This window comes from Mucilaginibacter sp. P1_D10, from assembly GCF_056406215.1.
Window position 1 is genome coordinate 1 of record NZ_JBFUAP010000017.1, and the last position, 57,671, is coordinate 57,671.

Consider the following 57,671-nt stretch of genomic DNA (forward strand, 5'->3'; position numbering starts at 1 on the left):
CCAGTATCACAAAGTGTCTATCAAGCATCTTCAATCATACTTAAATGAGTTCACTTTTAAATATAACCACAGAGCCAATAAATCGAACTTCGACCTGCTCATTAATAGATCATTTGGATAAAATGTCTATTCATGGGCTATTACTCTCTAGAGAGGGGTGGAGGGGTGTGTTCGCGAGTTTGCATAGCTGGCTAACACACCCCCGCCACCGCTCCGGCCACCGCGCCCCCTCTCAAGAGGGGATTAAGAGTTTGCGGGCCTTACAGCTGCGGCACGGCCCTTCTCCCCCTATAAATAAATGTCCCTGCTATCCCTGCAGCCAAAATAATCAGCACCCATTCCTGTGGCTCGGGTACGGCGCCGGATGATTTCATGGAGGCGTTCTTGAGGCTGTTCTTATTCTCATCTATGCCAAAGCGTTCGTAATCCTGCTGTGTTTCCAGTACGATCATGCTCGATACCGGCGATACGATGTACGCCTGCTCCGCCTCGGCAATGGTTAGCGGCTGTACATAATCGTGGCGGAAGTAATCGGCGCCTACCTTTTTCATGATATCGTTATAGGCAAACAGGCGCAACAGGTGGTCGGGCGCATCGGCGGTTTTAAGGCCCGGCGCTTTCTGTATCACCAGCCCGGCATTATCAATCACTACGGTATTCTGGTTTTCCTGGTCGACGATGAATTGGTGCTTATCCAGCAGCGTATCCAAGCCTTCCACTGTTCCATTGGCATAACCGAAAACGCGCAGCTCTTTCAGGGCCTTCAGGTACGGACTAAGCCCGCTGCCCATATTATACAGCCGGATGTGCCTTGGCACCTTCAGGTACGCGGTAAGGTCATCTGCAAAACCGCTGCCTTCCAAATCGCTTAAATTCGGCGATGCATCACTGCCCTTGGCAACCAACAAGGCGCTTTCAGGCGACTGTATCTCGTTCACCGGGAACAGGCTGAAACGTTGCCGGCTCAGCAAATCGAACAAGCCATCTTTATTGTTATCGCTCAGCTTTACCAGCTTATCGTAGTAAATGTAAACCGGCAGGCCCTTGGCTTTATCGTACAGATTATCGAACTCGGCTTTGGTCCAGCTGTTGTTCACATCAAGATAAATGGCCGTTGGGACGAAATTCTCGTATTGCGGCTGGTAATCGCTCACGCGGTAAGCGGTATCGGCAAAGGCAAAAGCGGTTGTGGCCAGCTGTGGCGCATCGCAGCTGATGTCCCAATCGGGGTCGTAAGTCCTGTCGGCGGTGTAAACGTCTGCGCCGGTTTGCTTGAATATACCGGGGAGTTGCAGGCCAGCGGGCTTGTTGCTGAAGCTCAGCTTCAGGGTTTCGAGCGCGGTGGTAGCCTGCGGGCCCTCAAAAGAGGCGTTCTCGTACACCAAACGCTTGCCATCCAGCCGCAGCGGACTGGTAATACCTATCCGGAACTTGCGGTTTTCCTCGGTAGTACAAGGGAACACCCGCACGCTGATGGTGTTGCCCTCCTGCCAGTGCACTACCGATGGGTCGTGCTGCTCCACCCCTACGATGGTTTTATAGGTCGAATCGGCTTTGGCCTTGGTGGTCAGCCTCGATTTTGCTTCCTTGCCGTCTATCCATAAAGAGAGCGAACTCACCACCGAGCCCTCGGGCAACTGGAAAGTGTAGATAGCTTCCTGGTTGCTCCAGCTGTTATGCGCATTGTTGCGCACGGTAAGCGTTTTTTCGGTATAGGCCATGCGGTACTCTGGGTATAGCTTTACATTGCTGATCACGCTGATGGTCTCCAATTTGTCGCCGCTCCATAGCCTGTCCTGCGCCTGGTGGCGGCTGTTGTACATGGCTTTGAGGATGTTGATGCGTTCGGTTTCGTCGAGATTGGGTTTCCCGAAGAACAGGCTGGCCAGCACCACCAGCGGGTCGTGCTGCTTGCGCTCGTCGAAAGAGCGACTCGGCATCCCCCCGAAAAAGAAATTATCCATGGCCGAAACCTCGTGATACACCAGTCCCCTTTTCATGATGCGCTCGGCAATGGGCGATTTGTCCAGCTGCCTGCTCACGGCAACCCAATTAGGCAGCTTGCCCTCGTTGAGGTTGTTTTGGTTGATGATAAGGTTTATCTGCTTATCGGTTTGGCCCCAGCAGAACAGGAACACGCCTGCTGCTATCATAGGCAGCACAAAGCCGGCGGCTGCGGTGTATAGCAAACCCCGTTCCTGCCGACCGGCCCTTAGCAGTATTACCATGGTGATGATGCCCAGGCAAAGCGGCGCAAAAGTATGCAGGGCAATGCCCGCTGCCAGTATGCCTATTAAACTGAGCACGTACAGTGGCAGCAGGTAAAAGGCATAGTACATGAACAGCAGCAGGGCCGCGCCTAAAAAAAAGAAGGTAAAATACCGGGGGATGGTGCCGAGCCATTGGTGGCGCATAGCCAGCAGCAGGGCCAGGGATGATACCACCACCCATATGCTGAGCCAATCGGCACTATCATCAAACACGTTCATCTCGCGGTTGAGGGCGAATGCGCTGATGAAGCTAAGCACCAGCAGCACTGCGGTATGCTCGGCCTTGCCGCGCGAGTGATGCCAGCCATGCTTTTGGATGGTATCTACCACCACCGCAATGCCGAAGCCTACGGATATTACATAGTTCACCAAAAATGCCCCGAAAGCCGAATCGGGCCGGCCGTACAGGCCCGTGAGCCAGAACGAGGCCGTGGAAATGAGGATAAGCACCAGGCCGATGGTGGTTACCTTGTCTTGCTTTAGGTAGTTGCTTATTGTTGTCATATTGTTTTATTTAAAAAGTACTTTGAAATTCAGAGTTTGTAAGTAAAAAAATAGGCTTGTTAGGCCTCACCCTGCCCTCTCCAAAGGAGAGGGTTCTATCTATTCTATTCTATTCTATTCTATTAGTCCGATCTACCACTTTGTCATTGCGAGCGATAGCGCGGCAACCTCATAGGACGTATCGCCAATTTGCTAAACAACGTTGCCCGTCCTATGAGGTTGCCACGTCGCGCCACCACGTTTCCTCCCCCGCTGCTCCTCGCAATGACATGGTGGGTCTCCTATCGCTAAAGTGCACGCGTATTTGACTCACCCCGACGGCCCGCATGCGCGGGCGTCGACCCTCTCTGCTTCGCAAAGAGGGTTTTAGCTGCATGCAAAATTAAAATTCACGTCATACCGAACTTGTTTCGGTACCCCACACGGCAGGCCGTGAGCTTCATATCCTCCTATGAGCATATTTACTTAATTGACCGTTTTTAAACCTTTCGTACCACTCGTTATTTATATAATAATAACGATAGCTGCCGAAATCAATCACCGGAAATGTGCCGTTTACAAAACGTCGACCTTTCTTCCCTGTTTCTACATCGAATATTTCGAACGTCTGCGAAACACTTTCCATAGAACTATAAAAAACATTTTGCTTCCTATCGAAATTCAACCGGGCACTTCGATTGTAATTATAATCGCTTTTAGGGGCGTGAGTCGATTTCCGCTCATTATGTATTTTTGCATTTAGCTTATAATCCCCGATTTCGCTTAATAATAAAGCTACGCTGTACCTTGTTTTTACATCGGCCCTTGCCCTGCCTGCAATAGGTTTGCTGAAATCTATAAAATCTTCTTTAAATGAAGATGTTATATGTAAAGACTCATATAGCTTATCGTTATTTACCGAAAGAACTGATGTTTGCGTTAAATGCATACCCGTGCCTGACCGGACACTGTACGTAACCATTAAAAAGTTCTTATTCAGCAACGTTGTTGTTTCAACATTTGTAACGTTCTCAATGTAAAGTGTATCGTTTAAGCAGATTATCTTTAAAAGGTCATGTTCATAGCTTGGTAAAACCCGGATGAGCTTTTCATCACCATTGAACGACCGCACCCTATATTCCTGAGCTTTTGCCAGGTTGAAAAGCACCCCAACCAATACAAATGCAATAGCTAAACTTGTTTTTATCCTGGAGCTCATTTATTTATTTGCTATTTTTTTAGTTCGATTAAAGCGCTTTGTCATTGCGAGCGATAGCGCGGCAACCTCATAGGACATGTTGCCAATTTGCTAAACACTGCTGCCCTTCCTATGAGGTTGCCACGTCGCCCCTACACTCTTCCTCCCCCGCTGCTCCTCGCAATGACATGGTGATGAAACATCTTACCAATCCACTTTGAAATTCAAAGCGTAAGCCCAAATTTTTTACTTCTTCTGCAGTTTTATCAAATTTTCCAGCTCTTGCAGGTGGCGTTTAAAAGCCTGCACGCCCAAATCCGATGCGATGTACTTCGTATTTGGCTTGCGGCCCAAAAAAGATTTGTTCACCGTGATGTACTCCTCCTTTTCCAGCGCCTTAAGGTGCGAGGCCAGGTTGCCGTCGGTAACGTCCAGCAGTTCTTTCAGCGAATTAAAGTCGTAGCTTTCGTTGGCCACCAGCACGCTCATGATCTGTAAGCGTATGCGGTTCTCGAAAGCCTTATCAAAATTAGTTAAGGTAACTTTCACCTGTCGTATTTAAAGTGCATAATGGTACCGTACAAAATGTGCAGCACGCCAAAGCCAAAGGCCCAAAAAAACAAGCCGTAGCCCGGGAAGATGGCAGCCAGCAAACCTAATAAAATATCGAAAATGCCCAGCCATTTTACATCGCCAAAAGTGTACTTGCTTGCTGCAACTAAAGCTAATCCGTAAAAAATCAATGTGCAGGGCCCTATTACTACATAGTAGCCGCGTGCAAGCATAATAATGCAGAACACACCGCCGGTTACAAGGGGCAGCGCACCGTTCAATAACAACGACTGGCTGCTTTGGTTCCAAATGGGTTGCCCCTTTTTACCTGCTTTGCGCAGGGTAAGCAATACACCGGTAAGCAGCGACAAAAAGAGCACTACAGCAGCGACTAAAATAAGCCGCTCTTCCAGCAATCGGTAATACCCCCGTTCAAGAAACGAATCGGTACGCAGGTATAACAGGTTATATGCTATGCCGGCACCAACCAGCGCATAAATACCAGCCATAACGCCCGATAAGCCGCTTAGCGAAATAAACTTGGTGCTCCTATCCATAATGTTGCGGATGGAACTTATTTCGGCCAGTAAATCTTTTTCTTCCATTTAAAGTACTTTGTTATTCAAAGTAACGGAACGAAAACGAGATGTGCAAGAAGTTTTTCAAAATAATTTGAGGGGGATGTGATGCGCGGGGTTGGGGGGCTGCTGAAGTGATTGAAACTTTTTGAAGAAACGGTTTTAACGCTATTATGTCATTGCGAGCGATAGCGTGGCAACCTCATAGGACATTTAGCCACATTGCACAGTAGCGATGCTTGTCCTATAAGGTTGCCACGTCGCCCCTGCGCTTTCTCCCCGCCGCTCCTCGACATAGTCGTTTTCCCCTTGCCGGAGGGGCTCTCGATAGAAGCCCGGTGCCGTAGCACAGGTAACGAAGATGCTTTACGGTTGATAAAACCTGATACTTCGGGAACTTCCAGCTTCCACAAGGTCCTCTATCGAAAAGACCCTGCGGCGGCAAAAGATGGTAGGAGATCGCTTTTGAGATCTGTACATTATGACCGACAGTTAAAATTGAACCAAAAAATGGCAGGGACTAGTCGCCTGAAAAGAGCCGGTTCGTCGACACATAAAGCCTGTTAACCGGCACATTACCGGGTTAGGCWCCGCTTTTGCCCCATTGTATTTGAACCAAAATAATTTATTATGAAAAAGCTATTTTTATTTGCCGCGATCCTAAGCCTTACATTTTTTGCTTGTAAAAAGGACGCTAATAACTCCGCAGGCTCTACCTCGAACGTAACGGTGAAGCTAACCGATGCGCCCGGTGCTTTCGATGCCGTTATCCTTAGCATAAAAAGTGTAGTAATTGTAACCGATAAAGGAGAACAAACCCTTGACGTTAATGGCGGGCCGATTGACATCCTGCGCTTCCGCGAGGGCAGAGATACCATACTTGCCAATAAGGATATCCCTGCAGGCACCATCCAACAGGTGCGTTTGGTATTGAATGATACCGGCAATAAGGTGATTGTTGCTGGCATATCGTATGACCTTACCACCCCCAGCGGCCAAACTTCCGGTGTAAAACTTAATGTGCATGATAACCTCACCGCCGGAATTGCCTACACCATGCGCCTGGATTTTGACGCTGCACAATCAATAGTGTTAACCGGTAGCGGTAAATACGTGTTAAAACCGGTTATCCGGGCCATTCCGGAAGCTGTTTCGGGCGCGTTAAGCGGCGTTGTTTCGCCTGCAGCTGCTTCACCAAAAGTTTATGCAATTATGGGAACTGACACCGTGGGAACCGTTAGCGATGCAACCGGTAAATTCTATTTTTCGGGTCTAAATGCCGGGACTTATAATGTTCTGTTTGTGCCCGTAAGCCCTTATGCTGCAAAAACCGTTACCAATGTAACCGTTACAAACGGATCGGTACAGGATATGGGGACCGTAACCATTACGCAATAAACCTTTTAGAAATTATAAAAAGCGGCTACCTGCAAGGATAGCCGCTTTTTTTTAAACCTAATCCTCGTTTTTTAGCAGACGGTAATTAGGGAAGCGTTTAAAAAAGAACGTTATTGTTTAAATACTTTTACAATAATGGCGACCATATGATAAGAAGCTATATTGTATTACGCCACATATAGCACCGGTTTCAGCATATCGCGCATATCTATCTCCATGGCATCGCAATAATTTTTTTTTTTGGGGGGGGGTATTTAATCGTACCGCGTAAGCAGCGGCTGTTTTTTGATTTACCCCGAATTTGATTTTCCTGCGATGCCATTAAATCGAATTCCACGAATCAATTGGAATTTCCGCCGGCACAAACAGGGAATCGCTTTTAAAATCCGTTGTCAAAATATTCTCAAATTTTTGAATGAGTTCAGGCTTTGCTTTGATAATTGCAGTTATAGCGATTGCCTTGATTTCTTTAGTAATAATTTGAAAAAATAATGATTTAACGGTTATCTTTACTTTATTGATAGCCGCCTTATGCACAATTATAAAGTACACTTTACCCGCCTCGTTATTGCTACGGTATTCCTGGCATCTGCTTTTGTATCCTGTAAAAAAGACACCATCGTTTTCCCGCCCGATAAAACCGATACGACCAAAACCGATACTACCAAAATACCCCCTGTTACTCCACCTGTAACGCCACCGGTCACCGGCAGCGTAATGGTAACCACCGTTGCCGGGGTGCGTAATACGTTTTTTAGGCAGGTGCAGCCTACCGATATTGCTATAGACCCCACAGGAAATATTTACGTATCAGACGCGTATGGCAATGTGCTTTGTAAAATTGGTACTGATAACCAGTTTGGGCTGGTGGCCGGCCATTTTGAATTGAACAAGGGTGGCTTTGCAGATGGTACGGGCGAAGCAGCAAAATTCCAATACCAGTGGGGCATTGCATCTGATGCAAGCGGCAACATCTACATGTCCGATTATGGCAACAACCGTATCCGCAAAATTACCCCTGCCGGCGTGGTAAGCACCGTGGCGGGCAGCGGCGTGCGCGGTAAGGACGACGGCACAGGCAGCAATGCAACATTTTATAACGTGGTATCTATCTGCGCAGGCCCGGATGGCAATTTTTATGTAATAGATGATTTCCGGTCGCTCCGCAGGATAACCCCAGCTGGAGTGGTAACCACTTTAACCGATTCGATACCTGTTGGCGAATCGTTTGGAGGGTTAACCGTTAGCGCGACGGGGGATTTTTATTATGCCAACCGCCGCGAGCAACGTATTTATAAGTACAGTAAAAGCGGCGTGCTTTCGGTTTTTGCAGGCTCGGGCGAACAAGGCAGTGCTAATGGTACGGGCGCATCCGCATCATTTAATTTCCCTAGCGCCATTACTACCGATAAAGCCGGCAATATGTATGTATCTGAACAAGGTTCGCACCTGATACGCAAAATAACGCCGGCCGGGGTGGTTACTACACTCGCGGGCAGTGGTGCCGTAGGCGCTGCGGATGGCAACGGCACGAATGCGTCGTTTAACCACCCGGCGGGGCTTGCCGCCGACGCCTCAGGCAATATCATCGTGGCCGACCCTATCAATAAATTAGTCCGCAAAATAACGCCGGCCGGGGTAGTCACCACCATTTATGGCAAGCCAAATACGGCAGGCAATACGCCAGGCGGGGCAGCCACATTTAACCAGCCAACCGGTGTAATTGCCGATGCGGCTGGTAACCTGTACGTGGCCGATGCCGGTAACAACCTCATCCGCAAGTTAAGTACCGCAGGGGTGGTTAGCGTGTTTGCCGGCAGCGGCACAAAGGGAGATGCAGATGGCGTAGGCACAGCTGCAGCATTTAACAACCCAACGGGCTTAACCTTTGATGCTGCAGGCAACATGTACGTGGCCGATTATGGCAATAACGAACTACGTAAGATAACGGCCGCTGGCATGGTAAGCAGCATGCCGCTTTTTGTGGCTGCCAATGGTGCCAGCGGGCCCGATAACGACCCCAGTGGCGTAACCGTAGCGCCCAACGGCGATATATTTTATACCAATAACGTTTGGGGTAAAATATGCGTAATACAAGGGCCGCTCATCAGTACCTTCTCCGACGGACTTTATAATGGTATGCCTTACGGGAAATTTTATGTGAAACCCTATGGCGTGGCGGTTGATAAAGACGGCAATGTATATGTTGCCGATACGTTTAACCACCGCATTATGAAGGTTACCAAAGACGGGCGCGAAGTTTTTATAGCAGGCAACTCTAACCTGGGCAATTACCCCCTGCCCGGGCATGCCGATGGCAGCGGTCTAAACGCCGCATTCAACCACCCCAGGGGCATAGCGGTAGATAGGGCGGGCAATATGTATGTGGCTGATACCGATAATAATTTAATACGGAAGATAACACCTGCGGGGGCGGTTACCACGCTGGCGGGGCAGCTTAGCCCCGGCGGCGCTGATGGCAGTGCTTCGATAGCATCGTTTAACGCACCTTATGGCATTACAGTAAACGCGGCGGGTACGGTATTGTACGTGGCCGATACCGGCAACAGCCTTATCCGTAAGATAACCATCCAATAAGAAAATGGGCGATATTTACCGCGGCCCGGCCAAAGCTATGCTACGTACAGCACCGGCTTCAGCAGGTCGTGCATGTCTATTTCCATGGCATCGCACAGCAGTATGAACCTATCCAGCGTAACGGCTGTAAAGCCAAGCTCCACTTTGCTGTACGCGTTTTGCGACATGTTTAATTTATATGCAATATAATCCTGCGTATAGTTTAGCTGCAGGCGCCTTTGGCGTATGGCTGCGGCAAGTACTTTTCTGTTAAACATAGGTGCTTGGTTTATAATTGTCGCTTATGCTGCAACAAACAAACTACGGCATTAGCAGCAAAGCGGTTTTGGCGCACGTATATAATCATACTCCCTGGTTGCGTAAGCTTTCGGCGTAATCGCTCAGCAGTGCCCTCTCGCTTATCTTTAACGCATCGCACAAAACGATAAATTTGCCCAGGGTAATGCCGGTTTGCCCAAGCTCCAACTTGCTATAGGCGTTTTGCGACATCTCTAACCTACCTGCAACATATTCCTGCGAATAGTTCAATTTCAGTCTGCGCTGCCGTATAACCATCGCCAGCACCTTTCCATCGTACTCCATAAAAATAAATCATGCGTACAAGGGGGGCGGCCTGTACTATCGTGCTTTAAATCGGGATATCCATCTATCCCTCTCGAAAACAACTTACGGGATTAACTATAAAGAAGTTTTTGTAGTTGTAAATAAAAAAAACACGATTAAGGGATTGAATGACTTGAGGGATTAAGAACTGGGCAACCTGTTAATCGTGCGTATTGATTCATACGTATTTTGAAAAGCAAAGGCAGGGGTGCTTCGGTTGGGTGCTGCCCTCCCGACAGATGTGTTGGCTGCAAGCCTTACCCGGTGCGGCTTTACCGGCTATCGGTTTAGAGGGAGCTGTCTGCCCTACCCGTGTCAATCCCAACCGAGGCACGAGGGAGGGGGAATCTTTCCGCTTTTGAAGGTATTGCCACCAACAATAACGAAATACTTCAACCAGGCGTGGGCGACTAGTTGCCCGGGGGCGAGGGTAAGCAGGCAAGCATTAATATTTTGCTCTTTTCGCCGTGTTGTTCATCGCCCTGGGAAAAAGCGGGTTATATAGAAATATGTTGGCACATATATTATGGTATATGCTTGCTCTTAGGCATTTAAATGTTTACGTTTATGGCATAATACCTCCGATACCCTCTTTCCTTAGCCGATATCTCCGATCCTTCTAATCACTACAGCGTACCCAGGCATTAATATCACTTAATACAGGGCATAAAAGCGTGGTTACAAACCGTCCTCAACCTTTTTACAAACCAAACTAACACATGCGCACCAACCACCATTTTAAGCTAAAGCTTACGCTTTTTTGTTACCTCTTTACCCTCTTTTTAACCGCTGATGCTTTTGCCATAAAACCGGGCAGAGGCAGCAACCCGGCCGGTCATCGCAAAAACACCCCAAATGCAATAGCTGTTGCTCCGGGCAATGCTTTAAGCTTTGCAGGTTACAATTATACCGACCATGGCACCGCTATAAACCAGGCTTTGGCAGGCACCAACCAACTTACGCTGGAGACGTGGATATATACCACTAACGGTGATGGCCTGCGAAGCCCCCTGGGCAATTACGGTGCCGATTTTAGTGGCGTGCAAATGCAGTACATGCTGAGGTTGGAGGATGGAGCGCCTGATTTTTGGCTGGATGCTGGCAGTGGTTTTCAGAACTGTGGTTCGCCAACCAAACTACCGCTAAATACGTGGGTACATTTAGCCGCCACCTGGAACGGTACAACCATGGCGCTATACGTAAATGGCGCATTGGTTGCAAAAAAAGATGATGTAACCGGTAAATTCCATATGATAGACCAGCCTTTGAAGATAGGCAGAAGCGCAACCTTTGAAAGCTTTGTAGGGAAGATGGACGAGGTAAAAATCTGGAACAGCGTTAAATCGCAGGCCGAGATACAGGCAGGCATGTTTAAGCCGACAAACCCGGCTTCGGCAGGTTTATTGGCGTATTTCAATTTCGATGCAGGTATAGCGGGCGGCGACAACACCGGGGTGACCACGCTTAAGGACCAAACGGACCATGGATATGATGGCAGCCTGCAGTATTTTCAGCTAAACGGCAATGCATCCAACTGGGTAAAAAGCTACGCCATGGTTGTGCCGGTTGCGCTTGAGGCAACAGATATTACCGCATCGGGCTTTACCGCAAACTGGGCGCTACCAATAGATGGAAATGGTTACCTGCTGGCAGTATCTACCAATATTAATTTTGTTGGCGGCATCGCCGGTTCGCCTTTCACCGTTAGCGGTACCTCCAAAGCAATAACCGGCCTTAAGCCGGGCGGCCGTTACTATTACCGCGTGTATAAAAACACACCACTTGTTGATCCGGAGACGTACTCCGGGCGTATAACTGTAAACATCCTTGCGGCACCGCCGGCACCGCTGGTTGCTCCGGGCAATGCTTTAAGCTTTGCAGGTTACAATTATACCGACCATGGCACTGCTATAAACCAGGCTTTGGCCGGCACCAACCAGCTTTCGCTGGAAACATGGATATATATCACTAATTACGACGGGCTGCGAAGCCCTCTGGGCAATTACGGTGCCGATTTTAGCGGCATACAAATGCAGTATATGTTAAGGTTAGAGAATGGATTTCCTGCTTTTTGGCTGGATGCCGGGAGCGGCTTCCAGCCCCTGGGTTCTCCAACTAAGCTGCCCCTTAATACCTGGGTACATTTGGCCGCCACCTGGAACGGTACAACCATGGCGCTGTATGTAAATGGCCTACTGGTAGCAAAAAGAGATGATGTAACCGGCAGTTTTCATATGATAGACCAGCCCTTGAAGATAGGCAGAAGCGCAACCTTTGAAAGCTTTGTAGGGAAGATAGACGAAGTGAAGATATGGAACACTGTAAAGTCGCAGACCGAGATACAGGCGGGCATGTTTACACCGGCTGCCCCGGCATCGGCAGGCCTATTAGCGTATTTCAATTTCGATGCAGGGAAAGCAAGCAGCAAAAACACCGGAGTAACCACGCTTAAGGACCTTACGGGCCATGGATATGATGGGAGCCTTCAGTATTTTCAACTAAGCGGCACTACATCCAACTGGGTAGAAAGCTACGCTATGGTTGTGCCGGTGGCGCTTGAGGCAACAAATATTACCGCATCGGGCTTTACGGCAAACTGGCAAAAACCACAAACCGGCACTGTTGATAATGGCTACCGGCTTGATGTTTCGGTATCGCCAACTTTTGAAACCATGATACCCGGCTCGCCATTTACCACCAGCAGCACTTCAAAAGCGCTTACAGGTTTGGATATGTCGCGGACGTACTATTACCGCGTTCGGGCCGATAAAAAATCGGTAACCGGCCAGGGGATCAACTCGGTGACAATAATGGTGCGTAAAGCCCTTAACTTACCCACTATAAGCTATGCCGGCCCCAAAACTTATACTAAAGGAGTTGCTATCAGCCCGTTACAGCCTACCGGCAGTGGCGTACTTGCACCGGCCTACCATACCGAACTTAACCCTTTAAGCAGCGCGTTTTATAAGCCGTATGCAACTGCTGTAGATGCGGTCGGCAATGTGTACGTGGCCGATAATACCGGCAACGCCGTTTATAAAATACCGGCCGGTAGCCAAACACCTGTTGCCATTGGCTCGGGATTCAATCGCCCCACGGCCCTTGCTGTTGATGCAGATGGCAACGTTTATATTGCTGATTCGGGTGCCGGTTCTGTGAAAAAGATACCTGCGGGCGGCGGCTCGCCCCTTACCTTAAATAGCAGCTTCAAAAACCCGCAGGGTATCGCGGTAGATGGCAAAGGCATTGTTTATGTAAGCGATTACAGCTATGGCACCGTATCTAAATTAAGCGTAAACGGCGGCAGTGCAACAGTTATTGGCAGCGGCTTTAACCAGCCAACAGGTATAGCTGTTGATGCCACAGGCAATGTCTACGTGGCCGATAGCCAAAACAGCGCGGTGAAACGCATCCCTGTGGCCGGTGGAAGCCCTGTGCTCATTTCCAACTATTTTTACTACCCAACGGCTGTGGCACTTGATAATGCAGGCAATATTTATGTGATAGATAATGGCATCAACACCCTAATGGAGATACCTGCGGGTAAAACCACTCCTGTTAAACTCAATAAGGCGCTTAACCAACCGTTTGGTTTAAGTATAGATGGAGCGGGGCAAATATATGTAGCCGATGCCGGCAGCCATTCGGTACAGCAGATAAGCCCGGCGGGTGGTTATTTTATAAGCCCGGCCTTGCCCAACGGCTTGCAATTCAGCACCATTACCGGGGTGATAAGCGGTACGCCAACCGTGCTCAGCCCCGCCACTATCTATACCATAACGGGTTATAATAACAATGGCGGCACCAAGGCAAGCATCACCATCTCGGTAACATCAACCCCGCCAACACTGGCTTTAGCGCCCAAAGTGATGGTAGACGCACCTACCACATCCTTGCAAAACGAGCTGCCTGCCATAACAGCAAGTAGTGCCCTCTCGCCAAACGGCGACGGCTTTAACGATACCTGGCTGATTAGAAATATCGGGCAGTATCCAAACAGCACAGTTTCGGTGTACGATAAAAACGGAGCCCTGGTGTTCAGCAAAAAAGGGTATCAAAACGATTGGGGCGGCACCGTAAACGGCAAGCCCCTGAACGAAGGCACGCTGTTTTATGTGATAAGCCTTAGCGATAAAGAAACATTGAAAGGCTTTATTGTAATGAAGAACAAGTAGGGTATTACATAACATTATTTAAAAAAGGGCAAGCGACTGTAAAAAGTGCTTGCCCTTTTTTTGGGCTTGTTATTTGCCTCAACCAACGTTTTTTGCAGGCCGGTTTCTGCCCGCTTAAACCCGTCCCGAATTATTGGGATGCAAGGCGCTGAAAGAGGCGGACTTACGCCGCTATCAGGTTTAGTAACACGCCGTTGCTACTCCGGAGTGGTGGCGCTGTCGTCCGATTGCTCCTCCTCCAATATTGCCTTTTTCTTTCGTACGTATTTGCGTTTCGGTTTGGGCTTTGGCAGGTAAAAATACAGCACGCCGCCTAACACCAGTCCGGCTATTAAGCCGCCTATATGTGCAGCATTATCTGCATTGCCAAAAATACCCAGCAGCAAATTATAGCCGATGAATACCAGGTTCAATATCAGCAGCCCCCGGTTGGCCTTCAAATCGGCGCGATTGGTAAGCAACAGTACGATAGATACGCCATAAAGCCCGAATATAGCCCCCGATGCGCCCACGCCCACCGATGCCGGGTGCCACCAAATACTGGCCAGGCTGGCCATAATACCGCAGATAACATAGGCTATAGCGAATCTCAGTTTGCCAAGTTTAGGTTCAACAAAAAGTGCTGCAAAAAACAAGCCGTACAGGTTGCCCGCCAGGTGCATTAAGCCGCCGTGTAAAAAAGTGGCGGTTAACAAGCGCCACCATTGGCCGTCTAAAACCGCAGGGCGGTAATTGGCCCCCCAGTTCATTAACTCATCGGCGGGGAAAGAAATGAACCCGAGCCCGGCGAACACCATAATGATAAACATAAGCACATTGATAGCCGCTATAATAGCGGTGACGTACAGGTTGCTTTTGGTTAGCGATTGCAGCAAGCCGGTAAATGAGAACTGTTTATCGGGTGGGGGATTAAGGTGCAGTTCATGTGCTTTTTCGTCTATCCCGGGGATGCATATCATAATCAAAAATATGGCCGCGCCAATGCCGTAGCCCTTAAATATCCATCCTAATTTATCGCCCGTGCGTGTTTCGAAGGATTGGTTTACGGCTTCTAAAATAATAGGCGGTTTGCTTGATGCGGATATCTTGCCCACGGCCTTTAACAAGCCCCTGTGTTTGGTACTTGCACCTATCCTATCCAGGTAGGTGAAATTTTCGAGGTCGGTATCTTTAAACGCTTTCTCTGTTTCCTGTGCAAACGCTTTGTAAGCACTTTCTTTTTCCCCCTCGTTTAAGTTATTGCTTAGCCGTTTTTCAAACTCTATGCCCAGCCAGGCTTTTGGTGCAGTACGGTCATCAAATACCTGCCCGTGCTGTGCGCCTTTGGTGGTGATGATGATAACCCCATTTTTGGCTGCTGCGCCATAAATGGGCGAATAATCAATAGGCTTAACAATAGAAACGTCGAGCACATCATCAGGATTGATCGTGTTTAGCGTCGAATTATCGATTGAGACACCATCTACCATAATCAGCGCTTTTTTGGGATCTACGCTGCCCTTCAGCTGCGTAAGGGGCGCTCCGGTAAATACGGGTGCCGCCGGTGCTTGTGCCGTATCCAGCACCGGGCAAACCACATCGATGTAAAAGGTAAGCGTTTCGTTGTTCTTGCCGCTCGTTTCGGAGCGGTATTGCACACCGATATGGGTTTTATCGACGTAATGATGCTTCAGCTTATAAAACTTGGTGAGCGGTTTACCATCAATGGCTGCGATACTTTGCAAGGTAGTGAGCTTACCCGTGGCCAGGGGAATATATTGCTGCGCAATAATCGTTGGGATACATATGGAAGCAGCTATCGCCATATAATATAACATCGGCAGGTCGGATTTTTTTGTTTTCAGCCTCAGCAGCTTCAACCGGGGCCTTAGCACCAGCAGTATAGGTATCCACACGAGCGAAAACGGCAGCCAGTAATTCACTACGTCGTCGTTTAGCGCCAGCAGCTCTAGTTTGATGATGAGCAGCCAGTTTAAGAAAGTATAGCCCGCAATAAAGCCTGCGCCGACAAGCAGGTAAGGCAGGTATATCAGTTTGATTTTGAGGAGAATTTTGTTCATTTTATACTATTGTGATTGCTCCGATTAAGGTTTATGATTGCACCGATTATACTGAATAAACTGCCGACCGCTAGTATTACCTGCGACTGCCCGCTGCGACTGCAACTGCTACCGCCCCAAGCCTACTCCTACCCCCTTTTCTCTACTTCTTTCGTCATCTTAAACGTAAGCGAGCCCAACGCGGTTAATACGGCTACGATGATGGCCCACAATGCCCAGGGTGGAAATTTCCCGGCGGCGGGTTTGGCTTCTTTAACTTTAAAATCAGGATTGGCGATCACTTCACCCACAGTGGCTACGGGTAGCTGGTGTTTAAGGCTATCCGTAAAAAATTTAAGGTCGTAATTTGGGGAAGTGGCTGCCGAATCGCCAACCAGCAGGGAGTAGCTGTTGCCTTTCTCCAAATAAGCAATAACCGATTGCTCTAACTGGTAAGCCGTAACGCCTTTAATTTGTAGGGGCGGGTTATCTTCGTTGGCGATTTCTAACTCGATGTACCGCGTTTTAGCGGAGATGGAAATATCCGCCGGTGTGGTAGAACTGATTACCATATCGCCCAGAAACCAACGGAACCGGCCTGTTTCGTCATAGTGGCCTGTTTTATCGGTAGCGTCAGATACACGTACGTTACGCCTGTAGTATTTGGTACCGGCAATATCTAAATGAAGCCTGTTAATAGGGAAGGCATCGTTAAGGCGGATGGCTATGCGGCTGTACTTGGCATGTTCTTCCTGCTTAAACTGCAAAGCGGGGAGCGGGATGTATTGGGGTTGGATGGCCTTTTCTGTTATGTAAATAAAAGCCAATGTTATAGCAATAGGATCGCGCTTTTTATTGTTAACCTGTATTTTAAAATACCGGTAATTACTTGCAGGGAAATTCAATTTCTGCTCGACACAAGGATCTCCGCCATTAATCACAGTGCCATTACTGGTATCCGGGTCAATATGCATATTGGCTTCGAGTAACGGAATATCTTCTTTTATGGCGTACCATTTGCTCAAATCATTACTACCACTCAATGTTGCATATCGCTCTACATCGGTGTTTTGAAATAACAAGTTCAATTGATTTAGTGTAAGGAGCTTTTTATTTTCGGCTATGAAAATGGTCATTGTATCCGGCTGAACCTTTAATTTCACCTGCGGAAACTCGATTACTCCCACTTTATCGATGACCGGCAACTGAGCACCAAAAATATAGGGCACAACCTTCCCGTCATTATCGTACAAGCGTATATCCGCCAGGTTACCTTGCGCTTTGGCCAGCACGGCAGGCGGCAGGGCAATGCGATAGAAGGCCGCGCTATCCACCTTTTGTACATCAGCCCTGTACCGGTACGTTTTCTGCGCGAACCCTGCGGAAGCCCAGCCCATCAGCACCAGCGACAATAAAAGCTTACTCCTCATTTTTCTTGCTCTCATCTTCTACCAGTATTTTTTTCACCCTTTGATACATAAACGATACGATAAGCAATAGCACCCCCAAACAAAAGAAGGCCGCTATCTTACCCGCAGGCGGTATATCTTTGATATCGAAAATAAACAGTTTACCCAGCGTAACCGCAAACAACGTAAGCGATATAATACGCAGCGTGCGCGCCTTGTTGCGCATGCCCAAAAACATCAGCGCAAAAGAGCTTAGTCCCCACAATATAGGCAAACCAACTTTCCGGTACACGGTCTCTACCCTATCTATGGTAGTGCCATGGCCTGCAAAAAGCGCATCGGCTGCCAGGCACAGCTCCACGCTCAGCAACAGCACCACGGCTGCCGAAAGTATCCAGGAAGCGGTGGCTTTAAGATCTTCATGCATTTGGGCACGCAGCAACTTGATCAGCTGGTAAAGCAGCAGCGCTACAAATACTGCCGACGCCCAATGCGCTACCAGGTGCCCGCTGCTTATGCTGCGCCCCTCTAAAATTTCATAAATGGTGGTAAACAGGGCGGGCAGACTAAAAAAGTAAACCGTAATGGCCAGCGCCATAAGCCCGGCCCCTACTTCCCAGCGCAGGCATACGGCGCTAAGCCGCTTGCCCAACAGGTAAAACACATAAACAAAGGCCGGTACATACAGCATCAGGTACAGCAGGTTAATACTGGTATCCGGGTAACGCGTTGTAAACTGGTGGTTCACCTCCAGTAGGCCGCTGGCAAACAGCAGTATAAAGGCCATGTTGCGGTACAGCATGGCGGGTATAGCAACCCCGTAAAGCTGCGGGGCATCGTCGCGCTGTATTTGCAGGTGTAGCAGGTAACTGCTTATGGCCGCGATAAGCGTAGTAATAAACCCTTTGTTGGCGATGATGGGGAGTAACAGTGCGTGTGGCCGGAGCGTGTACAAATTGCCGGGGGCATAATACAGGTTTATCCAATCCATCACCAGGCTGATCAGCATAGCGCACCATACCAGCAGCGAGGTAAGCTTCATCAGCGTTATCTTCGATTTACGATACAACCAGTACAGTAGCACCGTTTCCGCCGCCCAAAACAGGGTAATGTAATGCCCGTTGAGCTGTATAGGTGCCGTAAGCGATATAAAGGTGAGCGTAATACCGATGAGCAGGTACAGCACGTTGGTATCAACTTTTTTGTTTTTAAAGAGGATGAAAGACAGCAGCAGGTTAAGCACACCCAGCGATGCAGTGAACAGTCCGCGCATATCGGCCTGCCCCATTTGGCCAAGCAGGTACAGCCCTACGCCAAAATACAGGCCGGTATTAATAAGCAGGATGCTGAAATCGCTCCCGAGGAAGGCCTTATTTTCTTTTACATTGTTGGCTACGTTGATACCGAAGAACAGCAGGTACAATATGCTGGCATACAGCAGGCCGGTATGGTAGGTGGCCGCAGTTAAGCTGGTAAGCACCGCGCCAAAAACAATCACCGTAAGCCCGAACACCACGGCATTGAGCACCCGCCAAGCTTTGTAATAAGCAATAACCAGCAGCCCGGCGTTCAGTATCACCAGGTAAATGAACAGGGCATTGTAATTGGCCTGCCCGCTGCTCACCATAAACGGACTTGCCAAACCGCCGACGAAGGCTATCACCGCCAGTTCCTGCTTATCATACAGCAGGGAAAGCAGCACAGCGAAAATGGTGATAACAATGAGTATGATAAAGGAAGCCGTTTGGTTGAACAAATGGAACTGGTGGTAGGCCAGCGTTATGGTAAAATACAAAACGGCTAAACCGCCCCCTACCAGTACCGAGCTGAACGCCTTGTAACTATTGCGCATGCGGTGCGCAATACCAATGAGTATGCCGCCGCAAAGCACGCCTATACCCACGCGGCCAACGGGGCCAACCCAGTTGTTATCGATGGCGTATTTTACAAAGAAGCCTATGGCCAGCACCAAAATGGCGATGCCTATTTTATTCACCAGGTTCTCGCCGATGAATTTCTCCAGATCGGGATGGCGCTCAAAAAAGGATAGTTCGGGTTCCGGCTCTGGCCTGCGGAATTCCGGCCGTTTTACCGGCGGCGGTGTTATGGCCTGCGGCTCGCGCTCTACTTTAAGCGGATCGGGTTTCGGTGGAGCAATAGGTGGCGGCGCTATCGGCGGCAGCGGTTTAGGCGGGGCAGGCTTTATCTCCGCTGCCTCCCATGGCCTGGGGTCAGCGGGCTTCGGTTTCTCTGCCGCTTGCGCTTTTACGCTTTGCCGGGCAAGGTTATTCAGTTCGTTCAGTTGATGTTCTATACGGTCGAGCCTTTCATTATTCCTGTTTTTCGAACTGATGACCAGTACGATGATAATCAAAAGCATTAAGATGTAGATAACTTCCATGCGTGTGGATAAGGTTTAATCAAAATAAATGTACGGTTCTGAACCGGGATTTTTAACTTTTTGATTTTTTTAATGGCGTTAAAGAGGGCTTCGCCGTTAAACAGATTTTTAAGTTTTCACCGACTTTGATTGGCAACGATTATCAAGTCGGCTCATCGCAAAATTTGTCTGAACTCGAATTTCATGGAATTAACCGAATTTTTGGAATTAATACTGTATCAATTCTGTCCATTCCATGAATTCCATAAAACGGCGCAGCCCTCTTGAGTGCCATTGAAATCAATTAAACACGAAAAATTCGAGTTCAGAAAATTTATTTCACCCCACCATTAAACCATTCAGAAATCCCTATGTTTAAGCCTTATAACCTTAAACAAGCCAATCATGACCAAGTACCTTATCGCCTGCCTTCTCCTCATTTCCGCCTACGCCCATGCGCAGACTACCAACGATGCAACCGGCTCTAAAATCTCGGTAGCCGATGCCCAAAAAGTACTCAACCATCATAACATGGCCCGGAAGGAAGTCGGCGTGCAGCCGCTTACCTGGAGCAAGGAGCTTGCAGCCGTCGCCCAGGAATGGGCCGACCACCTGGCCGCTACCGGTACCTTTGCGCATCGCCCCAATAATAAATACGGCGAAAATATTTTCATGGGCACCAGCAACTACACCCCTTTAGATGCTTCGGAAGGCTGGTACAGCGAAAAGAAAGATTACACCTACCGTAAGCTCAGCAGCGGCGGGGGCACCGGCCATTACACGCAAATGATTTGGCAAAACACCACGCAGGTGGGTGTCGGCGTAGCCATCTCAGCCAGTGGAGACATCTACGTGGTGGCCAATTACTCGCCTGCAGGGAATTATCTTGGGGAGTATCCTTATCAGAGGCAGTAAGAACAGAATTGGGTTCAGGGCATTCAAAATTGGCAGGGGTTTTCTGAAATACGCGGTTTTAATCCCGATTTAGACAATTTTGAAAAGCAATTGCAGTGGTACTTAGGGTGGTTTCTGTCCCGCTATCCGCTGCAAGCCACACTGCGTGCGGGCTTTCCGCTGCTATCGGGTTTAGACAACGCGGGTACTGTTTGTTGTTGGGTACTCCAAAACTACGCAGCTCTCTCCACCTCGTCATTGCGAGGCACGAAGCAATCATCGGCAGGATAGGTATGCGGTTTGCAAAGCGGCTTTATGTGCCGGATTTGCTCAGCGGCTCTGCATGTGGGCCACAGGTGGGGCACTTGCGGAGGCGGCGACTCAAATACCCCTAAAGCAGCGGGAGAAGTTATCAATTCGGGCTATCTACAAAACTTACCGGTGCATATGCTTTTACAATATCCAGATGCAACTGGTTTGGCTTCCCCTCCTTCAGGAGTTTATATTGGATACCAAACCATTGCTTCAGCGCTTTTTTATAATCAGCCTTTGCCTTGATAGTGTTTTGGGAATAGTAATCGTGTTTGGTGTCTTTTAATGCATCCACTACAGACACAAATGTGTCGCTTTCCAGTGCAAAAGATACTCCATCGGTGGCTTTTCTTAGGGTTTTAATATCTTCTGCTGAAAACGGAACTAATTTACTTTGGATATAATTAAAAGTGTAATCGCTTTTTAGGGCCAATAGCTTTTTGATAAAGTTGATATAATAATCGCCAAACATCAGAAACCTTTGAAATTGGGGTTTCGCCAATATGCCCTCCGCCAGCTTAAACGCCCGCTTATCATTCATGCTTAATAACAAATCCATCGCGTACGGGTAATAAGAAGTTCCATCGCAATGTTTCAGTACCAATTCAAGTTCGGCCATCGCCGGTTCATAACTGTTTTTGTCGTGCTTTAACAAAAACAAAGAGGCCCAAAGGTTTACCCACCTATCTGTGGTGTCTCTGCTCCATTGCTTTACAGCAGCAATGTATTTTTCATCGCCAAGCTCAAACATCGTTTGGGCCATGATACCTTTGTTGGTGTTGGGCCAGGAGCCGCCGGGGAAACTATTGAACCTCTCAACCATTATGGGTAACAAGGCGGCATACTTAGCTTCTCTTGCCGCCCACATTGCTTTATTAAAATCCGTCCAGGTGGTGGCAGTTTTTAAGGTTTTGATGGTAAGGTCTTGATTTGATAGCGAAGCATTTTCAACGCACCATTTTCTTATTTTTTCTACCTCGGCCTTTTTCTGCGCCGGGCTTGCCGATTCAAAATACTTGAATGTAAAAAAGCGTTGGTTGGTGATTTCAAAAATCAGGTCATGAACCACCCAGGTAAGCTTATGTACGGTCCTCTCCGGCCTGAAGTCCCTGAAATAGGTATAAGATGGGATATATGTTTCGGTGAGCAAATAGGGCAAAAGCGGCTCAATTTCCGCAGGACTTAACTTCATTGCTATCAGTTCAACATAAGGGTTAACAACGCGATACCGGGTTGTTGGCTCCCAATAAGAAACACCGTTGCTAAACGCTTCCGGCATGGAAATGGCGAACTGAGGCATATCATAGCTTATTCCCCCGGGTTGGCCCGACTGAATACAATTTAAAAGCCTTAGTCGTTCAGCAAGATAAAGTACTTGCCCCCTCCTATCCAATTTCTGTTTTAAACCGCTCCACTCTGTTGAATCGGGAAGGCGAAAGGTTTTGAAATCTTCGCTGTAATCTTTTAACTGGCGGGTTAACGCGATAGCTTCCTGCTGATACTCATAGCCATTAAAAGCCTTTCCTGAAAGATGCTCCCCAAATACGATGGCTTCCTTGTAATCCCTTTCCACGGACATTGCAGATAGCATCTCATCGTAATAAATAATCCCGAAATCGTCCCTTATTTGTTTGTCGTCGGCATCGCGATTGTTTTTTACCGCCAACTGTTTTGAATATTTAAATTGTCCTTTTTTATATAGCCATAATTCGAGCAGGTAATCCTTTCCGAAAGAGCCCAAAAAAAAGCCACGGTTTCCGTCAGCCGGATTTAAAAAACCTCCGATTGTAACGTCGTCCACCGGCAAGGGCTTCATACTTGTTATATCTTTCCTATCAATTTTAGTCTCCTTTCCGTCTGTGCATAACAACAGCACATGCTCGTCATTAGGATTTTTGGTCCACCCGCTATAGTCGTTTTTGTATTCGTTGCCGTTTGTTTTATATACCGTCGAAACCTTATAAATCGTATCGTACTTATCCATTTTATAAAATGAAAGGCTATCGATCAGGCGCATTTTATGGCGGTAGGTTTGATCACTCATATCCTGTGCGCGACCGTTATGGGCGATAAATAGGGAGACTGCTATGATTAAAAAGCGGCGAAGCGTTTTAGGACCGATAAGGTATTTGCTCATCTGTAGATTAAGGTTAATGGCTGCTCTAAATATAGTCAATATCCTTTAACCATTCAAAAACTATGTACAACCCAACCATGATCAAATGCCAGCAAGTCCCTGTGTCCTTGTAGTTAAATAAACATTACGCCCACCAGAAAGTCCGCTTTCTATTTTTTATTTAGTAAATTTCACTAAATAAAAATATTGCCTAAATTTATCGGGAAAATAGCTATTTTGGCTACATCATTTATTACTCAGCTAATTATCTCACAAAAGCTCATGTTTAAGCCTAAAAACCTTTTTAGGGCATTGCCTGCCTTTTTATTGCTGGCGGTATGCGCCACTGCTACGTATGCGCAATCGCCAAAAAAACCCGAGGATAACCGCTTCACCAAAGTGGTGCTGGCGCAGGGTGTAGAAGAGCCCATGCAGTTCCAGATACTGAAGGACGGGCGCGTTATCTACGCCGAACGCAAAGGCAAAATAAAGGTGTACGACCCCAAAACCAATAAAATTACGGTGATTGCCGAGTTTGCCGTGAGCACCAAATACGTCAACAAAAAGGGAGAAGTAAGCGAGGGCGAAGACGGCATGCAGGGCATCATCCTTGATCCCGATTACGATACCAACAACTGGATATACGTGTACTACGCCCCCGCCGGCGATGTGGCCAAAAACACGCTGGAACGCTACACCTGGCTGGGTAAAGACATCCTGCGCGATACCAAAAAAACCGTGCTTGATGTACCCACCCAGCGCGAGGAATGCTGCCACGTGGGCGGCGGCATGCTCTTCGATAAAGACAAGAACCTGTACCTGAGCACGGGCGATAACACCTTCAGCCGGGCCAGCGATGGCTTTAGTCCGCTGGACGAGCGGCCGGGCATGTCGCCAGAGGATTCGCAGAAATCATCAGGCAACACCAACGATTTGCGCGGAAAGATACTGCGCATACACCCAGAGGCCGATGGCACTTACACCATACCCCAGGGCAACCTGTTTGCCCCCGGCACCCCGCAAACCAAGCCCGAAATATACACCATGGGCAACCGCAACCCATGGCGCTTAACTATCGACAGCAAAACAGGCTGGCTGTACTGGGGCGAAGTGGGCCCAGATGGTTCCAAGGACGATTTTGATAAGCGCGGCCCGCAATCGTACGATGAATTTAACCAGGCCAAAAAGCCGGGCAACTACGGCTGGCCCTACTTCGTGGGCGATAACAAAGCGTACCGCAAGTACGATTTCGCAACGCACCAGTCGGGCGATTTCTTCGATGCCCTAAAGCCCGAAAATCACTCGCCAAACAATACAGGCATGATTTTCTTGCCACCCGCAACGCCTGCTTTTATATGGTATGCCAAGGGCCTGAGCGCTCAATTCCCGCTGATGGAAACCGGCGGCAACAGCGCGGTTGGCGGCCCCATTTTCCGTGCAGCTGATTTCAAAGGCGCCAAACGCCCCTTCCCCGATTATTATGAGGGCAAATGGCTCATTACCGATTGGGTGCGCGGCTGGATAAACGTGGTAGAGATCGGCGAGGACGGCGCGTATAAATCCATGGAGCGCTTTTTACCGAACCTGCACTTGTATGGCCCGATAGATATGAAATTCGGCCCCGATGGCGACCTGTACGTGCTTGAGTACGGCAACGGCTATTTCAAGAATAACCCTGAAGCAGAGCTTATCCGCATAGAATTCAACGGCGGCAACCGCAAGCCGCAGGTGCAGGCCAGGGCCGATAAAAGCGCGGGCGCACTGCCTTTGAAGGTGGCCCTGTCGTCCGCAGGTACCAAAGATTTTGACGACGACGACGTGCTTACCTACCAGTGGACGGTTACCAAAGGCGGCAAACCGTTCAAAACACTTAAGGACCAAAACCCATCGGTAACCTTTACCACACCGGGCGTTTACAAAGCCACGCTTACCGTTACCGACCTTAAGGGCGCAAAAAACAGCACCTCGCTTACCATAAAAGCCGGCAACGAGCCGCCTGTGGTTGCCGTTACCCTAACGCAGGGTAACAGCAGCTTTTTCTTCCCCGGTAAAACCATCGCCTACAAAATAAACGTGAGCGACAAGGAAGACGGCAGCCTCAGCAACAGGCGCATCCCGGCTTCGCTGGTATCGGTGAGTGCCAATTACTTGTCAGAAGGGTATAACATGACCGCTATTGCCCAAAGGCAGCAGGGTGTTGATGCTACCGCAAGGTTTGCGGCGGGCATGGCGCTTATTGCCAAAAGCGATTGTAAATCCTGCCACTCGGTAAAAGATAAGGTGCTTGGTCCATCCTTCATAGCGGTAGCTAAAAAATACAAGAACAACCCCTCGGCTGTTGCTACGCTAAGTAATAAGATAAAAACCGGTGGTTCGGGCACCTGGGGCCATGCGGAGATGCCTGCCCACCCTGCCCTAACTAACAACGAGTTGGGTAGCATTGTGCGCTATATCATGAGCCTCGGTACGCCGCAAAAAACTCAAAAATCCATGCCGGTTACGGGAACTTACGTAACCTCGGTACCCAAAGGCGAAAACGATAACGGCAGCTACATCTTCCGCGCGGCGTATACCGATAAGGGTACCGCCACGGCTACAGCGTTAACTACCGAGAACCTGCTGGTGTTGCGTGGTTCGCTGCTTTCCCCATCGCAAGCCAACGGCGCGAAAGACATGGACTATAACCGCGACAGCACCATCGTAGTGGTGAAAAAACCGGGCGCGTACCTGGAATTCAACAAGATCGACCTGACGGATATCAAGAACATCGAACTGAAACTCCTCCCCCGCGGCCGCGGCACCGACCCTCCGGGCACGGTAGAGATTCGCCAGGGCGCAGCAGACGGTAAAGTAGTAGGCAGCTTTACCGGCAGCTTCGTGGGCCTCAACAGCCTGAAGGTCCCCATTAATGGTGCCGACGGCAAGCAGGACCTTTACCTGGTATTCGCCGGCACGCCAGCAAGGTTGAATGGAGTGAAGTTTAATATAGAGTAGGTTTGTCTGAACTCGAATTTTTCGTGTTTAATTGATTTCAATGGCACTCAAGAGGGCTGCGCCGTTTTAAGGAATTTTTTAAATTGACAGAATTGCATTCTAATTCTAAAAATTCCTTTAATTCCATAAAATTCGAGTTCAGAAATCAAGACAGAAAAAACCAGGACGTGGAAAGCGCTCCTGGTTTTTTTGTTTGTTGCCACTTTCCTCCAATCCATTATATTTGGGTATTCCTTATCAATTTGCAAAATGAGCTTCTTTAAAAGATTATTAGGTAAAAAAGAGCAGCCTATAAAATCGTACGACGATTTTTGGAACTGGTTTGCGACAAACGAAAAGGCTTTTTTTACCGCCGTAAAAAATGGCAAATCTATCGAATCGGATTTCTTTGATAAACTATCGCCCAAACTAGCCGAAGTAAAAGATGGCTTCTTTTTTTTAACCGGGATGCTTGATGATAATACCGTCGATTTGATATTAACGGCGGATGGCGCGATAAAAAACATCGTTTTTGTAGAAGAACTTGTTGCCGCTGCACCTCAACTTGAAGGATGGAAATTTACAGCGTTGAAACCGGCTTTGGATATCAAAGATGTGGCTATCTCTATGGCAGGGTACAAGTTCTCTTCCGAGAATTTATTTTTTTATGCCGAGGAGCTAAGCGATTACCCCGACGAGATAGAAATTAAAGTAATTCATACCGATTTTACCGAAAGCAACAAAACCAATATAACTAACGGCACCTTTATTTTTTTAGATAACCTGTTGGGAGAGCTCAACTTCGCTACTATGGTAGATAGTTTGAGGGTAATGGGGAAAAGTGATGCGGAAAGAGACCTGATACCAATAGAGAAACTTAAGCCTTATTTGATATGGCGCGAAAAAGAGTTCGTTGAAAAATATGAAGGCCTTCGTCGTAATACTGAGAACGACGAGTATTCGGCCCTTGAGGCGAAATTGGGAAATGGTAACCCGCTTGTTGCAATTATCAATATGGCACTGCTGAGGTGGGACAGCAAAGCATCGCACCCATGGATACTCCATGTGCGAATAAAATACAACGGGCAAAAAAACAACGGCATGCCCGATAATGCTACTTACCAATTGCTAAACCAAATTGAAGATGATATGATGAGCGAGCTGAAAGATATCGACGGCTACTTGAATATCGGCAGGCAAACCGCAGATAATAGCAGGGAAATCTACTTTGCTTGCAACGATTTCCGCAAACCCGCAAAGGTGATGCACACCATAGAGCAGAAATATTCAGGGAAATTGAATATTGGTTTCGAGATTTATAAGGACAAATACTGGCAATCATTAAATCATTTTACGGGGTAGCTATCAGACACCCCTAAAACGACACCCCCACCTGCAGCCCCGTCCCAATTGACGCCGGCACTCCATTACCAAACCTTACCGGGATAGGTACAGATAGGAACATAGCAGCATCTTTGCCTTTAATGATGCGCTGGTTAAACACCGGCGTAAAGCCGAAGCGCCCGCTGGTTTCGAAGGCCATACGGCCAATGAACGTAAACCCATGCTGAAAGCGGAACATGGCCCCGGGATGGAATAGCACACTGCTTACTTTCGATACATTTTTTTCGGTACGGATGCTGGGCGCTACCTCGAAACTGATGCCGAATTTATCGCTTTTTAAAATATTGATGCCGAATGGGAAACCGATGGTATAAGCCCCCGAGAAATTGCTGGTAAAGCCATCCTTGTTCCAGTTGCCAATGGGTTGCACTACGCTGAAGTAGCCCGCCACGCGCGGGTAGGCAGGTGTTTGCTGGGCATTGGCTTTGAATGCGCCGGTGGTAAGCATCACTAACAAAAAGGCAATTTTGGTAGGCGTAAAAAGTTTGTTCATATGTTTTTATAAAGATTTTATAATGAGCCCGATAACGGCAGCCGCAGCTATGATATAAGGCTCCTGTATTTTTTTGATATAAATAAGGGCCAGCACGGCGGCAACTGCGATTAACGCAGTAGGTATATCAATAACACTCCGCCGCGCGATAATAATTACCGAACCCACCAATGCGCCTATCACCGCCGCAGTAATGCCATCTACAAAAGCCTTGATACTGGTATTTTTGGCTATTTTTTTGAAGGATGGTGCCAGCGCTACAGTAAATAAGTAACAGGGCAAAAAAGTCGCCAATGCCGCAACGCAGGCCCCCGGGAAACCGGCCACCAGGTAACCGATAAAACCGACAGTAATAACAACCGGCCCGGGGGTTATCATGGCTACTGCTACGGAATCTACAAACTGGTGTTCGTTCAGCCAGCCAAACTCGGTAACTACGCCGGCATGCAAAAAGGGCACAATGGCCAGTCCGCTGCCAAATACAAAGGTGCCGGCTTTGGCAAAAAACCAGGCTATTTGCTGCAGGGTGCTGCTATCGTACTTCCAAAAACCGGTGCTTATCAATATCCCGGCGGGTAAAACGGCAGGCTTTTTAAGCCATTTGGGCGGTGCTTTTAAAAGCATGTACAACAAGCCGCAAGCCACAAACAAAGCAATTTCTTCGCGCTGGGTAATTACCGTAACGGCAATGCCCGCAGCATAAAACAGCCAAAGCAACCATTTATCCTTTATGGCTGCCGGCTGAAACTTGCTGATAGATTTGACGGTGAGTTTATAAGCACTCATGGCAATGATACCTATTACGGCCGCGCCAACGCCATAGAACACGGCCTGCATCCAGGTAAGCCCGCCATAAAGCTTATAGGCCATACCCAACAGCACCACCATCATAAACGACGGAATAACGAAGGCCAGCCCCGTAAGCGTGGCGCCAATAAGGCCATAGTGTACAAAGCCAATGTATATCCCCAGTTGTGCGGCTAGCGGGCCGGGGGCCAGTTGCGCCAGGGCAAGCCCTTCTTTATATTCTTCGTCGGTAAGCCAGCCTTTGGCTTCCACCAGGTCGCGCTGCATATAGCCAACCAATGCCACCGGGCCGCCGAAACCCCAGGTGCCCAATTTTAAAAAGTATTTGGTAATATCGGCTAAAGAATAGGCCGGTTTTGCTTTTTGGGGTTGCGCATCCATCAGTTAATCTTTTGCATCAGGCTATTACTGTCAGGAAGCAATATTAAAGCGATACAGGCATGCGAAATTGTACGTATTTAACTACTTGTATCCTTTTTACTTTTTTGGAGGCTTTTTTTATAGGCAGATGGTGTTTGCCCGGTTTGTTTCTTAAAGATGCGGTTAAAATGGCTCTGGTCAGAAAAACCGGTGAGGTAGGCGATTTCGGTAAGTGGGTAGGCGGTTGTCGCCATCAGCTGCATGGCTTTTTCTATCCGCAGCTTGCGCACATACTCACCAAAGGACATGTTTTCGAAATATTTAGAAAACTCGCGGGAGAGGTACGACGGATTGATTTCCAACTCATCAGATGCCTGTTGCAAACTGAACGACATATTGGTGTCCAGTTGATCCTGTATCAGCTCTTTTAATTCGGTGGCCCATTCTGGCGCTTTTTTGGCTTTGCTTTTTTGCAGGTATTTATGATAAACTTCCAGCAACAGGTGCTCGGCCGGGGTTTGGATATGCTTTTGCTGATGGAGGTCTTTTGCCCAGGTATATAAGCCATCGTAAATGGTCATGCCGAGGGCAAGCAGTTCATGGTCGTCGGTAATGTTTTCGGATAGGCCCAGGAACAAGGCCGATAAACCAGCGGCCTGCGGCGCAAAGTCGAACCTGTCGGTATCCGCGCCGCGCACGATTGCCGCTATGCGGTGCAAGGCAATATCCTTAAGGTTATGTTTCTTCAGGAAATAATCAAAAGTGCAGCGATCGTCGTAATGGCTGTATTCTATCCCCGGCAAATCGAAAGGAATGGCGTTCAACTCTTCGGCTTTCGCCAGTACTTCATCAACGGGCACATAAATAATCTCAGCTTCGGGGTTAATAAACCGTTTAATTAGCCATGGGCAGGCTATCCTGTCAATCTTAGGTCTGTTGCGGGTTATCCATTTGCTTGTATCCACAGCGTAAAGGTAAGCGGCAACACGTGCAGGTGCAAGCGGAAGCCTTGCCAATATGCCACACAACAAAGAAGGCCCCGGTCACCTCAACCGTGGGCCTTCGCCTTTGTTAACACATCACATCAAAACAGTCTTATTTTTTTGCTTTTTTCTCTAAAAAGAAGCAGTGGGCAGCACAGGCGTGTTGTTTATAGTTTTTATGCACGGTGCCATAGTTATGACCCTTAGGGTCTAAAATGGCGCACTTTTCAGCATCAAGGTCTTTAAGGGTGAGTATGGTTTCACCGGCTACGCTATAGTACACCCCGTTTTTGCCGGCCTTGCCCAGGTTTTTGCCGTTGGCATCAACTATGTTGCCATTTTTATCGATTGCATAAATTCTGTTCCCGGCGTTGTTGCGGGCTACATTGTCTTTATCGATATAACCCAGCTTGGTACCATCGTGGCTGTATATGCCGCCTTTGCCGTCAATCATAATTTGCTGCGGCGCCATTTGGTGTTGCTGGCCACGGGCAGTAATTGCCATGGAGGCAATTATTAGGATAGAATAGATTACTGATTTTAGCTGGTTCATCGTCTTGTTTTTTTATTCAAAAGTAGATGATGAACAGGTGATTATTAATGACTTAAGGCACTCCGGGAAATGATGCACGTCACACGTGGGCGGCTTAACTCAGCGTTTCTTTGCCTTTAGGTTTTTCTTACCCGCCTTTTTAACGAAAGGGTTGCTGTAAACGGAGGGATTTGCGGGTGCGGCATTAACGGTGGAGAGCGGCTGCTCTTTGTAAGCTTCGGGCACCCATTCTGGTCTTATTTTTGGCTGGCAATCCATTTTGTTGATGCTATACCCAAAGTTAAGCAATGGCGTACATAAATGGCTAAATGATTATTTCTTCCACAAACCGGGATTGTCGCGGTAATCGGTGATGTTATCAATAACCTGTTGCACATTTACCGATGTCAGCACCTGCCCGCCGTCGGCAGAGTAGGTAAACAGTTTACCGGGTGCTTCAAATGTAATGAAACCCATATAATCCGGGCTCGTTTTTTTGGTCAGGAGCAGTTCGCTTTCTTTTTTATCTATAGAGCCGGCATCCTCCAATCCCATGTTACGGTAAACATTGTAGGTACGTGTAATTACTTCATGACCATCTAAATGCGCCACGGTGTTTGGGATAATCATCACCTGCAGGTTTTCTCCTACCGTAAAAAATATGGGCTTCATGGCATATGAGGGTATGCTTGCACAACAACGGTTGGGTCAAATAGTTTCGGCTACGTTATATGGCAATGACTCCGTTTTTTTTGTATTTTCAAAGCATCAAAACATCACTTTATGTTTAAGCAACAACTATCCGGCAACGTTTGGCTATTGGTGCAGCCATCCGATAAAAAGTTACGCCTCGTTATAAGCGATGGCGCTACCGAACTTGCCTGCCGTAAAGAAACCCCGGGTGCCCTCAAACGCTTCCTGGCATCGGCAGAAACGCACTTGTTTAAAGGTCGGCTGCAACTGCGGAAGGATAAAGAAGCTGTGATATTGGTTTTGAAGGGTGAGGATATTGGAGCAATTGGAGTGGCGGAATTGAAGAGGGTGATATCTTAGTAGCGATGGGTTTGAAACGAAGGTGTTCGAGACATGGTTTTGACTCCCCTCTCGAGAGGGGGTGCGGTGGATTGCGTGGTGGGAGGGGTGTGTTCGCCACTATTCAATGGCACCATGTATGGCGTGCAAACACACCCCTCCACCCCTCTCAAGAGGGGAATCGCACGTTCCCTTCGCGCATTTAAAAGTTTTCAAACAAGCAAGTATCCCCCCCCCACTATCTGATTCACCCCACCAACCCTCCCTCAATTCAAAATATTTTCCTTATCTTACGGCTACCTATTTCACACCCTATGACTAACGCTGCCGAACCCATGTACTGGTCCGCCCCGCGGAAAATTGCCTGCCGCTTCTTCGTGGTATTTTTTGTCTTGTATGTTTTCCTCAATCCTAATGGCGTGTTGCCACAGGTAGACAGGGTTTACGAATATTACATCGAGCCCTTCCACTGGCTGGTGGTATGGATAGGCGCGCACATACTGCACCTGGATAAGCCGATAACCCAGTTTACCGGCGGCAGCGGCGATACTACTTATGATTATATCATCTTGCTTTTCATCTTTTTTATGGCTGCGCTTAGCGCATTGGTATGGTCGGTTATAGACCGGAAGGCCCGCAATTACAACAACCTCTTCTACTGGCTCACGGTTATCGTGCGTTACTACGTGGGCATCACCATGATTACCTATGGTGCGGTGAAGGTTATTAAATTGCAGTTCCCCGGCCCCTCGCCCGATAAGCTGCTACAGCCGCTGGGCACTATGTCGCCCATGGGCCTGGCGTGGACGTATATGGGTTACTCCACGGGCTTCAATTACTTTACCGGCTTTGCAGAGCTCTTCTGCGGGCTGCTGCTGTTCTTCCGCAAAACGGCTACGCTGGGTGCCATAGTTGGCCTGGTTGTGGCAGGCAACATCATGGCCATCAACTATTGTTTCGATGTGCCCGTAAAGCTACTGGCAACTATGCTGGTATTCATGAGCATCTTTTTGCTGAGCAAAGATGCGCTGCGCCTTATCGATTTCTTCTTCCTCAACAAACCCGCCCAACCGGCAAACCTGGGGGCCCATCAGTATAAAAAGAAATGGAAGAACATCACGCTAGGCGTAATCAAATACGTACTGATTATCTATACCGTAGCCGGCAACTTCATCAGCGATGTGCAGGCCACGAGCAAATACGGCGACAAGGCCAAAAAACCACCTTTATACGGCATATATAACGTGCAGAGCTTCGTGCGTAATAGAGACACCCTCGCTCCCCTCACAACCGATACCAGCCGCTGGAACAAACTAACCATCAGCTACCCGGGCGGTGCCAGGGTTAGGTTCATGAACGATAGCGTTAAGCGGTACGATTTTGTGATAGACACCGCCAAACATACCATTGTGATGAACACCTACGTCGATACCATCAACAAGGCGCATTTCACCTACAGGTTAATGAAGGACACGCTGGTGATGACCGGGGCGTTTAAAAGCGACTCGTTGCACATCAGGCTGGCTAAATTCCCGCTGGATAAGTTTTTGCTTAAATCGCGCGGGTTCCACTGGATAAACGAGGTACCTTTCAACAAGTAATCAGGCAAGGTTTTTTTTGCGGAATCTGCTAAAATCGATTCGGGTGAGGTACACCCCACCCAAAATGATGAGCAGGCAACCAATTTGCCCAAGGGTAATGGTTTCGCCGTAGTACCAGCCCCAGCCGAAAGCTACGAATGGCACGCCATAACTTGCCGTAGAGGTGAACAGCACGCTGGTACGCTGCACCAGTGCGTAAAACAGCATCCATGCAAGGGCCGTGCCCAGCATACCCAGGGTGCAAACCGCCAGGCAGGCTTTTATATACTTATACTCGTGCAGCGGTAAACCAAAGAAACCCGTTTGCCACAATATAACCAACGAAGGCAGGCCCACGGCAATAAGGCTAAAAGAGGTGATAACAATAGGGCTAACGCCGCCGAGGTGCCGTTTCACCATAATAATATTCAGAGCGTAAAATACCGTGGCCAATATCACAAGCCCCGCATAGCTGATTTGCCCGTACCCGGCATGCTTTTGCACCACATATAAAAGCACGATACCCCCGAAACCGATGATGATGCCCAACACCTGGCTCAGGGGTATTTTGTTGCCGAAAAACAAGAACCCGAAGATGATGGCAAAAATGGGCGTGAGCGAATTGAGCGTACCGGCCAATGCGCTATCTATCCTGGTTTCGGCGATGCAGAACAAAAAGGCCGGCAAAAAACTACCGAAAAAGCCCGAGAATAGTAGCCAGCCGGAAAGCTTGAAGGGTATCTTGCTGCGGTGCCTTAGCAATACCGGCGTAAGTACTATCCCGGCACTGATGAGGCGAATGGCAGCTACCTGCGAGGCTGTAAGCAGGGGTTGGCGCGCATCGTCATACAAACCCAGTTTCATCAGAATGAATGAGCTGCCCCAGATAAGGCATATGGAGACGAACATCAACCAATTGATCAACTGCGGGGGAAATACAAACGAACGAGGCTTTTGCTGCATGATGCTGCAAAATAATATAAAGAACTGAAAATACGTCCATCCTATGATAATGCGCTTCATGGCCTCACCCCAACCCCTCTCCAAAGTAGAGGGGCTAAAAGTTCTCTCCTTTGGAGAGGATTTAGGTGAGGCTTGATTAGCATATATTTAAAAATAAAACGAGATTTAAAAAAACAATCAGCAAACCATAATCCATATATCATATGAATACACAAGAGCAAATAGCAGCGTATATCGCCAGTCAACCCGAAGCAAAACGCAGCGAGATGCAAACTTTGCATGCGCATGTATTGGAGGCATTACCGGGATGTAAATTGTGGTTCCTGGATGGTAAGGACAGCGAAGGTAAAATAGTGAGCAACCCAAACATAGGATACGGATCTTACACCATCAACTATGCCGACGGCACAACGCGGGAGTTTTACCAGATTGGATTGAGCGCCAACACCACCGGGATTTCGGTGTACATCCTTGGCATTAAAGATAAAACGTACCTTGCCCAAACCTATGGCCGGGAATTGGGCAAAGCCAGCGTAACCGGCTATTGCATCAAGTTCAAAAAACTAAAGGATATCAATATCGATGTACTCGAAACGGCCATAAAAGATGGCGTTAAGCTTACCAGCGAAAATTGATTGATGCCCGGTCTGCGCTGCCAAAACTTTATACCTTTATGCTTTAAATCCGGCTTTTACCTTAATGATGCTTTCGATAGAACAAATAACCCCGCAGCTTACCTGGCGCCTCAGGCGCGATGTTTTGTACCCCGACCAACACCTGCGCGATATGGAGATGGACGAAGATAACCAAGGTTACCATTTCGGCGCTTTTGCCGATAATGCGCTGGTGGCGGTAGTATCGTTATTTAAACGTGCAGATGGCTGGCAATTTCGCAAGTTTGCCGTAGTGCCAGAGGCGCAGGGCAAAGGCGTGGGGGCGCAGCTATTAGATTATATAACCGGGTTTGCCAGGCAGGATGATGGCCGCCGCCTATGGTGCAACGCCCGGTTAACGGCCATCGGGTTCTACAATAAATTCGGCTTTACTGCGGTTGGCGAAGTGTTCCACAAGAACGGTATCGACTACATCGTGATGCAGAAGGACCTCCCCCAAAATTAAAAAAGGTCGGCATGCCTTGCGCTGCCAACCTCTCAACTAAATTTAACTGATCTTATCTTAATTAACGGCGCGAAGGTGGCCTTATCATGTTAACTTAGTATTAACGCTAAAACAATATTTAATCTACCGCGTATAGGGTATTGCGGCAATGTCGTCCGCTTTGTTATATTTGCGCATGGCCATCCAAGGGCCTTATACTTTTATCAATGGCTAAAAAGAAAACCGAAGCAGAGCAGAAACCTGCCGTAGTAACCGAAAAATCACTGTCGTTCTTCGAAAAATATATCAATAACGCCTCTCCTACCGGCTTCGAGTGGAAGGGTCAGCAACTGTGGCTGGAGTACCTTAAGCCTTACATAGATGAGCATTACGTAGATAATTACGGCACTGCCGTGGGCGTAATAAACCCAACCGCCGAGTACAAAGTGGTTATAGAGGCACATGCCGATGAGATATCGTGGTTTGTAAATTACATCACCAACGATGGCTTGATATACGTTATCCGCAACGGCGGTTCCGATCATCAGATAGCCCCATCCAAACGCGTAGATATCCATACCGATAACGGTTTGGTAAAAGCAGTATTTGGCTGGCCGGCCATCCACACCCGCCTCGGCGGCGAAAAAGAAGAGGCCCCAACCCTAAAAAACATCTTTTTAGATTGCGGCTGCACCAGCAAAGAGGAAGTGGAAAAACTGGGCATACACGTGGGCTGCGTAATTACCTACGAGGATGAGTTTATGGTGCTCAACAACCGTTACTACGTGGGCCGCGCTTTGGATAACCGCGCAGGCGGCTTCATGATAGCCGAGGTGGCCCGCTTACTTAAAGAAAACAACATCACGCTGCCCTTCGGCTTGTACATCGTAAACGCCGTGCAGGAAGAAATTGGCTTGCGTGGCGCCGAAATGATCGCCCACCGCATCAAACCAAACGTGGCCATCGTTACCGACGTTACGCACGATACCAGCACGCCCATGATCAACAAAATTACCCAGGGCGACCTTAGCTGCGGCAAGGGCCCGGTAATATCTTACGCGCCGGCGGTGCAGAATAACCTGAACAAATTACTGATCGAATCGGCGCAAAAAGCCAATATCCCCTTCCAGCGGCAAGCATCATCGCGCAGCACCGGCACCGATACCGATGCCTTTGCTTACTCTAACGATGGCGTGCCTTCGGCATTGATATCGCTGCCATTGCGTTACATGCACACCACCGTGGAGATGATACATAAGGATGATGTGGATAATGTGATACGCCTTATATACGAAAGCCTACTGAATATTAAAGCCGGCCAGGATTTTAGATATTTTAAGTAATTTTTAATATATAAACAAAAAATAACTATTATTGGCAATAATTTAAGCATTACTATAAAACTATCATAAAAAACATGAAACCTACCTTACTCATTTTAGCTGCAGGGATGGCCAGCCGTTACGGAAGCATGAAACAAGTGGATGGATTTGGCCCTAACGGCGAAACCATTATCGACTACTCTATCTACGATGCCATCAACGCCGGTTTTGGCAAAATATCATTTATCATTCGCGAAGAATTTTTAGACAGTTTCAAAGCTATTTTTGAGCCTAAACTGGCCGGCAGGGTAGAAACGGATTACGTTTTCCAGAATTACGACCTTACCCCGTTCGGCATTACAGAGGAAATTGAGCGCGCAAAACCTTGGGGAACCGCCCACGCTGTTTTAGCCGCCCGCAACCAGGTAAAAGAACCTTTTTGCGTAATAAATGCCGATGACTTTTACGGTGCGGATGCTTTCCAAAAGATGGCAAAATTCCTGACCACCGAAGTTGCAGATGATACTTACTCTATCATTGGTTACCAGGTAGACCGCACCTTATCAGACCATGGCGCGGTATCGCGCGGGGTGTGCCAGGTTGAGGATGGTAAAATGGTGGCCATTAACGAACGCCTTAAAGTTTATTTTAAAGAAGACGGCAGCGTTGCTTATGAAGAGAACGATGTAGAATACCCGTTAGACCCACTTACCCGCGTATCTATGAACTTCTGGGGCTTTACGCCTGCGGTTTTCAAACAAAGCGAGCCGATGTTCAAAGCCTTCGTAGAAGCGAACAAAAGTAACCCTAAGGCCGAGTTCTTCATCCCGCTGGTGGCCGATGGCCTGATTAAAAGCGGCGAAGCTTCTTTCGAAGTTATCCCTACCGCTGCAAAATGGTTCGGTGTTACGTATAAAGAAGATAAACCAATCGTGCAGAAAAGCATATCAGACCTGGTTGAGAACGGAACTTATCCGGCTAACCTTTGGTCATAAAATAATTGTCACTATAAAAGGGAATCCTGCTCAATATTGGGCGGGATTCTGTTTTTATATGCTTTTTTTTACCGCAGAGAGCACAGAGAAACCACAGAGGTTCACTGAGCTTTTATTATTTATTAAAATAAAAAGAGGATTTATAAAACTGGCTATGTTTTCCCTCTGCGCACTCTGCGTCTTTACACAATTCGCAAATCTCTGTGCCCTCTGTGTTTAAATCGCCACCAAACAAAAACTATCATTTTAGTTACATCTACTTAAATATCTGCTTTTTATTTATATTTATAGCCTACACTCCTTAAGATATGAAAATAAAATTATCGCTTATCCTTTTACTGCTTGGCTCCTACGCAGCCAAAGTATCTGCCCAAACGCAGTACGTTTGGAAAACTGCCACCGCAGGCGGCTACACCTATAAATACGTAACCAACGACCCCACCCACTCGCGTTTTTATACCCTCAAAAACGGCCTCACGGTTATCCTGAGCCCAACCAACAAACAACCGCGCATACAGGCTTACATCGCTGTAAAAGCGGGCAGTAAGACCGACCCTGCCGACCATACCGGCCTTGCCCACTACCTGGAGCACATGATGTTCAAGGGTACCGATAAATTCGGCACGCTCGATTGGTCGAAAGAAAAACCCTTGCTGGATAAGATAGACGAGCTGTACGAGCAGTACAACTCCACCACCGACGATGCCAAACGCAAGGAGATTTACAAGGAGATAGACAAGGTATCGGGCCAGGCAGCAAAATTCAGCATAGCCAACGAATACGATAAAATGATGGCAGCCATGGGCGGCCAGGGCAGCAACGCCTTTACCTCATTCGAGCAAACAGTTTATACCGAAGATATCCCAAGCTCGGCCGTAGATAAATTCCTCACCATGCAGGCCGAACGTTTCCGCGCGCCGGTGCTGCGCATCTTCCACACCGAACTGGAAGCCGTGTACGAAGAAAAGAACCGTGGGCTTGATAATGATGGCCGCAAAGCACAGGAAGCCATGTTCGAGGCTTTGTTTCCTAACAACAACTACGGCAAGCAAACCACTATAGGTACCATAGAGCACCTCAAGAACCCATCGTTGAAAGCCATTCGCAAGTACTACTACGATTATTACGTGCCCAACAATATGGGCATCATCCTATCGGGCGATTTCAACCCCGATGTAATGATCAAAAAAGTAGCCACCCACTTCAACTACATGAAACCTAAGGCCATACCGGCCTACAAATTCGCGCCCGAAGTGCCAATCACCAGCCCGGTGCAAAGGGAAGTTTTCGGGCCAAACCCCGAGAACCTTACCATTGCTTTCCGTTTCCCCGGCGCAAGCACTAAAGATGCCCGTATGCTTAGCCTCATCGGCTCTATACTTACCAACGGCAAAGCCGGCTTGTTCGACCTTGATCTGACCAAGAAGCAAAAACTCCTTAGCGCATCAGCTTTCCCATATGTATTGAAGGATTACAGTGCGCTGATGCTGCGCGGCAACCCGGTTAAGGGCCAATCTTTAGATGATGTGAAAGCCTTGATGCTGGCCGAGATAGATAAGCTGAAGAAAGGCGATTTCGCGGCAGATTTGATCCCTTCTATCGTAAACAACCTTAAGAAAAGCACCATACAGCAAAACGAAAGCTACGGCAACCGCGCCGGTAACCTCATGAGCGATTTTACATCGGGCGTTGACTGGCGCACCGATCTGGCCAGCATAAACGAACTATCTAAAATAGATATTGCGCAGGTTAAAGCATTTGCCAACAAATACCTTACTGATGCCAACTATGTAATCGTTTACAAACGCCAGGGCGAAGACAAGAACATACTGAAAGTTGATAAACCGCCCATTACCCCGGTAGAGGTAAACGCAGGCTCGCAATCGCCGTACGTTAAGATGATCAACGATATGCCGGATAACGCTATCCAACCGCTATTCCTGGATTACGCTAAGGATATCCAACGCGCCAAAGCCGGCCCCATAGATGTATTATCAGTACAAAATAAGGATAACGCCATCTTCCGCTTGTACTACCGCCTGGATATGGGCAGCTGGAACAATAAGCTGCTGCCAATGGCCGCCGCCTACCTGCAATACCTGGGTACTGATAAGAAGAGTTCGGAAGACATCAGCAAGGCATTCTACAAACTGGCATCTACCTTTAGCGTAAGCGCCGGCACCGAAAACACCACTATCAACATCGGCGGTTTGCAGGAAAACTTCGGCGCTTCGGTATCGTTGTTAGAAGATCTGCTGGCCAACTGCCAGGCAGACGATAAAGCCCTGGCCAGCTACAAGGTACGCTTCCGCAAAGCCCGCGAAAACCAAAAGCTGAACAAAGGTGCCATTATGCAGGGCCTGGTGAATTACGCCCAGTTCGGTGCCGATAACCCATTCAACAACGTACTTACCGAACAGGAGATAGACAACGTAAAAGCACAGGATTTGGTAGATATACTGCACAGCCTTACCAAATACAAACACACCATATTATATTATGGCCCGGCAACCGCCGTGCAGGCCGGTGCTACCTTAGCCAAACTGCATAAAACACCCGCCACCTTCCTGCCTTACCCTGCGGCAAAGAAATTTACCAGGGCAATACAAACAGAAAACCAGGTATTGTTTGCCAACTACGATATGGTACAGGCCGAAATAAACATGATACGCAACCAGCAACCTTACGATGTAAACCAAACAGCATCGGTAGAACTGCTGAACAATTATTTCGGTGCGGGTATCAGCTCTATCGTTTTCCAGAACATACGCGAGTCTAAAGCTCTTGCCTACTCTACCTACGCTTACTACAGCCAGGCAGCCAAAAGCGGCGACAACGACAACTTTGTGGCCTATGTTGGCACCCAGGCCGATAAGATGAACGAGGCCATAAAAGCCATGAACGATTTGCTTACCACCATGCCCGAATCTGAAAAAGGCTTACTGGCTGCTAAAGACAACGTACGTAAGTCGATAGAAACGGACCGCATCACCCAGGACGATATCCTGTTCAACTACCTGGATGCCAAACGCCGCGGCCTGGATTACGATTTGCGCAAGAGTACGTTTACAGCCATCAACAAGCTCACGCTGAAAGATGCCGTAGCTTTTCACGATGCCGAACTAAAAGGCAAGCCGTTCACCTATTGCATAGTAGCATCTGATAAACGCGTAAGCGACGACGACCTTAAAAAATACGGCACTTTAATAAAGCCCGATTTGAAAGCCATATTTGGCTATTAATTAAGCTATTTTTCCATAATTGCAAAAAAGGGAGGTTTTTAATAAAATCCTCCCTTTTTTTGCGCATAACTGCGTAAATTATTTCAACAAAAATGCTTGCAGATTTGCGCGCTTATTTTATATTTGTGTTTATAATTAATATGCAAATAATACAATAACCCCTAATTGTATTTACTCATGACTATCCCAATCCTCGAAAAAGTAAGCACCCAAAAAACTACGGGTACCGTATGCTTCAAATGCAAATCAACTTTAGATAGCCGCGCCCATCGCAGTTGGTTCGTAAAAACTTTTTTATTTTGGCTGCCGGTCCGCAAATTCAAATGCTATAAATGCAAACGCACACAGTACGCCTTTATTAACCGATAGTTAAGCACCCTTATACTTTATTTTAATTTTTTTCAATAAAAAGCTAAATTGATTGCAGTAAATTGTTACTATTACAAATTGTAATCAATTTTATCCGAAATATTGGAAACTACTGCGAAAGTTATACACTCCCGTTGCCCAAAATGTGGCAAGCATTTTCATCATAAACTCCACCGAAGCTGGTTCGTAAAAAAAATATTAGCGTTTATCCCATTCAAAAAATATTTCTGCGCCAATTGCAAAAAAGCATACTACGTAATTAAAAAACGAAGCGATTAAACGCAATAAGCATATTTGGTACAAAAATTGTGCAAGAGTACTGACTATTATGCGCTTACAGCGCATATAAATTTTAACGTGACGATACTATGCGACGGATATTAGCTGTGGACGATGATAACGATATACTAGAGGTGTTGCAATTCATACTGGAAGACTCGGGTTATGAAGTAGAAACCCTATCAGACGGGCACTTTTTAATGGACACAATTAACAAACATGCCCCGGATTTGATACTGTTGGATATTATGCTGGGCACTATGGATGGGCGCGAGCTTTGCAAAGAAGTAAAAAAACAAGCCACTACGCACAATATTCCAGTGATACTGATATCTGCAAGCCACAATATATCCAGCAGCATGAATCAGGACGGCGCGCCAAATGATTTTATTGCCAAGCCTTTCGATATCAACAATTTGCTCAACAAAATAAAAGATCAGTTAGCTGCAGCTTAACCGTTCGGCGGCTTTATCCCCAAGAGCTGTAATTCTTTATCTATACGGGCGGCCCATTGCTGCTGCTGGTAAGCATTAGTGCCATGCCCGGTTTCGGCATCGTATTGTTTTTGCACCTCATAAATATCCCGTAAAGCATCAAGGTAGGCCATGTTTATAGGGCCATCGTAATTATAAGTACTCAGTTTTTCTTTCAGTATGGCCTGCTTAAATCTTTCGGCAGCCAGGCGTACGATATCGAAGTGCCGTTGTTCGTGATTCAGGCTTCGGTCATCAGTAGCGTCGTACCGCACCCACGATGCGCTCTTGGGCACGTACACCTTTAAATCCAGCCTTATCCTGATGATGCCATCCACCAGTTTCACTTCTTCGTTATACCCCAGGCTGGCAAACACTTCCGCTGCATAGCGGCTGCTGGGCGGTTTCGCTATAAAGTCGGCCCATTTAAGGGGGCGGTTTACGTCATAGTAAATGGTATCGCCTTCGGGTTGTTCTTTATAATCGGCAAAACTTATGCTTACGCCTTTCGCCAGTTTCATATTAACGCCCGCCTGCATATCCATCCACTTGTTGATATATAACAGACTGTTTACGATAGCACCCCTCAGCAACGCTTCTATGTACTGCGGCGGCCCGGCAGGGCGTTGGTAGGTACTGGTGGCGGCATAGGTATCCAGCAGGATGAAATCATCATCGCGCTCATAGCCGAAGCTAATGGAAAAGGCGATTTTCCCCGCTGCTGCCCCATTGGCCAGTGGCGTTTCAGCTACACTGAATGTTTTTAGTTTGATTACCAGGGCCCGGAGTTGTTTATTGGCCGTAAAGCTATTGTCTACAAAACTTTTCATAGCCGCTACGGTGCCTCCCTGCAAATCTATCTTCAGGCTTTCTGCGGGCTTGCCTGCTTTGGGCGGCGACAGCATGCTACCCAGTCCCGTTTTATCGGTGCGGCGGTCATCTATACGGGCTATATAAAATTCCTTTGGGGTAACGGTTAGGCGTTGGTTTTGCAGGGTGATGTAGGCATCGGGCGGGTTGCCCGGCGTGAATGCGGGCGTAAACGCCACAACAATTACGGCGATTACCTGTATTAAGCGTTTTTTAAAAAAGGGAAAGCCAGATAATTGCATGGTGTTACACAAAACGCTATAAATCAGGCAATATTTTGTGGGGAAGAGGGGAGTGCATCAGTAGAATGTCGATAACGGCATCATCAGTCATCGCCATTAAGCATCTCATCAAAATCTTTTTGAGTATATCCTTTTTCGGCGACGACTTTGTCTACCTCGTCATCTAACAACCTCGAATAATGGTCAACTAATAAATCTTTTAAGATTAAAGTCTGCTCCTCGCTCATCGCCTTATGCTATGCTATTGAAGAGTTCATCTACACTGTTGAATTTCTGGCCTTTGCCCGTTTTCAATTCTTCCATGGCGGCAAGAGTTTTTGCATTGGGCTTTTTCTCGGCCTTAACTTTTACCGCTATGCCCAATTCCTGCAAAAAAACCCTTACCAAGTGAATTTTGTTATCGGGCACCTGTATCTCAAGTATTTGCATAACTTATTTATATCTCCTAACAAATCTACTCCATTAACTTTAAATAACAATACCCCCCTTATACAGCAAACCTCCACTGCCGCACCCCAATACTTTTAAACACCCCTGCCTATTTACCCACAACAGCCCGCCCCACCAAACTTTTCTGCCTAATTTTAGTTTTCCACAGGCATACCAGCAGGTTTTTGCCGCCGTTTTAAAAAAAGTGCTTGTCCACATTTGTTAATTACTAATGTGGATTGCATTTTTGCGATTAGCTATTTTAGCACCATCATTCGTATGCGCTCTATGAATAAACTCAAATACATCACCCTCGTTGCACCGGTATTTTTTGCCCTCGCTACGCAGGCGCAGCAAAACCCCTCCTACCAACTAAACCAGGTCTACAACACCGCCGCCGACCTGCTGGACAAAGGGAAATACGCCTCTGCCGCTGAGCAATTCCGGTTGGTAGAACAAAGCCGCCTTAAAGCCGCCCCCCAGTCAAAATTCGAATCGGAGCTATCTCTGCTTAAAGAGAACGCCCAATATTACGAAGCCCTTTGCGCGCTGGAGCTTGACAACGACGATGCCGAGAGCATGTTCCTCCGTTTTATAAAAGAGCACCCCGAGAACCCGCTCACCAAGCTGGCGTTCTTCCAGGTGGGCCGCTCGTACTTTAAACAAGGTAAATATGAGGAAGCCCTGGTGTGGTTCAATAAGGTGCAGGCCGGCGAGCTTACCGGTTCGCAAAATACCGAGTATAAGTTCCGCAAGGGCTACGCTTACTTCATGCTGAACGATTACAAGAATGCGCAGTCGCTCTTTGGCGAGGTGAAGAACAAACGCTCGCCCTTTATGGATGATGCCGTTTACTACTTTGCTTACATAGCGTACTTGAACAAAGATTACAGCCTGGCCCTGGTAAACTTCGAACGGCTCAAGAACTCTAAAAAATACGAAAGCAGCTACCCATACTACATTACCGCCGTTTACTTTTTAGATAAACGCTACAACGATGTTATCAGCTATGCGGTGCCCATCCTTAAAACTACGAAACAGCAAAACGAAACAGAGATGCTGCGCATCGTAGGCGCATCCTACTTCGCCAAAGGCGATTTCGATAACGCTGTAGATTATTACAGCCGTTTCCAGGATGCAGACCAGGGCAAAACCCAAAACACGCAGGATAGCTACCAGATAGGCTACGCTTTCTACAAAGTGGGCAACTACGGCAAGGCAGCAAGCGAGTTGGAAAAACTGGTGGCCCAGAACGATAACTACAGCCAAAGCGGCAGCTACACCCTGGGCGATGTTTTCCTGAAGATGAACAACAAGCAAAGCGCCCGCAGCGCTTTCCGCCAGGCTTCCAGGCTCGATTTTGACAAGCAACTGCAGGAAGATGCCCTTTATGAATTTGCCAAACTATCTTACGAACTCGATTTCAATAACGAGGCACTCGTAGCTACACGCTTATATCTTAAGAATTATCCGCGCAGCCCCCGTACTGATGATGTAAAAACCCTGTTGGGCGAGGTGTTGCTTAACTCGCACAATTACAAAGAGGCGGTTGAGATACTGGAGCCTATCCCCAATAAATCTCAAAGTGCTAAGGAGGCCTACCAAAAGGTTACCTATTACCGCGGGCTGGAATTTTATAATGAACGTGCGTTCGAGAATGCTATCGGGATATTCCTGCGTTCGCTTAAGAACCCGGTAGATACCAAAATACAAACGCTTACCTACTACTGGATGGCCGAGGCGATGTATGAGGTGCGCAAATACGGCGAAGCGGTTGATAACTTCCAGCGTTTTTTGGCAATGCCCGAAGCAAAAGAAACCGATGTATATAACTTTGCCAATTATGCGCTGGCCTATGCAGCCTTCGGCGACGAGAAATACGGCACTGCTGCCCAATACTTCGAAAAATTCCTGAAGGGTGATGTAAAGGATAAGAACACCGAGAATGATGCCATTGGCCGCCTGGGCGATAGCTACTTTGTGCTAAAAAGCTACGAAAGCGCGCTGAGCGCCTATAACAAAATCATCGCGCAGCAAAGCCAGGGGCAGGATTACGCCCTCTTCCAGCGCGGTATTATACAAGGCTTGCAGGGCAACCTGGATGCCAAGATAAGCACCCTGAATGATGTGCTGGCCAAGTTCCCTAACTCGGATTATGCCGACGATGCCTCCTTCGAGATTGCCTACACTTACTTTTTAAAGAACGATGGCGACCGCGCCAAAACCGACCTGCAAGCCATGATACAGAAGTATCCGCGCAGCAGCTACATCCCGCGGGCCCTCACTACCATCGGGCTTATCGATTATAACGCCAATCGTGATGATGAAGCCGTTACCTCGTTTAAACAGGTGGTAGCCGACTACTCAAGCAGCGATGAGGCAAAGACCGCCCTTAAGCAGATAGAGAAAATATACACCGATAAAGGCGATGCCCAAACCTTTATCAACTACGCCGGCACTACAGCTATAGGCAACTATTCCACTGCAGACCAGGAGAACATCATGTATGCAGCTGCCAACAACCTGTACCTGCGCGGCGACTGGCTCGGCACCGTAAACGCAGTTGGCGCTTACTTCGATAAGTTCCCAACCAAACAGATATACGAGAAAGAGTCGCGCTTTATACGTGCGCAGAGTTTGGTAAACCTTAACCGGACCGACGAAGCTATAGTAGACTACAATGTTATCCTGAACGACTGGACCAGCGCTTACAGCGAGAAGGCACTCATCAGCATGGCAAAGCTTTACATGGCGCAAAAGAAGTATAACGACGCTATCGTGTTCCTGAAAAGATTGGAGACCAATTCCGAATACAAAGCCGATTACTCCTACGCCATCAATAACCTGTTGTTTTGCTACGCGCAGATAAATATGCCCGATGATGTGCTTAAATACGCCAACCTGATACGCGATAACGAAAAATCGGCAGAGGAAGACCTATTCAAGACCGGGACTTATGCGGGCAAGGCCTACCTGGCCAAAGCGGATACCGCATCGGCCATTACCGAGTTCAACTACACACTAAAGAACACCAAAACCATAGCAGCAGCCGAGGCTAAATACTACCTGGCCCTTATAGATTACAACCGCGGCAAGTACAAAACATCCCAAAAAACCTGCTTCGACCTGGTTAAAGAGATGCCCAACTACGATTACTGGGTAGCCAAAACCTACATTTTGCTGGCCGATAACTACGTAGGCCTGAAGGACAACTTCCAGGCGAAGGCTACCCTGCAGAGCATCATAGAAAACTACACAGGCAATGATGATATATTGCCTACTGCCAAGCAGAAACTGGCAGCACTGTTACCTAAGCGGGCCGGCGCAACCAACCTGGCACCTGATAAACCTGCCGTGGTAGATACAACTAAACAAGGTAACAAAGAATAAAGAAGAGGAACAAGCAATGAACACCAGATACACCTACATACTGCTCGCCTTGTTAATGAGTTTTTACTTTGTACCGGCAAGCGCCCAGCAAAAGAAACCGGCAGCAAAAAAACCGGCCACTACAACGGCAAAAAAACCGGCGGCAAAACCCACCAAAAAACCCGCTAAGCCAACAACGGCCACGCAGCAAAAAACATCAGCAAAAAACCTGGGCGATGCCGCTGCAACCGCAGATACCACTAAAAAAGGCGGGCAAACCAACGGCAACACGCCAAACGGTGCCGGCCTTACCGAAGAGATAGTAGTTACCACGGCCTACAAGCCCGTACTGGCCGAGGCCGTAAAAATACGCCGCAACCCGGGCCTGGAAGATGCACCTGCATTTAAGGCTCCGCTCGATTATAGTCCGATTGATAAGAAGCTATCGCAGGATAACAACATCCGCGCGCTGGATCCCATGAAACGCCCCGCCGAGCAGGATTCTGTATTGCTGAACAACTATGTTAAAGCAGGTGCAGGCAGCCTTAAAACCACCTACGCAGAGGGTTATTTCTCTAACGGGCGCGACCAGGCCCTGCAGGTAGGCGGATTTTTAAAGCACTTTGCGCAGGCAGGCAACCAATACAAACAAAACGAAATAAGGGATGAGCTGGGCGTTTTCGGCAAGAGCATCAACCAGGATTATACGCTTAGCGGCCGCATAGGCTACAAACGCCGCGGCACTTATTTTTATGGCGATAACCAATCGGGCGTAACGCCAGCGGCTTATACATTCGACCCGCAGAAACAAACGTTCAACCTCATAGGTGCAGAGGGCGAACTGGCCAAAAACTATAAAGACGTTGAGAACGATTTCACTTACGCCTTGAAGCTAAAAGGCTATCTTTTTAGCAATGCTTACAGTGCAAAAGAAAGCAATGTGGTTTTATCGGGTTTCCTTAACCAAACGGTTAAGCAGTTTTACGCCGGTCTGGCCGCCTCGCTCGACTTGAATACCACTAAGGATGTAGGCTATTCGCTCAACAACAATATCGTGAGGGCCAATCCTTACATCAAATTCCAGGGCGAAAATTATAAGATAGATGCGGGTATTAATATAGCCAAAGAGTTTGGCTTGTCAGACAGGTTCTTCATTTTCCCTGCTGCCAAGCTGGAATTCCAGATAGTGCCTAAATACGTACGCCTGTTTGCCGAAGCAAAGGGCGACGTAAACCGCGCCTCGATACAGGAATACACCGATACCAACCCTTTCCTGGGCGAGAACATCAACCTGGTAAACTCGGTAGATCAGCTGGATATTTCCGTTGGGCTTAAAGGCACACTTGCGCCCGGCCTTAGCTTCAAGGCCACTATCTTCCGCAATAACGTTAAGAACCTGCCGCTTTTCGTAAACGATTTTGCCAATACAGGCAACAAGTTTGCTGTGATATATGATGGCGGTAAGGCCAAAATAAGCGGCTTTACCGGCGAACTGAATTTCAAAGCTGCCGAAGACTTTGACCTGTTTGGCCGCGTGGAGGTAAAAGATTATAAACTCGCCACCGAAGCCAAAGCATGGAACCTGCCTACATTTAAGTTAACAGCAGGTACGGTTATCCACATCAGCAACACGGTAGATATCAATGGCGCCCTGTTGTTCCGCGGGGCCACGCAGGATAGGCCATTGATACCCGCGGGTCAAATTACGGCGGTCGCAACCTCATCTATCGCCTCCTTTGCCGATTTGAGCGGCGGTGCAACCTATAAAGTAAACAAAAAGGTATCGGTGTTTGTACAGGTAAATAACATTTTGAGCACCAGCAACCAAACATGGCTTTATTACCCCAATTACGGGCTTAATGTATTTGGCGGCGTAGGGTATGCTTTTTAGGTTTTTTGATGGTTTTATAATTATGCGTACTTTTAGCGAATGGATGTAGGCTACTATATAAGCGAGCTGCTTGGGCAACACGGAGATGTAAATGTGCCCGGACTTGGCTATTTTGCTCACACCCGCGTAAACGGCTATTATAACGATAGGGAGGGTAAGTTTTATCCGCCAGGCTACAACGTACAGTTCGATCCGCAGTTTTTGGATGACGACGATGCGCTGGCCATACACATTGCCGAGAAGAAGAAGATCTCGCTGGCTTCCTCTAAATACTTTACCGAAAAATTCGTGATGAGCCTGAAACAGCAGGCAGCCCTTGGCGAAGCCGCGCTGGCAGATTTGGGCTGGTTTACCCTCAATAACCTGCAGATGGTTTTCAGGCCCAATACTGGCACCAGTAACGATCCTGAGTTTTTCGGCTTCCCAACCATCAAGCTTAATAAAATAGGCAGGCAACCCGTTGCCGAGCAATACGAACCCGAGCCCGAACCGGAAACCTATACACCCGAACCGGGCGATGAGCAATATGCTCCTATACCTTACCAGATTGATGAGGACGAGGAACAGTATTTGAGAGATATGGCACGGAATAAGCGCCGCACCAATATCTGGGTGTTTATTATCCTAAGCTTAATAGCCGCTACCATGGCCGTTTTGCTGGTGCAGCGCTATAACCCAAAAGCATTCCATTTCAACTTCGGTAATAAAAAACAAGACCCCACAGTTGCCCCCACAATAGTGGTGCAGGAGGATACTTCAAAAAATAAAGTTGATACCGGTTCGCTAACTCCGCCTATACGAAACGTGCAGGGTGATTCGTTATCAAAAAGCGGCACAACAGTAACGGATACGCTATCCATACCTCGTTATGAGGTAATCATCAACGAATCGTTCAGGAACAATGCGGCTGCTTCGAAAGCTATCATAGCGTTAAAAAAGAAGGGCATCGATGCTAAAATAGTGCCGGAATTGCCCGGGACACGCGTCAAGATATCCGTTGGCACTTTTGTAACCAGGGGTCTGGCAGAAGAGAAGAGCGCCGAATTGGTGGCCGCCAAAAAAATAAACCCTGGTGCACATGTCGAGTTTATTAACCCTAAAGATAAGAAGCCTGCCACAGGCCAGATCAAAAAATAATACCCGCTTCCGGTGAGAGCGGAATTTCGATACAAATCCAGAAACAACAACAAATGACTTTATTATTCGCGCAGCAAGTAACAGATACAGCACATAAAGTGATAGATACGGCAAGACAAGCCGGCGTGCAATTAGCCAAAATACCCGATGAGGACCTGCGCTTTGGCGATTTGCTTATAAAAGGCGGCTGGGTAATGATACCCATAGGTATATTGGCCGTATTGGGCCTGGTAATCTTCTTCGAGCGGTTCTTTACCATCCGCAAGGCATCTAAAGACGAATCGCACCTGATGATACAGGTTCGCGCCAGCATCATGTCGGGCAATTTGGAGTCGGCCATAGCCATCTGCAGAAACAGCAATTCGCCACTTGGCCGCATGCTTCAGAAAGGTTTGCTGCGCATAGGCCGCCCTATAAAAGATATCGAAGGCGCCATAGAGAACATCGGCAAGCTGGAAGTATCCAAACTAGAGAAGAATATCGGCATCATTGGCATCGTAGCAGGTATTGCCCCCATGTTTGGCTTCTTGGGCACCATTGCGGGGGTAATCAAGATATTTTACGATATCTCTAAAACCGATAACATCAGCATGGGCGTAATATCGGGCGGCTTGTACGTAAAGATGGTAACGTCGGCAGCGGGCCTGTTCGTTGGTATCATAGCTTATGTGTGCTACCATATTTTGAATATGATGGTTGATAAGGTAATACTGAAACTGGAGACCGATGCCATCGAATTTATCGACCTGTTAGAGGAGCCAAGCAAATGAATTTAAGAAAGAGAAAGCGCGGCGCATCGGCAGAGGTACACACCTCGGCCATGAACGATATCATGTTCTTCCTGCTTTTGTTCTTTTTGATAGCATCAACGGTTACTAATCCCAACGTAATCAAGCTGATGCTGCCAAAATCATCGAGCGGACAATCGGTATCGAAAAAAACCATCAACGTATCGATAGATAAAGACCTTAAGTACACCGTTGATAAAAAAGACGTAGCCGTTGCCGATTTACCCACCGTAATAGGCAACTATAAAAAAATGGCCAGCGAGCTAACCATCGTATTATACGTAGACCGCACCGTAGCCATACAGGATGTGGTAGCGGTAATGGATATTGCACAAAAATTGAATATAAAACTGGTACTGGCCACGGAGCCTAAGGGATAAAGAAGTAGCAGTGGGCAGTAGCTGTAGCAGTAGATTTTTCTGACTGCAACTGCTACCACCACTACCAACTAAAAACATGGAATACAGGGAAGAAAATAATTATCCGAAAGCATTTGCTGCAACAGGCATTATACTGGCTATGGTAATTGCCCTGTGCTATTTTATCGTGTTTAAGAACCCGCCAAAGGATGAGGACGGCACAGGCGGCATACTGGTAAATTACGGCACGGTGGATGAAGGGATGGGCAGCGACTACATGAGCATTGAAGAACCCTCTGTTGCCGATAAAGCCAATCAAACCAAGCCCGATAAAGTAACCCCGACCCAGCCTACTGAAGATAAGCCGCAGGTAGACAACAGCGATAAGAACGTAGTTACCCAAAGCAATGAGGATGCGCCCGAGGTGGTAGCAAACAGCAAATCGCCAAGTAAAACGGTGGCTACCCAACCCACCACCAAGCCCGTTAAACAGCCAACGGTAAACCAGAATGCCTTATACAAAGGCAAAACCAATAACGGCACCGGCGAGGGCGATGGCACAGGCAGTACGCCGGGTAACCAGGGCAAAACCACAGGAACTACACTCACCAACAACTATAACGGCACAGGCAGCGGTAATGGCGGCAACCTTAACCTTACCCAGCGCGCCTTTGTATCGTACCCAAAAATTGTGGATGATAAACGCCACAGCGGCAAAGTGGTTGTAGATATACGCGTAGATAAAAACGGATACGTAGTGTATGCCAACGCAGGCGCACGCGGCACTACCATAACCGACGCTGCCCTGCTGCAGAAATGCGAAGAGGCGCTGATGAATTCAAAGTTCAACTCCTCAGATACCGCGCCCGACTCGCAACCCGGCACCATGACCTTTGTTTTCAAAGTGAACTGAGTTTAGTTGATGGATGGTTCATTAATCATAGCTCATAGTAAAATATCCCCGCCAAGTTTTCATTCTCCTCTCCCGATACTACCTTTGCTGTAATAGGATATGGTTCGTCCATGACCTATGAACCATCAACCATGAACTACAAACAAACCCTCGATTACCTCTACACTCAGTTACCTATGTTTACAAGGGTTGGCGCGTCCGCCTTTAAAACGGATTTGACCAATACGCTTGCGCTTTGTGCAAAGCTGGATAACCCGCAGCATAAATTCAGGAGCATACATGTTGGCGGCACCAACGGCAAGGGCTCTACCTCGCACATGCTGGCGGCTATTTTGCAAATAGCAGGCTATAAAACAGCGCTTTACACCTCGCCGCATTTGAAAGATTTCCGTGAGCGCATCCGCATTAATGGTGAAATGATAAGCGAGCAAACGGTGGTGGATTTCGTGGCTAATCATCAAAAGGATTTCGAGAAGATAGAGCCCTCGTTCTTCGAGATGACGGTGGCGTTGGCTTTCGAGGTATTCGCAAATGAGCAGGTAGATATAGCCGTGGTTGAGGTTGGTCTTGGGGGGAGGCTCGATTCTACCAATGTAATAACCCCGCTGCTATCGGTCATCACCAACATCGGCTGGGACCATATGAATATGCTGGGTGATACGCTGGAACTGATTGCCGGCGAAAAGGCGGGCATCATTAAACCGGGCGTACCCGTGGTAATAGGCGAGCATCAGCCCGAAGTATCGGAGGTGTTTTTGAACAAGGCAAAAAAAGAGGGCAGCCCGATAGAATTCGCATCCGAAAACTGGGATATAGTGTCGCAAAGTACAAACCTTAACCTGTTATCCGTAGAGGTGCAAAAACAAGTGCTGCCTACTTTCGCGTTTTCTGAAGAGCCGGTACTGTCCCTGCAATTGGATTTACCCGGCCTCTATCAGCTTAAAAATCTCAAAACAGTACTATCTGCAGTAGAGGAGCTGCGCGAACAAGGTTTTGCAATCACCGACGAACATCTGTCCACAGCCCTGAAACAGGTAAAAGCCCTTACCGGCCTGCATGGCCGCTGGGAAGTGCTGAGCACCGCACCGCTCACCATTTGCGATACCGGCCACAATCCCGAAGGCATACAGGAAGTATTGAAGAATATCTCGGCGGTGAGCTACGAAAAATTGCACTTCGTGATAGGGATGGTAAATGATAAAGACATCAGCAAGGTGCTGGCTATGCTGCCCAAACAAGCTATTTACTACTTCTGCAAGCCCGATATACCCCGGGGGCTTGAAGCCGAAAGCTTAAAGGAAAAAGCCGGAAGCCTGGGTTTACATGGCGAGGCTTACCCCTCGGTAAAGGATGCCCTCAACGCCGCGCAATCTTCCGCAGGCGATAAGGATTTGGTTTTTGTGGGCGGGAGTACTTTTGTGGTGGCAGAAGCGGTATAGAATCAGGCCCTTTCTGCCTTAAATGCCCCCTTAGGGCAATATGATTAAGTTAAGATCTTTTATCTCGCAAAGCAAAAAGTTTGAAATCCTTTGCGTCTTAGTTGCTTTGCGTGAAATTACCACCTACGGGGCACAACCAGCCGCTGGCCACCTAAAATCCGGGCACCTTAAAACGCATTACAAATTCGCCGGTTTCTTTGTCTATTTCCATTTTCTTGCCTTCAAAACCCAGGTCCTTACCTGTTGCCATTTTAAACATACCCGATAAAAAGTCCATCCCCTGGTTCATCACCTTCGCCATGGTTTCCATTTGTTCCTGCTGCGCCAACTGCAACGGCGGCGCTGTTTCGGTTACTTCATCTGCTATTTGAAATTGCGGGCCGCCTTCGTCAGCAATAATGGCATCAATGGTTTCAGGTATCGTTTCGGTCTCATCAGGCACAAAGTTCTCTGGCGGTGCAGCCATAAAGCCCTCTATAACGCTTTCCATTTCCTTCAAAAACTGAGACTTGCCGGATGCAGAAAAATCCACCTCATCTATGCCATTATCAGTGTTCAGCACTCCATCGAACAGATTTTGCTTAAGCGTTAGGCCCGATGCGATTTTTATTTCGATAGAGTTTTTGGTAATGAGGTTAATAACCGTTAAGTGTTTGCTAAGCTGCCCAAGCCTGTCTATCCGGCCTATCCGCTGGTTTTTCTTTGCCGGGTTCCAGGGCACTTCGAAATTAATCACCGTATCTGCCACTTGCAGGTTTAGCCCGGCACCACCGGCTTCGGTTGAAAGAAATACCTGGCATTCGTCTTCGCTTTCAAATTTTTTCACCAGTTTATCCCTGTTACGGATAGCCACCTGCCCGCTTAGCTGAGAGAAACCGATGCCGCACTCGTGCAGCATTTTGCCGATAAGGTTTAACATGGTAACCCATTCCGAAAAAATGATGACCTTTTTATTATTATTTGGCAGATCTAATTTTTCCATCAGGATATGCTTCAGCTCGTAAAGCTTAGGCGATATATAGGATTCTTTATCTACCAAAAAAGTAGAATCGCAAACCATGCGCATATTGCTCATCAGTAGCATCAACTTTTGCAGGTCGAACGGCGAAATGAATTTTTTTCGCAATATAGATGCTATCCCCTTTGCGTAATTGGCATGATGCATGGCCTGTTCCGGGTGCATATCTACCGGCACGGTTATCTCCGTTACTTTTGGCAACTCCTTTATCACCTTTCTTTTTTCCCGCCGCAGCAGTATGGGTTTCAGGCGTTCGTTCAGTTGCTGCAGGTTGTAATAACCGGTTATCTTATCGGCTTTAGTTTCATCAAAATAACAATACTGGTACGAAAATTCCCATAAAGGAGCCAGGTATTGCGGATCTATAAATTGCACAATGGAATAAAGATCGATCAGCCGGTTTTCTATCGGCGTACCGGTAATAACCAGGGCATGTTTTTTCTCGAGCAGCTTAATACTTTGCGAAGTTATGGTGGCGAAGTTTTTTATTTTTTGCGCCTCATCTAAAATGATGAAATCGGTTTCCATACGGTTCATTTCCCGCCAGTCGCGCAGCACCGTTTCGTAATTCACAATAACGAAATAAGCCTTGCTATCGCGATAAACGGCAAAACGCTGCTCCGGCGGGCCGTCGGCAATCACGGCTTCCTCATTACAAAACTTTTCAATTTCTTGTTTCCATTGTTCCTTTAGCGAAGCCGGGCAAATAATCAGCGTGCGGGTAAAGCCAAAAAGTTTCTTTTTCATTACGGCGGTAGCAATGGCTTGTATGGTTTTACCCAAACCCATTTCATCGGCAATAATGGCGCCTTCTTTAAAGGTAGCAAAGGCTACACCCTCCTCCTGGTATGGGAAAAGGGCGGTTTTCATAAGCGAGAAATCCAACCGGCCTTCGTTTTGTGCCAGTGCGAGCATTTCCTTATCCCAGTGCCGTTTCACTTTTTCGTCCACCTCGGGGCGGACAATGATGTGGGGGAATTCGCGCGCACTCACTATAAAATTTAAAAAATCGCCGGTAGCGTGTTCCTCTATACAGGTTTTACCTTTAAAATGCGTATCGATAAGCTGCGCTACAGCAGGCTTCAACTGGTGCGGATAGTGCCAGGTAATACGGTAGCTGTTCAGCGGATCGAGGTAAATTTCAACAAAAGGGTAAACCTTACTCAGCTTTTTATAAAGCCGGGTATCTGCTTTTAGTGCGGCAAAAGCAAACATCAGGTGTTTGGTAACGCCTAATTTATTCGATTTCAGGTCGGGGTTATCAATGTATCCCGTTTCGTTTTTAAAATCGCGGAGCGTTATCTTGTAGCGGACGCCTTTCTCGGTGGTAAGCAAATGCTCGCCATAAATATTATCGGCAAAAACAATGGTGTATTTAGCCTTTAAAGCTTTGGCCCGGCGCTCGTTCAATACCCGCTTCACCATACCTTCGCGGGTGTATGCTTTACCTTCGGGTATCGGCTTTGGATTCGTTTTCTCCAGTTCTTCGTCAACTTGCATTAATGCAGCAACACCATAACTATCCCACGCGGCGGGTTTGCCATTAATTAAATATTGGAGGGTTTCATCCTCCTGCGCTGTAATGCGGAGTTCGATGCCTTCGCCATCTTCATCATCAACCAAAACTTCGAAACCATTTGCCGAGCGGCTTAAAACCTGGCAGTTACCGTTGATATACATCATTTTTGCGCTGCGGTATTCGGCAGTCTCTATTCCGGAAGATTCTATTATTTGTTTTAATTGTTGTTTGACAGATGTTATCATTTTACGGTTTCTTAAACGGGTAAGCCACGGTCAATTTTAATGAAGATTTGCGCCTAAAGCAAACTTAATTAGTAATTATCCGGGCAAACACATCTAAATAACTTACAAAGTTCATTTGCTGCCGTTGTACAGATTGAGGCAGTCCTTAAGGGGTGGGCATGCGTACAATTCAACACTTTTACATTTTCTCCCAAACCACTTCTCCCCTAACCGCATTCCCCGTGGTTGGCGTTGGCACAATATAACTCAATAATTTTCCGTCGAATTTAAAACGGCTTTTGCGCTGCGTATTTTCCCAGTTGGGATAACTTGCTGCGATAATATTATAAACGATGGTTTGCGTTGCCGGGTCGATGCTATACTTGCCAAAATGAACATTGCTGCCCCGCACGGCGGCACGGTATTCTTCGTCGGTACCTTTGCCTTTATCGTTGGCGGTAAATGCGGGGCGGCCCTCGCCGCTGTATATTTCCATGGCGTAGTTGCCGGCGGCATCCATCATCAAAATACCTTTGGGGTTATCGCCATACAAGTGCACGCGGCTGCTATCGGCCATGATGTTATCAACCATCTTAAGCCGGTAGGTGCCAACAAGGTTTATTTCGGCTGACTTAGCATCCTTTTTTTGTGCGACTGCCAGGCAACTGCTCAGCAAAAACGCTAAAACTAATGGTGTTTTCATAAACCAAAGTTATATTTGTGGATGGCGGGCATCAAGTAGGCACAAAAAAGTAGCCTGCGCACCAAAAAGGAACGCATCTGTATATCAGGCAAATAATTTTGGATATGGAAGAAAAAAGCCGGAACAAGCCACCAAAATGCAGCATCGATTATGCTTTTCAGCGCATAGGCGGGAAATATAAGGGGCGGATTTTATGGCGGCTACGGGCGGGCACCCAACGCTACGGCGAACTGCGCCGCACCGTAACCGGCATTACCCCAAAAATGCTCACCCAAACCCTGCGCGAACTGGAAGAGGATGGGCTAATCACTCGCAAGGTTTATGTAGAAGTGCCCCCGCGGGTAGAATACACGCTTACGCCAACCGGCACCGATCTGCTGCCCTTCCTGGCTTTGTTAAGGGATTGGGCAAAAGAACAGATGCTGGTAAATAATATTGTGGCGATGCCGTAAGGGTGTCTGAACTCGAATTAAATGAATTTAATGAATTTATCGAATTACAAGCCAGTGATACCTGGATTGGCAAATCAATTCTGCCCATTCTAAAAATTCGTTTAATTCGAGTTCAGACAAGACAAAATCCCCTACCTTAGTCCCATAAACTAAATACCATGACGTACCAACCCTCACCGCAACGTTACGATAAAATGCAATACCGCCGCTGCGGAAACAGTGGCATCAAACTACCCGCAATTTCTCTCGGCCTTTGGCACAATTTCGGGCATGTAGATGTGATGGAGAATTTCCGCCAGATACTGCACCTCGCTTTCGATAGCGGCATCACCCACTTAGACCTGGCCAACAATTACGGCCCGCCCCCCGGCTCGGCCGAAACCAACTTCGGAAAGATTTTGAAAGAAG

The 57,671-nt window shown here is 47.7% G+C and carries 44 protein-coding genes (1 of these 44 running past the window's edge); 23 read left to right on the top strand and 21 right to left on the bottom strand.

Features of this window, described 5'->3' with window-relative positions:
- Positions 1-260: 260 nt before the first annotated feature.
- The 4 genes from AC1DYT_RS21895 to AC1DYT_RS21910 all read right to left on the bottom strand — a co-directional run bounded on the left by AC1DYT_RS21895 (position 261) and on the right by AC1DYT_RS21910 (position 5,108).
- Entirely contained in the window at positions 261-2,774 is a 2,514-nt protein-coding gene (locus tag AC1DYT_RS21895; RefSeq protein WP_477471647.1) for an XrtN system VIT domain-containing protein, read from the bottom strand.
- 439 nt (positions 2,775-3,213) lie between these two features.
- Entirely contained in the window at positions 3,214-3,972 is a 759-nt protein-coding gene (locus AC1DYT_RS21900) for a hypothetical protein (RefSeq protein WP_477471648.1), read from the bottom strand.
- 225 nt (positions 3,973-4,197) lie between these two features.
- Positions 4,198-4,500 carry a winged helix-turn-helix domain-containing protein gene (locus AC1DYT_RS21905; RefSeq protein WP_477460079.1) on the bottom strand — a complete coding sequence of 101 codons (303 nt, stop codon included), beginning with the start codon at positions 4,498-4,500 and terminating at the stop codon, positions 4,198-4,200.
- On the bottom strand, positions 4,497-5,108 hold the full coding sequence (locus tag AC1DYT_RS21910; RefSeq protein ID WP_477471649.1) for a hypothetical protein: 612 nt from the start codon (positions 5,106-5,108) through the stop codon (positions 4,497-4,499). Before AC1DYT_RS21910 ends, AC1DYT_RS21905 begins: the two co-directional genes overlap by 4 nt.
- 603 nt (positions 5,109-5,711) lie before the next feature.
- Between AC1DYT_RS21910 and AC1DYT_RS21915 the strand changes: the two genes are divergently transcribed.
- Together AC1DYT_RS21915 and AC1DYT_RS21920 are read left to right on the top strand one after the other, a co-directional pair.
- On the top strand, positions 5,712-6,479 hold the full coding sequence (locus tag AC1DYT_RS21915; RefSeq protein ID WP_477471650.1) for a DUF4382 domain-containing protein: 768 nt from the start codon (positions 5,712-5,714) through the stop codon (positions 6,477-6,479).
- Between the two features lie 531 nt (positions 6,480-7,010).
- Positions 7,011-9,077, top strand: a complete 2,067-nt coding sequence (locus tag AC1DYT_RS21920; protein WP_477471651.1) for an NHL repeat-containing protein — start codon at positions 7,011-7,013, stop codon at positions 9,075-9,077.
- Between the two features lie 35 nt (positions 9,078-9,112).
- Here the strand turns inward: AC1DYT_RS21920 and AC1DYT_RS21925 are convergent, their stop codons facing one another.
- Together AC1DYT_RS21925 and AC1DYT_RS21930 are read right to left on the bottom strand one after the other, a co-directional pair.
- Positions 9,113-9,334 (bottom strand): helix-turn-helix domain-containing protein, encoded by a 222-nt coding sequence (locus tag AC1DYT_RS21925; protein WP_477471652.1) that lies wholly within the window; start codon positions 9,332-9,334, stop codon positions 9,113-9,115.
- 85 nt (positions 9,335-9,419) lie between these two features.
- Positions 9,420-9,659, bottom strand: a complete 240-nt coding sequence (locus AC1DYT_RS21930) for a helix-turn-helix domain-containing protein (protein ID WP_477471653.1) — start codon at positions 9,657-9,659, stop codon at positions 9,420-9,422.
- Between the two features lie 740 nt (positions 9,660-10,399).
- On the opposite strand from AC1DYT_RS21930, the gene AC1DYT_RS21935 reads away from it, so the two are divergent.
- Positions 10,400-13,855 carry a LamG-like jellyroll fold domain-containing protein gene (locus tag AC1DYT_RS21935; RefSeq protein WP_477471654.1) on the top strand — a complete coding sequence of 1,152 codons (3,456 nt, stop codon included), beginning with the start codon at positions 10,400-10,402 and terminating at the stop codon, positions 13,853-13,855.
- Positions 13,856-14,052: 197 nt separating this feature from the next.
- Here AC1DYT_RS21935 and AC1DYT_RS21940 read toward each other — a convergent pair whose 3' ends face one another.
- From AC1DYT_RS21940 to AC1DYT_RS21950, 3 genes are all read right to left on the bottom strand, one after another.
- Positions 14,053-15,915: a rhomboid family intramembrane serine protease gene (locus tag AC1DYT_RS21940; protein WP_477471655.1), complete on the bottom strand. Its 1,863-nt coding sequence runs from the start codon at positions 15,913-15,915 to the stop codon at positions 14,053-14,055.
- Between the two features lie 128 nt (positions 15,916-16,043).
- Complete coding sequence (locus AC1DYT_RS21945) at positions 16,044-17,339, bottom strand: hypothetical protein (protein ID WP_477471656.1); 1,296 nt, start codon at positions 17,337-17,339, stop codon at positions 16,044-16,046.
- Positions 17,314-19,704, bottom strand: a complete 2,391-nt coding sequence (locus AC1DYT_RS21950) for a DUF2339 domain-containing protein (protein ID WP_477471657.1) — start codon at positions 19,702-19,704, stop codon at positions 17,314-17,316. The genes AC1DYT_RS21945 and AC1DYT_RS21950 overlap by 26 nt, the downstream gene beginning before the upstream one ends.
- 384 nt (positions 19,705-20,088) lie before the next feature.
- Here AC1DYT_RS21950 and AC1DYT_RS21955 point away from each other — a divergent pair, with 384 nt between their 5' ends.
- On the top strand, positions 20,089-20,598 hold the full coding sequence (locus AC1DYT_RS21955) for a CAP family protein (RefSeq protein WP_477471658.1): 510 nt from the start codon (positions 20,089-20,091) through the stop codon (positions 20,596-20,598).
- A gap of 391 nt (positions 20,599-20,989) precedes the next feature.
- Here the strand turns inward: AC1DYT_RS21955 and AC1DYT_RS21960 are convergent, their stop codons facing one another.
- The gene (locus tag AC1DYT_RS21960) at positions 20,990-23,026 is read right to left on the bottom strand and encodes a hypothetical protein (RefSeq protein ID WP_477471659.1); all 2,037 of its coding nucleotides are present in this window, start codon (positions 23,024-23,026) and stop codon (positions 20,990-20,992) included.
- Between the two features lie 261 nt (positions 23,027-23,287).
- Between AC1DYT_RS21960 and AC1DYT_RS21965 the strand changes: the two genes are divergently transcribed.
- Both AC1DYT_RS21965 and AC1DYT_RS21970 read left to right on the top strand, forming a co-directional pair.
- Positions 23,288-25,999: a PQQ-dependent sugar dehydrogenase gene (locus AC1DYT_RS21965; protein ID WP_477471660.1), complete on the top strand. Its 2,712-nt coding sequence runs from the start codon at positions 23,288-23,290 to the stop codon at positions 25,997-25,999.
- 249 nt (positions 26,000-26,248) lie between these two features.
- On the top strand, positions 26,249-27,340 hold the full coding sequence (locus AC1DYT_RS21970) for a DUF695 domain-containing protein (RefSeq protein ID WP_477471661.1): 1,092 nt from the start codon (positions 26,249-26,251) through the stop codon (positions 27,338-27,340).
- Between the two features lie 13 nt (positions 27,341-27,353).
- Here the strand turns inward: AC1DYT_RS21970 and AC1DYT_RS21975 are convergent, their stop codons facing one another.
- From AC1DYT_RS21975 to AC1DYT_RS22000, 6 genes are all read right to left on the bottom strand, one after another.
- Entirely contained in the window at positions 27,354-27,875 is a 522-nt protein-coding gene (locus AC1DYT_RS21975) for a hypothetical protein (protein WP_477471662.1), read from the bottom strand.
- Positions 27,876-27,881: 6 nt separating this feature from the next.
- On the bottom strand, positions 27,882-29,063 hold the full coding sequence (locus AC1DYT_RS21980) for a chromate transporter (RefSeq protein WP_477471663.1): 1,182 nt from the start codon (positions 29,061-29,063) through the stop codon (positions 27,882-27,884).
- 77 nt (positions 29,064-29,140) lie between these two features.
- Positions 29,141-30,007: a chromate resistance protein ChrB domain-containing protein gene (locus tag AC1DYT_RS21985; protein WP_477471664.1), complete on the bottom strand. Its 867-nt coding sequence runs from the start codon at positions 30,005-30,007 to the stop codon at positions 29,141-29,143.
- Between the two features lie 130 nt (positions 30,008-30,137).
- Entirely contained in the window at positions 30,138-30,578 is a 441-nt protein-coding gene (locus tag AC1DYT_RS21990; protein ID WP_477471665.1) for a 5-fold beta-flower protein, read from the bottom strand.
- A gap of 99 nt (positions 30,579-30,677) precedes the next feature.
- Positions 30,678-30,836 (bottom strand): hypothetical protein, encoded by a 159-nt coding sequence (locus AC1DYT_RS21995; RefSeq protein WP_477471666.1) that lies wholly within the window; start codon positions 30,834-30,836, stop codon positions 30,678-30,680.
- A gap of 54 nt (positions 30,837-30,890) precedes the next feature.
- Positions 30,891-31,229, bottom strand: coding sequence for a hypothetical protein (locus AC1DYT_RS22000; protein WP_477471667.1), 339 nt, complete (start codon positions 31,227-31,229; stop codon positions 30,891-30,893).
- A gap of 111 nt (positions 31,230-31,340) precedes the next feature.
- Between AC1DYT_RS22000 and AC1DYT_RS22005 the strand changes: the two genes are divergently transcribed.
- Positions 31,341-31,610: a hypothetical protein gene (locus tag AC1DYT_RS22005; RefSeq protein WP_477471668.1), complete on the top strand. Its 270-nt coding sequence runs from the start codon at positions 31,341-31,343 to the stop codon at positions 31,608-31,610.
- Positions 31,611-31,903: 293 nt separating this feature from the next.
- On the top strand, positions 31,904-33,190 hold the full coding sequence (locus AC1DYT_RS22010; RefSeq protein ID WP_477471669.1) for a hypothetical protein: 1,287 nt from the start codon (positions 31,904-31,906) through the stop codon (positions 33,188-33,190).
- Here the strand turns inward: AC1DYT_RS22010 and AC1DYT_RS22015 are convergent, their stop codons facing one another.
- Positions 33,191-34,132, bottom strand: a complete 942-nt coding sequence (locus AC1DYT_RS22015; protein ID WP_477471670.1) for a DMT family transporter — start codon at positions 34,130-34,132, stop codon at positions 33,191-33,193. It lies immediately after the preceding gene.
- Between the two features lie 203 nt (positions 34,133-34,335).
- On the opposite strand from AC1DYT_RS22015, the gene AC1DYT_RS22020 reads away from it, so the two are divergent.
- From AC1DYT_RS22020 to AC1DYT_RS22045, 6 genes are all read left to right on the top strand, one after another.
- Positions 34,336-34,767 (top strand): DUF1801 domain-containing protein, encoded by a 432-nt coding sequence (locus AC1DYT_RS22020; RefSeq protein ID WP_477471671.1) that lies wholly within the window; start codon positions 34,336-34,338, stop codon positions 34,765-34,767.
- A gap of 64 nt (positions 34,768-34,831) precedes the next feature.
- Positions 34,832-35,251 (top strand): GNAT family N-acetyltransferase, encoded by a 420-nt coding sequence (locus tag AC1DYT_RS22025; RefSeq protein WP_477471672.1) that lies wholly within the window; start codon positions 34,832-34,834, stop codon positions 35,249-35,251.
- A 206-nt stretch (positions 35,252-35,457) separates the two neighbouring features.
- Complete coding sequence (locus AC1DYT_RS22030; RefSeq protein ID WP_477471673.1) at positions 35,458-36,573, top strand: M42 family metallopeptidase; 1,116 nt, start codon at positions 35,458-35,460, stop codon at positions 36,571-36,573.
- 74 nt (positions 36,574-36,647) lie between these two features.
- Complete coding sequence (locus AC1DYT_RS22035; RefSeq protein ID WP_477471674.1) at positions 36,648-37,547, top strand: nucleotidyltransferase family protein; 900 nt, start codon at positions 36,648-36,650, stop codon at positions 37,545-37,547.
- A 308-nt stretch (positions 37,548-37,855) separates the two neighbouring features.
- Complete coding sequence (locus AC1DYT_RS22040) at positions 37,856-40,789, top strand: M16 family metallopeptidase (protein WP_477471675.1); 2,934 nt, start codon at positions 37,856-37,858, stop codon at positions 40,787-40,789.
- Between the two features lie 737 nt (positions 40,790-41,526).
- The gene (locus AC1DYT_RS22045) at positions 41,527-41,892 is read left to right on the top strand and encodes a response regulator (RefSeq protein ID WP_477471676.1); all 366 of its coding nucleotides are present in this window, start codon (positions 41,527-41,529) and stop codon (positions 41,890-41,892) included.
- On the opposite strand, the gene AC1DYT_RS22050 is transcribed toward AC1DYT_RS22045, so the two are convergent.
- Entirely contained in the window at positions 41,889-43,022 is a 1,134-nt protein-coding gene (locus AC1DYT_RS22050) for a DUF922 domain-containing protein (protein WP_477471677.1), read from the bottom strand. The genes AC1DYT_RS22045 and AC1DYT_RS22050 overlap by 4 nt on opposite strands.
- 231 nt (positions 43,023-43,253) lie before the next feature.
- Positions 43,254-43,451 (bottom strand): hypothetical protein, encoded by a 198-nt coding sequence (locus AC1DYT_RS22055; protein ID WP_477471678.1) that lies wholly within the window; start codon positions 43,449-43,451, stop codon positions 43,254-43,256.
- A gap of 288 nt (positions 43,452-43,739) precedes the next feature.
- Between AC1DYT_RS22055 and AC1DYT_RS22060 the strand changes: the two genes are divergently transcribed.
- The 7 genes from AC1DYT_RS22060 (at position 43,740) to AC1DYT_RS22090 (ending at position 53,347) form a co-directional block, all read left to right on the top strand.
- Complete coding sequence (locus AC1DYT_RS22060) at positions 43,740-46,841, top strand: tetratricopeptide repeat protein (RefSeq protein WP_477471679.1); 3,102 nt, start codon at positions 43,740-43,742, stop codon at positions 46,839-46,841.
- A 16-nt stretch (positions 46,842-46,857) separates the two neighbouring features.
- Positions 46,858-48,711, top strand: coding sequence for a hypothetical protein (locus AC1DYT_RS22065; protein WP_477471680.1), 1,854 nt, complete (start codon positions 46,858-46,860; stop codon positions 48,709-48,711).
- Between the two features lie 39 nt (positions 48,712-48,750).
- Positions 48,751-49,848 (top strand): HU domain-containing protein, encoded by a 1,098-nt coding sequence (locus AC1DYT_RS22070; protein ID WP_477471681.1) that lies wholly within the window; start codon positions 48,751-48,753, stop codon positions 49,846-49,848.
- Between the two features lie 53 nt (positions 49,849-49,901).
- A complete protein-coding gene (locus tag AC1DYT_RS22075) occupies positions 49,902-50,618 on the top strand; it encodes a MotA/TolQ/ExbB proton channel family protein (protein WP_477471682.1) in 717 nt (238 codons plus the stop codon).
- Positions 50,615-51,016 carry an ExbD/TolR family protein gene (locus AC1DYT_RS22080; protein ID WP_477471683.1) on the top strand — a complete coding sequence of 134 codons (402 nt, stop codon included), beginning with the start codon at positions 50,615-50,617 and terminating at the stop codon, positions 51,014-51,016. The genes AC1DYT_RS22075 and AC1DYT_RS22080 overlap by 4 nt, the downstream gene beginning before the upstream one ends.
- 76 nt (positions 51,017-51,092) lie before the next feature.
- The gene (locus tag AC1DYT_RS22085; protein WP_477471684.1) at positions 51,093-51,908 is read left to right on the top strand and encodes an energy transducer TonB; all 816 of its coding nucleotides are present in this window, start codon (positions 51,093-51,095) and stop codon (positions 51,906-51,908) included.
- Positions 51,909-52,039: 131 nt separating this feature from the next.
- Positions 52,040-53,347, top strand: coding sequence for a bifunctional folylpolyglutamate synthase/dihydrofolate synthase (locus AC1DYT_RS22090; RefSeq protein WP_477471685.1), 1,308 nt, complete (start codon positions 52,040-52,042; stop codon positions 53,345-53,347).
- 151 nt (positions 53,348-53,498) lie between these two features.
- Here AC1DYT_RS22090 and AC1DYT_RS22095 read toward each other — a convergent pair whose 3' ends face one another.
- A complete protein-coding gene (locus AC1DYT_RS22095; protein WP_477471686.1) occupies positions 53,499-56,129 on the bottom strand; it encodes a DEAD/DEAH box helicase in 2,631 nt (876 codons plus the stop codon).
- Positions 56,130-56,307: 178 nt separating this feature from the next.
- Positions 56,308-56,811: a lipocalin-like domain-containing protein gene (locus AC1DYT_RS22100; protein WP_477471687.1), complete on the bottom strand. Its 504-nt coding sequence runs from the start codon at positions 56,809-56,811 to the stop codon at positions 56,308-56,310.
- A 104-nt stretch (positions 56,812-56,915) separates the two neighbouring features.
- Between AC1DYT_RS22100 and AC1DYT_RS22105 the strand changes: the two genes are divergently transcribed.
- Positions 56,916-57,263, top strand: a complete 348-nt coding sequence (locus AC1DYT_RS22105; protein WP_477471688.1) for a winged helix-turn-helix transcriptional regulator — start codon at positions 56,916-56,918, stop codon at positions 57,261-57,263.
- Positions 57,264-57,421: 158 nt separating this feature from the next.
- Positions 57,422-57,671, top strand: partial view of an L-glyceraldehyde 3-phosphate reductase gene (mgrA, locus tag AC1DYT_RS22110; RefSeq protein ID WP_477471689.1) — the start only. The gene runs 740 nt beyond the window's last position; only the first 250 of its 990 coding nucleotides appear in the window; it begins with the start codon at positions 57,422-57,424; its stop codon lies off the right edge, out of view.

Bases quoted from the DNA above. Each gene is read 5' to 3' on its own strand.
- AC1DYT_RS21895 (WP_477471647.1), bottom strand. From the start codon at position 2,774: ATGACAACAATAAGCAACTACCTAAAGCAAGACAAGGTAACCACCATC.
- AC1DYT_RS21900 (WP_477471648.1), bottom strand. From the start codon at position 3,972: ATGAGCTCCAGGATAAAAACAAGTTTAGCTATTGCATTTGTATTGGTT.
- AC1DYT_RS21910 (WP_477471649.1), bottom strand. From the start codon at position 5,108: ATGGAAGAAAAAGATTTACTGGCCGAAATAAGTTCCATCCGCAACATT.
- AC1DYT_RS21915 (WP_477471650.1), top strand. From the start codon at position 5,712: ATGAAAAAGCTATTTTTATTTGCCGCGATCCTAAGCCTTACATTTTTT.
- AC1DYT_RS21920 (WP_477471651.1), top strand. From the start codon at position 7,011: ATGCACAATTATAAAGTACACTTTACCCGCCTCGTTATTGCTACGGTA.
- AC1DYT_RS21925 (WP_477471652.1), bottom strand. From the start codon at position 9,334: ATGTTTAACAGAAAAGTACTTGCCGCAGCCATACGCCAAAGGCGCCTG.
- AC1DYT_RS21930 (WP_477471653.1), bottom strand. From the start codon at position 9,659: ATGGAGTACGATGGAAAGGTGCTGGCGATGGTTATACGGCAGCGCAGA.
- AC1DYT_RS21935 (WP_477471654.1), top strand. From the start codon at position 10,400: ATGCGCACCAACCACCATTTTAAGCTAAAGCTTACGCTTTTTTGTTAC.
- AC1DYT_RS21940 (WP_477471655.1), bottom strand. From the start codon at position 15,915: ATGAACAAAATTCTCCTCAAAATCAAACTGATATACCTGCCTTACCTG.
- AC1DYT_RS21945 (WP_477471656.1), bottom strand. From the start codon at position 17,339: ATGAGAGCAAGAAAAATGAGGAGTAAGCTTTTATTGTCGCTGGTGCTG.
- AC1DYT_RS21950 (WP_477471657.1), bottom strand. From the start codon at position 19,704: ATGGAAGTTATCTACATCTTAATGCTTTTGATTATCATCGTACTGGTC.
- AC1DYT_RS21955 (WP_477471658.1), top strand. From the start codon at position 20,089: ATGACCAAGTACCTTATCGCCTGCCTTCTCCTCATTTCCGCCTACGCC.
- AC1DYT_RS21960 (WP_477471659.1), bottom strand. From the start codon at position 23,026: ATGAGCAAATACCTTATCGGTCCTAAAACGCTTCGCCGCTTTTTAATC.
- AC1DYT_RS21965 (WP_477471660.1), top strand. From the start codon at position 23,288: ATGTTTAAGCCTAAAAACCTTTTTAGGGCATTGCCTGCCTTTTTATTG.
- AC1DYT_RS21970 (WP_477471661.1), top strand. From the start codon at position 26,249: ATGAGCTTCTTTAAAAGATTATTAGGTAAAAAAGAGCAGCCTATAAAA.
- AC1DYT_RS21975 (WP_477471662.1), bottom strand. From the start codon at position 27,875: ATGAACAAACTTTTTACGCCTACCAAAATTGCCTTTTTGTTAGTGATG.
- AC1DYT_RS21980 (WP_477471663.1), bottom strand. From the start codon at position 29,063: ATGGATGCGCAACCCCAAAAAGCAAAACCGGCCTATTCTTTAGCCGAT.
- AC1DYT_RS21990 (WP_477471665.1), bottom strand. From the start codon at position 30,578: ATGAACCAGCTAAAATCAGTAATCTATTCTATCCTAATAATTGCCTCC.
- AC1DYT_RS21995 (WP_477471666.1), bottom strand. From the start codon at position 30,836: ATGGATTGCCAGCCAAAAATAAGACCAGAATGGGTGCCCGAAGCTTAC.
- AC1DYT_RS22000 (WP_477471667.1), bottom strand. From the start codon at position 31,229: ATGAAGCCCATATTTTTTACGGTAGGAGAAAACCTGCAGGTGATGATT.
- AC1DYT_RS22005 (WP_477471668.1), top strand. From the start codon at position 31,341: ATGTTTAAGCAACAACTATCCGGCAACGTTTGGCTATTGGTGCAGCCA.
- AC1DYT_RS22010 (WP_477471669.1), top strand. From the start codon at position 31,904: ATGACTAACGCTGCCGAACCCATGTACTGGTCCGCCCCGCGGAAAATT.
- AC1DYT_RS22015 (WP_477471670.1), bottom strand. From the start codon at position 34,132: ATGCAGCAAAAGCCTCGTTCGTTTGTATTTCCCCCGCAGTTGATCAAT.
- AC1DYT_RS22020 (WP_477471671.1), top strand. From the start codon at position 34,336: ATGAATACACAAGAGCAAATAGCAGCGTATATCGCCAGTCAACCCGAA.
- AC1DYT_RS22025 (WP_477471672.1), top strand. From the start codon at position 34,832: ATGATGCTTTCGATAGAACAAATAACCCCGCAGCTTACCTGGCGCCTC.
- AC1DYT_RS22030 (WP_477471673.1), top strand. From the start codon at position 35,458: ATGGCTAAAAAGAAAACCGAAGCAGAGCAGAAACCTGCCGTAGTAACC.
- AC1DYT_RS22035 (WP_477471674.1), top strand. From the start codon at position 36,648: ATGAAACCTACCTTACTCATTTTAGCTGCAGGGATGGCCAGCCGTTAC.
- AC1DYT_RS22040 (WP_477471675.1), top strand. From the start codon at position 37,856: ATGAAAATAAAATTATCGCTTATCCTTTTACTGCTTGGCTCCTACGCA.
- AC1DYT_RS22045 (WP_477471676.1), top strand. From the start codon at position 41,527: ATGCGACGGATATTAGCTGTGGACGATGATAACGATATACTAGAGGTG.
- AC1DYT_RS22050 (WP_477471677.1), bottom strand. From the start codon at position 43,022: ATGCAATTATCTGGCTTTCCCTTTTTTAAAAAACGCTTAATACAGGTA.
- AC1DYT_RS22055 (WP_477471678.1), bottom strand. From the start codon at position 43,451: ATGCAAATACTTGAGATACAGGTGCCCGATAACAAAATTCACTTGGTA.
- AC1DYT_RS22060 (WP_477471679.1), top strand. From the start codon at position 43,740: ATGAATAAACTCAAATACATCACCCTCGTTGCACCGGTATTTTTTGCC.
- AC1DYT_RS22065 (WP_477471680.1), top strand. From the start codon at position 46,858: ATGAACACCAGATACACCTACATACTGCTCGCCTTGTTAATGAGTTTT.
- AC1DYT_RS22070 (WP_477471681.1), top strand. From the start codon at position 48,751: ATGGATGTAGGCTACTATATAAGCGAGCTGCTTGGGCAACACGGAGAT.
- AC1DYT_RS22075 (WP_477471682.1), top strand. From the start codon at position 49,902: ATGACTTTATTATTCGCGCAGCAAGTAACAGATACAGCACATAAAGTG.
- AC1DYT_RS22080 (WP_477471683.1), top strand. From the start codon at position 50,615: ATGAATTTAAGAAAGAGAAAGCGCGGCGCATCGGCAGAGGTACACACC.
- AC1DYT_RS22085 (WP_477471684.1), top strand. From the start codon at position 51,093: ATGGAATACAGGGAAGAAAATAATTATCCGAAAGCATTTGCTGCAACA.
- AC1DYT_RS22090 (WP_477471685.1), top strand. From the start codon at position 52,040: ATGAACTACAAACAAACCCTCGATTACCTCTACACTCAGTTACCTATG.
- AC1DYT_RS22095 (WP_477471686.1), bottom strand. From the start codon at position 56,129: ATGATAACATCTGTCAAACAACAATTAAAACAAATAATAGAATCTTCC.
- AC1DYT_RS22100 (WP_477471687.1), bottom strand. From the start codon at position 56,811: ATGAAAACACCATTAGTTTTAGCGTTTTTGCTGAGCAGTTGCCTGGCA.
- AC1DYT_RS22105 (WP_477471688.1), top strand. From the start codon at position 56,916: ATGGAAGAAAAAAGCCGGAACAAGCCACCAAAATGCAGCATCGATTAT.